Below are 57,671 nucleotides of genomic sequence, written 5' to 3'. Positions count from 1 at the left end.
GGGGCCGACTGTGAGATAGAAGCCTATCGCGGCAGTGGCAATTGGACCGACAACGCCTTGGCTCCGCAGCTCAACGCAGGCGAGCGAACACACAACATTCTCTCACCTGGCAGCGCACCGTCCGTGATATGCGTGGGTGCCTCATCCTACCGAACGGCCATCACCAACTACAAAGGCGAACGACGCGTGTACGATCAGGGCACACATGGACAACGAGGCGAATACAGTTCGGTAGGTCCTACCTACGACGGACGCATGAAACCTGATGTATTGGCACCCGGCACCAACATCATCTCATCATACAGCAGCTATTACCTGGAAACCAATCCCAGCGCCTTTGACGTGCAGTCTGACGTTGCCCATTTCAACTTCAAGGGTCGGCTGTACGCTTGGAACAGCAATTCAGGCACCTCCATGTCGACCCCTGTCGTTGCGGGTGCCATCGCCCTGTGGCTACAAGCCAAGCCTACGCTGACGAGAGAAGAGATTATGAACGTACTGGCGCACACCTGTTCGCATACCGACCCGTCACTCACCTACCCCAACAACAAGTATGGCTACGGACAGATAGATGTCTACAAAGGTCTATTATATATATTAGGTGTAAGTGGCATCAAGACCATCACGCAGCATCAACCCAGGGGAATCCGTTTTTCCGTACAGCATGATGGCTTGGTACAAATGCGGTTACACGATGTGGCTTCTCATCATTTCTCGGTATCGGTATACGCCGTATCAGGCGGGTTGGTAAAACGAATTTCCTTTCCAGCAGGTCAAACCTCCTATTCGTTGGACTTATCTACCTTGCCAAAAGGCGTGTATGTGGTGCAGGTAAACAGCCACGCAGCATCCATGACCGGCTCAACACTCATCCGACGATGACGAAGATAGAACGCGACCAAGAAACCATCCGGTTGATGATAGACCTCTATTGTCGGCATCGCCTACGTTTAAATGAGGTACCCGAAGCGTACAGGCAGTTGGGCGATTATGCCTGTGAACGACTGCAACGATGTAAGTTTGGCGAGCAAAAGCCCGCATGTAAAGACTGTCCCGTGCATTGTTACAGACCCGAGATGCGCCAAAAGGTTCGTGAGGTGATGCGCTGGGCAGGCCCTCGCATGGTATTCTATGCACCGATAGCCACTTGTCGACATTTGATACAAATTCTTCGCTTTTCGTTTCAAAAACATCCCCAATAATAGGTATTTTGTAAAAACCATTATTTTTAGGTATTGTCGGGTCATCAAATTGTTCATACCTTTGCATCGAACAAAAGTAAAAACGTAAAATTAAATAGAACAATCATGAAACCAACAGTAGTTATATATGGCTCATCGACAGGAACCTGTCAGGCCATCGCAGAGAAGATAGCCAAGAAATTGGGTGTTGAAGCCGTTGACGTAACCGACCTCACAGCTGATATTGTAAACAACAACGACAATCTTATTCTCGGAACATCCACTTGGGGTTCTGGCGACATGCAGGACGATTGGTACGAAGGAGTTGAGGTACTTAAAGGCGCAGGCCTGTCAGGAAAGACGGTAGCCCTGTTTGGATGCGGCGACTGCGAATCTTACGGTGACACATTTTGCAGCGGTATGTCTGAGCTATATCAAGCCGTTGAAGGTGCCAACATCATAGGTGCCGTATCAACCGATGGATACACCTTTGATGACAGTGATGCCGTGGTGGATGGAAAGTTCGTTGGATTGGCACTTGACGACCTCAACGAAGAGGACAAGACCGATGAACGCATCGACGCATGGATTAACGACATCAAGGGAAGTCTGTAAACGTGATGAAGAAACCATAACCCCGTTGGCCCGAAAAGCATGAAAACCGCAGAAACCATACCAGGAGAGTTGAAGGTGCTCATGAACCATATCTATGAGTACAAGAAGGGAGTGCGACAAATGGTGCTCTATACCTTCAACAAAAAATACGAGGAATTTGCGGTGAACCGTTTGGAGAACCAAAACATCGACTATTTCATTCAGCCGGCGGGTAACCATACGCTGAATCTGTTTTTTGGCAGAGCAGCTTGCATCGACGCCGTTCGCCACATGATTGACAAACCGCTCAACAAGCTGACACCCGAAGAGGATTTCATCCTGGGTGCCATGTTAGGCTACGACATTCGCCTGCAATGCGAACGGTATTGTCAACGCAAATGTAAAAAATGTAATGGGACGTGCGCCGGGTGCGACACCGCTATCAAGCATGAAACCTCATAAAATATAAAATAAACTTTTTTTAGATCTTGTTCGCTAAATAAAGTATTCATAATGTTTTTGTATAATATGTCAAAGCTGCCTGTGAAGGTGGCTTTTTCAATTTCATGCGGCATCGCAAACCGGCTCAACAGCCAGAGCCGTCAATGCGACAGCTGGTGGGTTCAGGCCTTCCCGACTTCAGTCCGGCTTCTTCAGGGTTCAGCGTCACCGTTCCATCTTCCAAAACGAAACACGGAATGCCCGCATATCCTTTTTTCTTAGCCTCGTCAAAGACTGGATTGTTGTCGCGTAGGCGCAAAAACTCTTTCAACAGCGATACATGCTCACCGATGTCAATCACCTGATACCTGCTGTCACCTTCCACCTGTTTGTCAACTGCCACGCAATCGGGACACGACTTCATACCATAAATCTTAATCATACCGTCACTTTTTTATTTCATCAAATCATTTTCAAAACCACCTTCAGCACTTGCTGAAAGAGGTTTGCTTACCATGCAAATATAAGTTTTTTATCTTACAAAAACAAACAAATAACATAAAGAATAAAGCCTAAAATCCAAAGTCATGGAGATTGGACGGCAAAGTCATAGAGTTTGGAGGTCAAAGTCATTGAGATTGGAGGGTAAAGGCATTGAGATTGGAAAGCAACACTTTTGCAAACGTAATTGTATATGGAAATTGAACCTACCTCAACATATTTTTTGCACATTTCTTGTGTCAATCAATTCTTTTTCTTACCTTTGCAACCGCTAAGAAACGGGCAAGTCTTTTACGGCCAGCTCCCTTTGAATCCCCCAGGGTGGGAACGCAGCAAGGGTATTAGGTTGTAGCGGCGCGATAAGAGTAGCTTGCCCACCCGCCTCTTTAGCTCAGTTGGCCAGAGCACGTGATTTGTAATCTCGGGGTCGTTGGTTCGAATCCGACAAGAGGCTCACTTATTTCAGAAATCAACGAGGGTGTATCAGAATGATGATACACCCTCTTTTGTTTTGGGGCAGATGATGCTGACGCCAGCAAAAAATGTGACCACGAATGCTTGGTTTACTTGATAAAGGTAAGCGCGCAATGGCAATCTTTCATTCCTTTTTATTATATTTGCACAGGCGACCTATATCAATCAAACATGAAGAAAATCTATTTTGCAGGTTCCATCCGAGGCGGGCGTGAGGATGCCAACCTCTACAAACAAATCATCGAGTACATCCAAAGAAGTCACAAAGTTCTCACCGAACACATCGGCAACCGCTCACTGTCTACCACCAGTAAGGGTCGTGAAGCGGATGAAAAAATCTACCTTCAGGACACAGAGTGGTTGAGGGGCTGCGACTTGGTCATTGCCGAATGTACCTCACCCTCCTTGGGCGTGGGATATGAATTGGCATACGCAGAACGTCATCACAAGCCCTGTTTCATCCTTTACGACAAGAGTCGTACACACCTATCGGCCATGCTCACGGGCAACAAGTATTATCACATTTTTGCTTACGAACGCCCCGAAGAGGTGTTTGACATACTGGATAAGATATTAGGAAACACGTCAACAGATGCCTTGTCAAACAATCATCGTCAAACAACATGAACCCTGCGAACGACAATGCTCGCACTTTTGCTGACTATTACGGCATAGATATTGGAAATTTTTAACGTCTATACCGTGGAACCGCCTATAAAATCTCTCGTGTACGTACAATATATATGAGATAAAATGCGTACTTTTGCAGATAGTATGATTAACGTACCCTCACTGATTCAGCTTAAGGCGTTCGCCCGCATTGACGGACTTTGGCTGGCACTGTTATGGACAGCCAGTTTCATGAGTATGATGTACATGCCCAAGAGTGCATTGGGAGGCCTGCTGATGCTGGCCACGCCCCCTTTCATGCTATGGCGATTCATCAAGTTTCGCAACTATGCACTCGATGGTGTCATATCCTTTGCGCGAGGATTGACATACGGTTGCTACTGCATCTTCTACGCATCCCTGCTCTTTGCCTTGGTTCAAACAGCGTATTTCCAGTTCTTGGATGGCGGACATTTCGTTCAGATTATGCATCAAGCCCTACAGACCATGGAGGGCGTATATCAGCAAAACGGCGTTGACATCAAGCAAGCCATGGAGACAGTCGACCTCATGAGCACGCTGAAACCCATCGAACTGGCCTTTGTCTTCATGACGCAAAACCTCTTGCTTGGCGCCCTTCTGAGTGTCATCGTGGCCGCCATTGGCATGAAACGAGTGAAAAATCATACAAGAATATAAAGCATCAACGGCATCCGGCATGACAAATATCGGAAAGTCTTGATGCTAACGCCCACATGCTCTCACACGATAAAAAACAATTTATACATAACATCAAATCCAGCATCCGCTCCCACTTGCCCAAAGAGTCCTATCACAATGAGTGAACAGATGGACAACAGGATGGAAAGATGCTTGGTTATTTTTGCAGAATACTATGGACATATCCGTTGTCATCCCTCTTTTCAACGAGGAAGAATCACTACCCGAACTGTACGCTTGGATTGAGCGTGTCATGCAACAAAACGCCTATTCGTACGAAGTTATCTTCGTAAACGATGGTTCTACCGACGACTCTTGGAACGTCATCCAACGCCTTGCCAGTCAGTCAGAGCATGTGCGAGGCATCTGCTTTCGCCGTAATTACGGAAAGAGTCCGGCACTTTACTGCGGATTCAAGGAGGCCCAAGGCAACGTGGTCATCACCATGGATGCCGACTTGCAAGACTCTCCAGACGAAATTCCTGAACTGTACCGCATGATTACCGTGGATGGCTACGACTTGGTATCGGGTTATAAGCAAAAACGTTACGACCCATTGAGCAAGACACTTCCTACCAAACTCTTCAACGCCACGGCCCGCAAGATTAGCGGCATCAAGAACTTGCACGACTTCAACTGTGGACTGAAGGCCTACAGGCGGGAAGTTGTGAAGAACATTGAGGTGTATGGCGAGATGCATCGCTACATTCCCTACCTGGCAAAGAGTGCTGGTTTCGATAAAATTGGTGAGAAGGTGGTACATCACCAGGCGCGAAAATACGGTACATCCAAGTTTGGTTTCAACCGATTCTTCAACGGTTACCTCGACCTCATCACCCTTTGGTTCTTGTCAAACTTCGGCAAAAAGCCGATGCATGTTTTCGGTTTCCTCGGTTCGCTGATGTTTTTGGTGGGATTGATTGCCGTGATTATCCTCGGAGCAGAGAAGGTTTACGCCCTGTCGAACGGCATTCCGATGCGTTTGATCACCGACTCGCCCTACTTTTTCATCGCCCTTACCACCATGCTCATCGGTACCCAACTGTTCTTAGCGGGCTTCTTAGGCGACCTCATCAGCCGCTCTAACCCCGGCAGGAACGATTACCAGATAGAAAAGACCATACGATGCGAAAAATAATTGACATTATTTTGATGGTGCTGGCCATCACCTCGTGCTCTACAATCGATTGTCCGCTGAACAACACGGTGACCACTTCGTACAAGCTCAAAGGTGATGTGGCCAAACTGCAAGACACGCTTACCATCACCACTCCACGCACTACGAACGGTGATACGGTGCTGCTGAACAAGGCAATCGGCATCGACAGCTTCCTACTGCCTATGAGTTATACGCAACCCGAGGACATTCTTTACTTCAAGATGACCACTCAGCAGAACAAAAGTTTCATCGATACGCTGCGCATTACCAAGGAAGATCATCCACATTTCGAGTCGGTTGACTGTCCACCGGCTTTCTTCCATCAAATTAAGCGTGTGGATTACACCAAACATACCATCGACTCTGTGGTCATACACAATGAAAACGTGAACTACGATGCTACAAAAGCACATTTCTATATCTATTTCAAGAGCTATCTGCATTAGCCTCTTGCTCGTGACACAAGTGGCCGTTATGGCACAAAGGCACAAGGCCATCGTCATCCAACCCAAGGATACGCTGTCCTTTTTCAGACACGTTGCCGTTTCTGGAGACCTGGTGGGACTCGCACAAATGCAGTTTTCCGACTACGGACAGTATGAAGTAGCCGCAAGAGTAAGCCTGCGCAACAAATACTTCCCCATTGTCGAATTGGGTTATGGTCAAGCCGACAGCGAGGATCCGAGCACGCACTTGCATTACACTTCGAAAGCTCCATACGGAAGAATAGGCGTTGACTTCAACATGATGAAGAACAAAAACGACGACTATCGCCTGTATGTTGGCGTGCGATATGGTTACAGCAAGTTCAAATACTCGGTAACACATCCGGGCCTTCAAGACCCCGTTTGGAAGACACAGATTCCCTTTGACCTGACAGACATCGACAACCAGTTTCATTGGATGGAAGGGGTTGTAGGTGTAGATGCCAAAATCTGGGGACCTTTCCGTTTGGGATGGAGCGTTCGTTACAAGCGACGTCTTGCCAATACCAAGAACGAAGCGGGTCATCCTTGGTACGTTCCGGGCTTTGGAAAGTACAGTGGAACGCCCCTGGGTGGAACATTCAACGTAATTATTGAATGGTAGACAAGGGATGACCTGCATGCCTCTTCCATCATCTTCCAAGGCAATGAAGAGCGAATAAGCGGCACTGGCCGAAAGAATGACAAGTTAGTTTGAACTTAATGACAGTATAAGTATGAATGATAGGCAAAGCAATTCACACGAAATAAACAAAGAGCAGCGGGATCGCAGCAACGCTCCACTTGACGAACAGCGTAAGATTGTCCCTTCCAACCCATTGCGTTGGAAGAAGTTGCTCAAGCTGTTTTTCCTCCTTTTCCTCATCGTTGGGTCGGTCATCATCATCCGTCAACAGCAGAGTATGCCGTACCAACACAACTCAGGACAAGTCTTCGGTACCACATACAATATTACTTATCAGTCGAACAAAGACCTGCACAAAGAGATATTGGCGCAACTACACAAGGTAGACATGACCTTCTCGACCTTTGAAGAACAGTCAATCATCTCAAAAATCAACCGCAACATCCCCGTTCAGCTCAACCAAATGTTCGTCGAAGTGTTCGACTTAGCCAAGCAAGTGTCGAAAGATACCAACGGAGCCTTCGACATTACCGTGGCTCCTTTGGTGAATGCATGGGGATTTGGCTTCAAGTCTGGCATACAACCCACCAAGCAAGTCATAGACAGTTTGCTGGCTCTCACAGGTTATGACAAAGTATCTGTCATGGGAAGTACCGTAAAGAAGCAAGATTCACGCATCATGCTCGACTGCTCGGGCATTGCCAAAGGCTACGGATGCGATGCTGTTGCCCAACTATTGCGGTCGAAAGACGTGAAGAATTTCATGGTGGAGATTGGGGGTGAGGTCATCACCAGCGGCAACAGCGACAAGCGATTGCCGTGGAAGATTGGCGTCACCAAGCCGACAGACGACTCCACTCAGACGAACAACGAACTGCAAACGGTGCTCAATGTCACCGACAAGGCCATGGCGACCAGCGGCAATTACCGCCGATTCTACTACAAGAACGGCAAGAAATACGCACATACTATCGACCCAAAGACAGGTTATCCCGTACAGCACAACATCCTCTCGGCCACCGTCCTGGCCAACACATGTGCCAAAGCTGACGCATACGCCACGGCATTCATGGTGTTAGGACTGGATAAGACAAAAGAAGTACTGCAACGAGATCCTGACCTGATGGTCTATCTGATATACACCAACGCCGACGGACGCTATGATGTTTGGTTCTCACCCTCGCTGAAAAACAAGATCAGCAAATGACCTCCTACGACAAACTCCTCACCCTTCCCCTCTTCCAAGGGCTCAGTCAGCAAGATTTATGGGCCATGGCGGAAAGCATTCCTTTTGCTTTCCTGCAACATCAGGCAGGGGATGTGATGGTGAGAGAGGACAGTCCATGCCACCAGTTGACCTTCTTGCTGGATGGAACGATGAGCGTTACGACACACGCCGATGACCATGGCTACACGCTGACGGAACCTCTGAGGGCGCCACAGGTCATCGAACCAGAACATCTCTTTGGCCTCAACCAACATTTCATGCGTACCTACACGGCCAAAACGCCTTGCAACACGATGTCCATCAGCAAGGCCCACGTCGTACAACTCACCAACCAACTCATCGTGTTCCGCCTCAATTTGCTGAACATCATCTCCACCCAAAGCCAACGCATGCAGCGACAGCCATGGCATCCTCAACCTACTGACCTCCGTCAACGCATCATCCACTTCTTCAAAGACCGCTCACTGCGACCCGCAGGAGAAAAGGTTTTCAAAATCAAGATGGTGAGATTGGCCGCCGAACTCAACGCCAGTCGCCTGGATATATCCATTGCTTTGAACGCTATGCAGGCCGATGGTCTGGTAAAACTCACCAGAGGACACATCACAGTGCCGGCACTGGAGCGACTAACCTAACGGACAACCGAACAAAAATATAATTCAATCATATATGAACCTGAAAAGATCAACTCTCCTATGCTGGGCTTTGTTGCTGTTATGCACACAAGCCTTACCACAGACAGCACACCACAAGAAAGAACGCAACGTTGACATCTACGGTCGTGTGGTCGACTCGTTCACCCATCTCTGCGTGCTTGATGCCAAGATTACCATCATGAATTCCGACAGCGTGATGGTGGACACCTGCCGAACCGTCACATGGAATAAAGAAGCCATACACCCCGATGCCTACTTCTACCTACGAAAGAAGTTGAGCGAAGACACCTACATCTTCAAGATAGAGCACCCCGATTACCAAACTACCTACATCAACCACGAACTACTTTTCAAAGGTAGACAGAGCAGCATTGCCTTGGATGACATGCCCATCCAGCGCAAACGCATGGAAGACAAAGAGCATACGCTGGACGAAGTGGTGGTGAAAAGCACCAAAATCAAGATGGTGATGAAAGGCGACACCTTGGTCTTCAACGCCGAAGCCTTTAACCTTCCACAGGGAAGTATGCTCGACGCACTGATTAGGCAGCTGCCGGGAGCCACACTCAACAGCCACGGAGAGATTTTCATCAATGGCCGAAAATTAGATTATCTGACGCTCAACGGAAAAGATTTCTTCAAGAAAGACAACAAAACACTGATAGAAAACCTGCCCAGCTACACCGTGAAAGACTTGCAGGTGTTTGAGAAAAGCACCGAAAAGAGCAAGGCTTTGGGCGTGGACGTTGAGAAGAAAGACTACGTTATGGACATCCAACTGAAGAAAGAGTATGAGAAAAACTTCATCGCCAACGCCGACATAGCCGGAGGTACCAACAGCCGATACGCCACGAAGCTCTTCGGTCTGTATTTCAACCCACGGCTACAGATGTCTGTCTTCGCCAACCTCAATAACGTGAACGAAGACCGCAAGCCCGGAGAGAAAGGCGACTGGGACCCAACTAAGATGCCCAATGGACAGATAACGCAGAAGACCGTGGGGCTGAACCTTTCTACCAGCAACGACAAAAACACCATCACGGACAACGTGTCAACCAGTGTTTCCTGGCAAAACAGCCACAATGTGAGCCAAACAGCCACCGAATCGTTCCTCAACACGGGCAACAACAGCTATTCAAGAAGCGTGTCAGACAGTAGATCGAAAGACTTCGAGACCCAGCTCCAACACCAATTTCAGATGAGTAAACCCTTCTGGCTACGTGTTGAGAACGCCCTCACTTACCGCAAAAGTGACAACTGGAGCAACCTACGTGCAGGCTCTTTCAAACAAGACCCAGCACCCTGGGGCGACACTCAAGCCGTTCTTGATACCTTGTTCACCACGCCATGGAGCCGTCGGGTGCAAGACGCAGCCCTCAACAGACAGCAAAATCAAAGTCTTGGAGAAGGTTATTCGTTCCAAACATCCAATCGCCTATATGGTTCCTACCCATTGAAATCGGGAGACAACATCTTCTTCCAAGGTTCTTTCAACTATAACAACACCAAACGAACGGCATTCGAACAATATCGATTAGAATATCTCCAGAGTGCGACAGCCAAAGATCAACGCGACAGATACGATGACACGCCCTCGCACAGCTACGAGTATTACGCATCCGTAAACTATAGATACCAACTTCCAAGTGGCTGGACTTTCCTTCCAGAATTCTCTTTCAATCAACAAATGAAATACACCAACAACTCAAAATACAGACTGGACCGACTGCAAGAGTGGCAACAGCAAGCACACGAATTGGGAACCCTGCCCTCGTCACGCGATGCTCTTCGGCGAGCATTGGACACCAACAACAGTTACCAAGGATATTTGAAGACACAGATACAGGAATTGTCTTTGAACATCACCTACCGTAAAGAAAGTGGCAAGAACTCATTCTATATGGGTCTCTACATCCCCGTTCAACACGAAAAACAACGTCTGGACTACAGGAGTACGGCTCTCAACACCAACATCAGTCAACAGACATGGAAGACATCATATAACCTGAACATGGGCGCCACCTACAATCAATACAGCATCTGGGCTTATGGCCACATGAGAATCCACATGCCTGACCTGTATTCGAAAATCGACAGGCGCGACGACTCTAACCCCTTGGCGATCTCGTTGGGCAACCCAAACCTCAAAAACACCACGACCTACTTTACCATAATTCACTTTGCTGACCAACACAACAGGCGATACAAGTGGCCAACTTTGGATTTTACGCTCAATGTGGAACAAAACGCCGTGGCCAACGGCTTCACCTTCAACCCTACAACGGGCGTTTACACCTACAAACCGCAGAATGTGAAAGGCAACTGGGATGGCACGGCAGGCATCTATTACAACTGCCCGTTGGACAGTGCTAAATACTTCACACTGGAAAATAAATTGAAATACAGCTACAATCGCAACGTAGACCTCACGGCTGTGGAGGGACATACCGAGAGCGTACTGAGCAAGGTGAACAACCACTGGACGCGAAACGAACTCTCGCTGAACTACCAAAAAGAAGGTGCCACCTGCAGTTTGGTAGGCTCTTTGGGCTGGCGCAACGTCAACAGCAAGCGGGAAAACTTCCACACCATCAACGCTTACGATTTCAACTACGGCATCGTGGGATCTTATCATTTCGGCTTCGGACTGGAAACGGGCATGGATCTGAAGATGTTCAGCCGCAGAGGATACGACGACCCGTCGTTCAACACCGATGATTGGGTGTGCAACGCCTACCTCAGTCAGTCGTTCTGCAAGGGAAAGTTAAGCGCAAAACTCGAAGCCTACGACCTTTTCCAGCAACTGAAGAACGTGTCGTACGAGGTCAATGGACAAGGCAAGACCGAGACACGCTTCAACACCATTCCCCATTACGTCATGCTGCACCTGATGTACAAACTGAACATCAGCGGAAAGAAAAAATAAGCTTCGACAAGCAATGGCGCATCCGTAAAAAGTCTAAGGATGGCTGGTAAGAAACCTATAGAATAACGACAAAAACGGAAGCCGGCCCGGCACACACGCCAATCTCATTGACTTTGACCTCCAATCTCATTGAGTTTGGGCATCAATCTCAATGAGTTTGGGCATCAATCTCAATGAGATTGGAAAAACGCCCCATAGCGGTGCCTCAACCCATGGATGCGTGTCTAATATTCGTTAAATGTCCCTATAATAATAAGGTGTATCTGATATTTTTCGTACTTTTGCATCACGCATCAAGAAGATTGTACGAGTATGGATGAAAACAGCATAGAGAAAGCAAAAAACGACAACGTTTTTTTTAATGAATACGACACGCCCCACCACACCGTGCCGTTCAACCGCATTCGCTTCGAACACTATGAGGAGGCGTTCATGGAAGGCATACGCCGCGACGATGAAATCATCGAAAAGACCATCAACGACCCCGAGGAACCTACGTTCGAGAACACCATCGCACGCGTTGACACCTCGAAAGGCGAGCATTATTATGACTTGCTGGACCGCGTGTCAACCGTTTTCTCGTGCATGCTGTCGGCCGAAACCAATGACAAGTTGGACGAGCTGGCGCAGAAGCTCAGTCCCATCCTCACCAAGCATGCGAACGACGTGATGCTGAACAAGCGGTTGTTCGAGCGCGTGAAACATGTTTACGAGCATCATCGCGAGCTGACACCCGAAGAGCAGATGCTGCTGGAGAAGTCGTACGATGGTTTCGTGCGCAGCGGTGCGTTGCTCGACGATGAAGGCAAGGACCACCTGCGCAAGCTAACCGAAGAGGCTGGCGTGCTGTCGTTGCAGTTCTCACAAAATCTGCTCAAAGAGAACAAGGCATACACGCTGCACATTACCGACGAGAAACAACTGGACGGACTGCCCGAAACCGCACGCGAGGCTGCCGTCCTGACGGCCAAAGAGCGGAATTTGGATGGCTGGGTGTTCACGCTCGACATGCCCAGCTACTCGCCGTTCATGACCTACGCTACCCAAAGAGACCTGCGCCGCCAAATGTACATGGCACGCAACACGGTGTGCACGCACCAAAATGATGAGAACAACCTGGCCATCTGCCAACGCCTCATCAACCTGCGCCGCGAGATAGCCCAACTCTTGGGTTACGACACGTATGCCGACTATGTGCTGAAACACCGCATGGCATCCAAGGTGGAGAATGTATACCAGCTGCTCAACGACCTGATAGCGGCCTACAAGCCCACAGCACTGGAAGAGAAAGAGGCGCTCAGCGAGATTGCCAAGCGCCAGGAGGGAGCCGACTTTGTGATGGAGCCGTGGGACACGGCCTATTACAGTCATCAACTACAGATGGAGAAATACAACCTCGACGCAGAGATGTTGCGCCCTTACTTCAAACTGGAGAACGTCATCAAGGGCGTCTTCGGACTGGCTACCCGCCTGTACGGCATCACCTTCAAGGAGAACAAAGATATCCCGGTGTATCACCCCGACGTGAAAGCCTACGAGGTTTCGGACAGCGACGGCTCGTATTTGGCCGTGCTGTATGCCGACTTCTTCCCGCGCAAGGGTAAGCAGGGCGGTGCCTGGATGACCGAGTTTCAAGGGCAGTGGATAGACCGCAAGGGAAACAACGTGCGTCCCCATGCGTCGTTAGTGATGAACTTCACCAAGCCTACGGATGACAAGCCGGCCCTGCTGACACTGGGTGAGGTGGAGACTTTCCTGCACGAGTTCGGCCATTCGCTGCACGGCATGTTCGCCAACACACGGTTCGAGAGCCTTTCGGGCACCAATGTGTGGTGGGATTTCGTGGAGCTGCCCTCGCAGTTCATGGAGAATTTCGCCGTTGAACGCGAGTTCTTGCAAACCTTCGCCTTTCATTATAAAACGGGTGAGGTGATTCCCGACGAGCTAATCGACCGCATCGTGCGCAGCCGCAACTTCATGGCAGGCATGGCATGTCTGCGCCAGGTGAGCTTCGGACTGCTCGATATGGCCTACTACACACAGCGCGAAGCGTTCGACGAAGACATCATCCCCTTTGAAAAGAAAGCCTGGGAGAAGGCCATCCTCGGCAAACAGCTGCCCGAGACGTGCATGACGGTGCAGTTCTCGCACATCATGGCCGGCGGCTATGCGGCGGGCTACTACAGCTACAAATGGGCCGAGGTGCTGGATGCCGACGCTTTCAGCGTGTTCAAGCGAAACGGCATCTTCGACCAAGCCACCGCCCAGCGGTTCCGCGACTGCATCCTTTCGAAGGGTGGAACGGAGCATCCCATGACGCTGTACAAGCGTTTTCGTGGACAAGAGCCCACCATCGACGCCCTGTTGGAGCGCAACGGCATCAAGCGAGAGCAGCGAGAAACCCAATTATCCTAATCAGCCAAATTGGCCTAATCAGTCCGACATCCACGATAACCCCCAAAAACAACATCGCCATGAGCAATGACAAACTGCATCAACTGGACCAACGCTACCTGCGCATGGCTCGCATCTGGGCCGAAAACTCGTACTGCCACCGCCGACAGGTGGGTGCGTTGGTGGTGAAAGGCAACATGATCATCAGCGACGGATACAACGGTACGCCGAGTGGATTTGATAATGTGTGCGAAGATGAGAATGGGGTTACCCATCCCTACGTGCTGCATGCGGAGGCTAATGCCATCACCAAACTGGCACGAAGTTCGAACAACAGCGACGGCTCTACGCTCTATGTGACGGCCTCACCGTGCATAGAATGCGCCAAACTCATCATACAAGCGGGCATCAAGCGGGTGGTGTATGCCGAGAAATACAGACTGGAAGACGGCATCAACCTGCTGAAGAGAGCTGGCATAGAAGTGATCTATCTAAACATCAATGACAATGAAACCAAATAAGTCGAATCGATTCGTGCCTCTGCTGATGGCCCTTTGTGGCATCATCGGCATCGGAGTGGGGTCGTTCTACTCCAATCATTTCTCGGGAAACCGACTGAACATCATCAATACGGGTACCAACCGAATCAACAACCTGTTGCACATTATCGACGACCAGTATGTGGACAAGGTGAACCTTGACTCGCTGGTGGAGGATGCCATGCCGAAGATTCTCACGGGTTTGGACCCTCACAGCGTCTACATCAGTGCCAAAGACGTGCAGGCAGCCAACCAAGAATTGCAGGGATCGTTCTCGGGTGTGGGCATCGAGTTCACCATCCGCGAGGACACCATCCATGTACAAAACGTCATTCAGAACGGTCCTGCCGAGCGTGCAGGCATCCTGGCAGGCGACAAAATCGTGGCGGTTGACGACAAACCCTTCGTGGGGAAAGTGGTGACCAATCAGGAAGCGATGAAACGACTCAAGGGTCCCAAGAACACGAAGGTGAAGATTGGCGTGGTGAGATATGGCGACAAAAAAACACAATCGTTTGTTGTCACCCGCGGTGACATACCCCTGAAGAGCGTGTCGGCCACCTACATGATTGACGACACCACAGGCTATATCCGCATCAAGAGCTTCGGTGAAACCACCTATGCTGAACTGTTAGTGGCGCTGGTGAAGCTGGGGGAGCAAGGATTCAAGAACCTTATCATTGATCTTCGCGACAACACGGGCGGTTATTTGCAGTCGGCCGTACAGATGGCCAACGAGTTTTTACCCAAGAACAGGCTCATCGTCTACACCGAAGGACGCAAGTCGCCCAGGCAGGAGTTCAGGTCAGACGGGCGAGGCAGCTACAAACAGATGCCATTGGTGGTACTGATTAACGAAGGATCGGCATCGGCCAGTGAAATTTTTGCTGGTGCCATGCAGGACAACGACCGCGCCACCATCATCGGACGGCGTTCGTTTGGCAAGGGACTGGTGCAGAAACAGATTGAATTTTCTGACGGAAGCATGGTCCGACTGACCATCGCACGCTATTATACCCCATCGGGACGCTGCATCCAGAAGCCCTATGTGCCGGGGGATGAACAAGACTATGCGCAAGATTTGCTAAGCCGTTATCAGCATGGGGAGTTCTTCTCGGAAGACTCTATCAAACATACCGGACCGGCATACCATACCGCCAACGGACGTAGCGTATATGGTGGAGGTGGTATTACGCCAGACCTCTTCGTGCCGGAAGATACCACAGCCTACACCTCTTATTATAAGCAAGCCAGCATGAGCGGACTGATTTTGCAGTTTGCCTTCTCGTATACGGACGACAACCGATTGAAACTGAACAACTTCAAGGAGATGATGGAAATGGAAGACTATCTCAAGAAGCAGAATCTGGTGGACAAGTTCGCCACCTATGCCGACAAGAAGGGACTGAAACGGCGCAACCTGATGATCAAGAAGTCGTACAACTTGCTCGACCGCTACATCAACAGTCGCGTGATATACAACATGCTCAACGAACAAGCTTGGCTGCAATACATCAACCAGGACGATGCATCCATTCGGGAAGCACTGAAAACATTCAGAAACAATGCAGCGTTCCCGAAGGCTCCGGAGCAACAGAAAAATGGGAAGAAAGAAAACAAGAAGGTGGCCAATGCTAACCTTTTGCAACGACAACCCGAGGTAAGACGACTGCCACAAACCTACAGGGCATAGGAATTTTGGTTCGAACATGACAATAAAAATAACCGAAAGATGAGCAAACAGAACCTCAGACAAGAAATGAGACAACGCAAAAAGGCTTACGGTAGTGAGCAATTGCACCGGATGTCGCAACCCATCATCGAGGCTTTGCTTGCTCATCCTCGTTTGATGTCGGCTCACACCATCTTACTGTATGCATCACTGGCCGATGAAGTAGACACGCATGAACTCATCAACACGCTGTTACAGCAAGGGAAAACGCTACTTCTGCCCGTCGTAGTGGATGACCACACGATGAAAATATGCCGCTATACACACGATACAAACGTAGGGCATGGAGCCTTTGGTATCATGGAACCCCAAGCAGATGCGTTCACTGATTATGAGCAAATCGACCTGATTTTGGTTCCAGGAATGGCCTTTGACCGCCATGGTCATCGGCTCGGTCGGGGAAAAGGCTATTACGATCGTTTTCTTTCACAAGCGAAAGACTGTTATAAAATAGGTGTCTGTTTCCCGTTTCAACTGGTTGACGAAGTACCAACCGATGAGCATGACGTACGAATGGACGAGATCATCACGCAAAAGTGCGCCGAGGATTGAGCGCTTAGTATATCCTCACCTCGGTGATGACCAAGGCTCCCACATGCTCGTTGAGCCGCTTCACCAGTTGCGTTCGCATCATGGAAAGGTCTTGTCGCAAAGCCGGATTGAGTATTTTGACAAAGAGTGTCTGATTTTTTATAAAGCGTTCACCCGTATATTCATCGATGGTTTTGCCCACAACTGTAGGCCATGCGTCAATCAGGCGGCGCTGCAACAAGGGCGTTTCCAATCCATTTTCGCGCAAAGTCTGCTGCAAGATGTCCGCGAGTGTCTGTACTTTTCGTCTAAACATCCGTCTCCTCCGTTTCTTTTTGGGGTGTCAAAACATCACTAACGGCAACGTTTTGCCCACTTGTTAACCGCTCGTTGATCTCTCCATGCGCCACTTCAAACAACTTATAATCAAACGAATGGCGGCGGAGGATGCTGTCCAAATGGTCTCGATTAGTGTCGGTGATGAAGATTTGTCCATAGGCATCACCCGCAACCATGTTCACAATGCGCTCTACCCTACCCGCATCCAGCTTGTCGAAGATATCGTCTAACAGGAGAAGTGGCGTGGTTGACGAGGCTGTTCGCTTGAGAAAATCAAACTGAGCCAGCTTCAATGCCAGCACATAGGTTTTGTTTTGCCCCTGACTTCCCTCGCGTTTGAGCTGATAACCACCAATCATCATCTCCAAATCGTCACGATGTACCCCGTGAAGCGAATAGCCCACGGCACGGTCTTTGTGTCGGTCACGCTGGATAACGTCAAGCAATGGGCCACGCTGTGCATGCGAGATATATTGCAATGACACCGTTTCGTGACATCCGGAGACATGGTCATAAATCGTTTGAAACACAGGAATGAACTCACGAACGAAAGCATCGCGCTTGGCATAGATGGCCTCTCCCTGCGTTGCCATTTCCTGTTCAAGGATTTCCATCAATGCACTATCAGGCTCTTGTTCGGCTTTCAGTAGGGCATTTCGTTGTGTCAAGGCCTTGTTGTAGCGACTCAACAGTTCTATATACGAATGATCCAACTGCGAAACAACCATGTCCAGGAAACGACGACGAGCGTCACTTCCGCCATCAATTAAGGCGGTATCAGCTGGAGAAACAAAGATGAGCGGAATCAATCCAATGTGTTGTGACAGGCGTTTGTATTCCTTCTGATTGCGTTTGAATCGCTTTCTCGTGCCTCGTTTCATGCCACAATAGATGCGTTCTTCATCCCCCATGTCATTGAGGTACAGGCCATCGAGCACAAAAAAGTCACGATCATGCGTGATAACTTGCGAATCAATGGGATTGAAAGCACTGCGACAAAACGACAAGTAATACACGGCATCCAGCAAATTGGTCTTACCTTCACCATTGTGTCCAATGAGACAATTCAACTTAGGCGAAAAGGTAAGGTCGGCTACCTGAATGTTCTTATAATTGAGTATGGATATCTTTTTGAGAATCATAGCAAACATGCCCTTGACAGACTGTGTTACAGCCGTCGGGTTCATGCAAAGTTAAGTGTTTTGAAGGGGAAAAACGAAAAAAGTAAGCAATATATTTCAATATATGAGATAAATGCGTTAATTTTGCAACGCATCATAGTCGGGAAGGCACTATACAGCTAGGACCGACGTCACTGCATATCAGAAAAAACAATAAAAAAACATCATCAATAAATGGCAAACAATCAAGTGAAGAGAGATCAGGAAAACAAAGATGCTCTCACCCAATCACAGGCTTTCTTTGAGAAATACAAAAAGCCCATCATTATTGCAGTCGTAGCCCTCGTTGTCATCATCGTCGGGGCATTCCTTTACAAGGCTTACGTTTCCAAACCACGAGCTGAAAAAGCCAGTACAGAGCTGGGTAAGGGTCAACAGTATTTCAATGAAGGCGATTATGAAAAAGCGCTTAACGGCGACAAGATTAAATATGGAGGTTTTGTAAAGGTCGCCAGCGACTACAGTAGCACCGATGCAGGCAACTTAGCTAACCTCTATGCTGGCCTCTGTTATGCCAACCTGGGCAAGTGGAAGGAAGCTGTGAAATACTTGAGCGAATACAATGGTGCCAATGATGCCATGGTAAGCCCGGCTGCTTTGGCCGCACTTGGCAACGCATACGCACACCTCAACCAACTGGATAAGGCGGTAGAAAACCTGAAAAAGGCTGCCAAAAAAGCTGACAGCAAAGGGGATGACGGCGTAAACAACAGTCTGTCGCCCACTTTCTTGATGCAGGCTGCCAAGATTTTGGAAAGCCAGAACAAGAAAAGCGATGCACTGACGATGTATCAAGACATCAAGAAAACGTATGTCAACTCGGCTGTTGTACAGAGTGGAGAGATTGACAAATACATCGAACGCGCTTCACGATAACACCCATGGCAACCTCATTACACCCCCTCTCCAGCTACGATGCGTCGAAAGTGCCTGATGCCAGCAACATGTGTTTCGGCATTGTGGTGTCTGAATGGAATCCCGAAATAACGGGTGCCCTGCTGGATGGATGCGTAGCTACGCTCGAGAAACATGGCACATTGCCCGAGAACATCCATGTAAAGACGGTACCCGGCAGCTTTGAACTCATCTATGGTGCCCATCAGATGGTACTCAATGGCGGGTATGATGCCGTCATCATCTTGGGAAGTGTCATTCGTGGAGAGACGCCCCACTTTGATTATATCTGCCAAGGTGTGACTCAGGGAATTGCTCACATCAATGCTAAAAGTGAGATACCGGTAGTCTTCGGCTTGCTGACAACCAACGATTTACAGCAAGCTCAAGACAGAAGCGGCGGCAAATTGGGCAACAAGGGAGATGAATGTGCCGTGGTAGCCATCAAAATGGCAAAGTTTTAACAAGCCAGAACAAGGCCCATCAAACAAAAAGAACATATCAGCAGCGAACATTGAAAGACTTCGCAGCCATAGATTTTGAAACTGCCAACAGCTGTAGAAGCAGCGTTTGCAGCGTAGGTGTGGTGATAGTAGAGAATGGGAAGATTACCGATTCGTACTATCACCTCATTCGTCCTTACCCCAATTACTACCATCCACGCAACATTGCCGTGCATGGTATTTTACCCTCAGACACGCAAGATGCGCCCACCTTCCCTGAAGTGTGGGCCCAAATAGCACCCCTCATCAAGCATCTTCCATTGGTGGCGCACAACAAAGCCTTTGATGAGAGCTGCCTGAAGGCCTGCTTCGCGACCTACGGCATGGCCTATCTCAACTATCCTTTCTATTGTACGTTGATCGCTTCACGCAGAGTTTTCTGTCATCACGAATTGGCCAATCACCAGTTACACACGGTAGCGGCCCATTTGGGTTACAACTTAGTGAACCATCACCACGCCTTAGCCGATGCTGAAGCCTGCTCGGTCATCGCATTAAACATCCTCTGACGAACGAAAAACGAAGACGAACAACGTGCGTAAAAACAAGCACTCACGCCCAACTCAGGTAGGATGAACGATGTTAAAAGCCACTACTTTCAACCCATACGGCACACATATCCATACACACTGAATACAATAAAGACAACAATAACAAAGAATTATGAAACTATTTCACCTTTTACAAGCCTACGAATTCGATGAAATCATGCCCGTCATCAATGACATGTTTCCTGGAACCAACAAGTTCCGTCCACAGCTGAAGATGGCATACGACATGCTGCTCACCATGAAACCTGTGAACAACAGCAAGGCCATCCGTTACAAGGTCATGCCCGGCGACAAGCCCGACCACTCTTATGTGGGTGCTGAAGACAGCTGTTTCAACGCTACCTGGGAAGTATGTCTGGGTAAGGACATATCGCGTGGGCAAGGTGTTGACTTAAATGACGCAGAACTGCTGGCCAATGCGTTGGTCAACCTCTGTCTGCAAGCCAAATATCCCAAAGAGTTCGAACCAGCACACCAAAAACTAATGCGGGGGTAAGGTGCAACAAGGGCATGCGCCGAACCATCTTTCAACCAGCGTGAACAAACACCCAATCCCCCTTCTGACGCTTACTGGATATTCCACCTCAACCCCACTTGCAGGTGAACGTTCAGCGGTTTGTCCTTAAAGAAGTTCTGCGTTTCGCTCTTGTTGTCGATGTAATATTTCACACCAGGCTCGAAATAAGCCCCAAGAAGCGGCGTAAAGTCATACTGCAAGCCCAAAGCAGCCTGGGTAGATAGTTGCAATTTGTCCTTGGGCATGTCGTGTTTGATGCCCTCTTTCACCGTCTTGGCATCCACATTGAAGTCTACTTGCCCACCCGCAGTGACGTATGTTTTTAGTTTTTTGTTGCCCCATACCATGAAATTCACATTCAGGGGAATTCCCACATAGTGCAAAGTTTGGCGACGGGTAAGCCTACTGTCATCAAAAACTTGAATGAAATCGGAAGACAGTTTCGTGTACACCACCCCCGATGTCAATGTCCATCGCTGATTGAGGGCATAGCCTGCCGTCAATCCAAATGACACTGGCTGGTGATGATCAGTCTCCTCGTGTGACTGAAGGGCTATGGGCGATGCCGCCTCTGCAAAGAACAATTCAGGAGCGGCCTTTGCCAAATTGTAGTTGGCCACCATCTCTGCAGGCGTTGCAAGACCGTTACGTCCCGAATAGGTACCCACCGAATTAGCCGCATAGAGATTCATCGTCACCCTCGCGCCATGGCGTGAAGCATGGATGCGCTGCCTCTCGGCAGGCAAAAATGTTTGCGATGACCTTCCAACCTCATTCTTTTGCGCGGCCGATGGTTGCGGTTGTTCTGCCACTTTCCCCGTTGATTCAGCGGATGACGCTTCCGGTTGTCCGCCTGGTTCCATATCCTTATTCATCAAATCCTGCGGTCTGTCCGAAGATACTGCGTCCTTTTCCTGCACCACAGCCATCAACAATTGCTCACTATCTGCGTCTTTCCGCACAGCCGTCAACACCTTTTTTACACGCGAGGCCACCGACTCGCCTGTTTGTTCGGCAAGCACCATCGGTTCCATTTGTTGGGTGCTGGGTTGCAAACCGGCCGGTTGCTGTTCGGTTTCCGTCCGTGCCACCTCTTTTCCCATCTGTTCTTGATGGTTGAACAGCACATATCCTGCTCCGCCCATCAAAGCTAAAACGATGGCCGCCGCTGCTGCATAACGCCGCCAGCGCATCACCACAGACGGCTTCCCAACAACCTTTTGTTGGTCAAGCGCCTGTTCAATGCCAGCCCACAAGTCATCCTTAACAGGTTCCTGGTGGTCCGCCATGCGCCGTTGTATATCTTTTATCCAATCGTCTTTCTTCATATTGTCGTCGTCTTTGAATATTCTTGAATCATTTTTGCCAACAAGTTTTTCGCCCTGAAGTACTGCGAAGCCGATGTACTCTCCTTGATACCCAGGTCTGATGCGATTTCACGATGGCTTTTCTCCTCAAACACAAACTGGTTGAACACCGTCCTGTAGCCAGCAGGGAGCTGCTGTATCATCTGCATCACCACACTCATGGGAATGTTTTTCACATCCACCTCTTCATCCTCATCAGCCACGTCGGGCATCTCATCCACGAATTGCAGCCGCTGATTTTGCTTGAGATAGTTCAGCGACTCGTTGGCCACAATGCGCATCACCCACGCCTTCAGCGATCCCTCACCGCGGTAACTGAACCCGTCGATGGCTGCGAACACTTTCACGAAGCTGTCCTGCAACACGTCTTGCACAGCGTCACGGTCGGCTATATACCGCAGCCCAACGGCCATGGCATACCCACTGTAACGCTCATACAACCGGCGCATGGCCGTACGTTTACCTTGAAGTATATCCTCCAAAAGACTTTTTTCAGTCTCCACTTGTTCTAGTTTTCTTCGTAGATTTAAATTGAATGGTCTGCGACGGTTTGTATTCCCTCAGCAACTCCCCGTCCAACCGAACCTCGACCAAATGCAAAAAGGCGACGAAGGCCGTGGTCTGCTTGTCGTAAACCGCCTTGCCATTGTCCAGTTCCATGACCAATTGCACCTTGTGTGTGTGGCCCTTGGCCTTCACCGTTATCTCGACATCGTGTGGCAGGAGCGTGAAATAGCGCGAACTGGCCGAGTAAGCGGTTTCCAAATAAGACACACTATAGCTGCCACCCTGCACATCGTCCAACGCCTCAACGCCCAGTTTGCGTGCGATGGCCTGTTGTACGTCGTGGGCCAACGGTAGTGTTGAATACACTTGTTGTACGCCCATCGCTAATTCAGCCGAGCCTATGTTCTGACCATTGATGCTCCATATCCCTTCAAACTGCCCGTAATATTCTGGCGACAGATGCGCTGAATCCAGGGTGCCATGGCTCATTTCGTCCCCGTCACCAACCGCACAACTCACGCACAGCAGACCTATCAAGAAGCAAAAAACATATTTCATCATTCTCATTTTATTTCTTCTGCATTCCCGGCATCATCCCCTTGATTTCTACCTTGAATACAGTTACCTTTTATGGTTATAACTACAAATATAGAAAATCTTGCATGGCGGGCGCAAGTTTTTTCCATTTATTTTGTTTCAGCTATGGTTCTTTCATTTAAAGGCAATGTCGTGGAACAACGAATAAAACCAATCAAACCAATGAACCAAACAAGATAATGAACGCAAACGTCCTACGGATGAAACGAATCTGCCTAGTGAATCATAACGGAATGGAAATCAATATGTTACAAAACCACACATTTTCAAATTCCAATAGCATTGACTTTGGCATCCAAAGTCATTGAGTTTGGCCCCTAAAGTCATTGGGTTTGGCATCCAAAAGCATGGAGATTGAAATTCAACCTCAATAGGCGAGGTGCAGCATGGTTCAATTCAAAAAAATAAAAAAAATGGCAGAGTCGATGCAAGATTTTACCACTTATTGTGTTTAGTTATAAAAAGTCAAATTAACAAACACGATGAAAGAAAAATTCTACCATGCGAAAAGGCATTTCTTAGCAACGGCTCTGCTGCTATTCGCCACCACGCCTTTGTGGGCACAACAAACCGAAAGCAAAGGTTATCCGTATCAAAAATATGAGGTAACATTCGCTGTGGGTATGCCTATCGAAGATGCTTCCAACTTTTTCGGCTACCCCTCTACATCGCTGCCCAATGCAACGCCTCTGAACAAGTACCACTGGGGCAAGTACTACCTCAAGGGTGAACGCACCTCACCCATTTTCTCCTTGGGTCTACACTATCACTTCAGCAAACATTGGGCTGTGGGTTTGCAAGCCTCCTATCACCATATGTGGCGACAATGTTACGAAACCACGACTGGCAACCATGCCTATAGTTTCAACCTGCACCATACGGCGTTGATGGCAAGTATGAGATATTATTATGCCATTCGGGCGAAACATTGCTTTTACAGCGGCCTATCGCTCGGTGTGGGGCAGCTGTTATACAAAAGTTATACCGACCACAACTTCACCAGTTCGTACAACATCGCAGCCGATTTTACCTTATTTGGTTTCATGATTGGCACCAAATTGTATGGCTTTGGCGAACTGGGCTCTTATCAAATGGGCTCGCTTAGGGCAGGCATGGGTTACAGATTTTAAAAACAAACACAGACAGAAAAATGAAAACAAAACTATTGATAGGCATCATGGCCATACTGGCTTTTTCGGGATGTGAAAGAGGCTTGACCGAATACAACAACAGTGACGAAAGCACCACGATGACGAAAGCCGGATATCGGGCATACGGATACACCGAAGAATACCTCGAATATTTTACCGACATCATCGCTTACACGCGCATGTTCAGGGAATATGTCCGCCAAAACACCCTCGAAGGTCGTGACTCGGTGAACGCACTTTACTTCAAAAACATCAACATCGTGAAGAACAAAGACCCCAAGAGCCTGGAAGACATCTATATGCTGAAAGCCTGGAACATGCCTGGAAGGAACAACTATACCATCAGTTACACCCGCCCCGAAGGTGACACATGGAAGATTCAGGCGGTCGTTGAACACTTGGATGTTGAGCTGATTTTCTTTCTCACCATTGACAACATCTACTCGCAGCAATGGACGATAAGTGAAAGTTCGTGCCTCCCCAAGGCACTGCTCTACATGAAGAACAGTCAAAAGACAAAGACCCGAGTGTATGATGACGAATATATCAAATACGAACCGTACGACAAAACCTTCCAAGTGACCAACAAACCGCTCACCGTAGAATGGTGGAAGACGAAGGTTGACTTATTTATTTTTGAACTGTCGGGAAGCGGAATGCTGGAAAGTTACGCCAAACCTAAGCTGCGCATGACCTACCAGTTCACCTCACCCATCACCGTGGTCACCCATGGTGTCTTTCTCGAAGACCCCAAAAATATCAAATGGGAAAATCGATGCAACCAGTTAACCACCCTTCAGACAGGTCAACTGGAACTGAATGTGGCTGACAGCATCAGCAACACCACAGACAAATATGTCGTTCGGCTCAACGACGACAAGCTACAGATTGTCACCCCAAAGGCCAACGATGAATGGATGAGGAACTGACAAGCCATCAAGTTATTAAGACGGCGATTGACCTACAACCTCACGGGAATGGCAACGACCAGCTCCGTGAGGTCGGCTTTAGTTTGATGGGCTTTGATGTTGATGCCCGCTTTCAATCCGCCCAGCACCGGAAAAGCATAATGCAAGCCAATGCGTTCGTAATATCTCGACTCGTTGAACAAAGCGTTGTAGCCCATCTGGCGGTGCAAGTACCAGCCAAACGACAGGCCCAAAGACAGCCGATGATAGAACACTTCGTGCTTGGCAGCGATTCCTAACGACCACGGACTATGCTTGGCAGCGTTACCTTGCCGCGCATCTAAGTCGGCTATGTGCGAGGCATAGGTTCCATAAAACCAATCAATGCCCACGCCCGATGCCCACCTGCGCGCATAACGGCACATCACATCGGCCTGTAACGAGTAGGCTGCATACACCTTAAAATGTTCGGTACGATAATCTGGATGCGAGGGATCGGTTCTAAATTGCGTAGTCAGCCAATCCTCCAACATGGTTTTCGCTCCTACACCTGCTGCAAAATTGAGATACCAATAGCGTTCAAAAGGTTGATAAAAACGAGGATGGGCGGTATTGACCAGTTGTTTGTAATACGGTTCGTACACCACTCCAAGGGATGTACCCACCGCATTGGAGCCTTTGTTGGGCCGATATAAAGCACCATTGCTGTGATGGACGAATTCGATGGCGCCGCGTATGCCCCATTGATTGTTGAGATGAAAGGTGGCATGCACACCGGCACCGAAATAAATAAGAGCATGGGTCCCTATCAACTCGTTGTCAATATTGTTTTGTTTGTTGTACTTTAGGTGGCTGTAGCCTACGCCAAAGCTGAACGAATAGGCCGTTTCCCACCGCAAATGGCGAAAGAAAGGGCGATAAAACTTGCCGTACAGCGACACCGTGTTGCCCAAACGAGAATTGTAATCCACCTCTTTTGCCTGTCCCCATGCAGGGTCTGGGTCGCGATGTAGGCTCACTTGATTATTCAAAGTGTAACGCAAGCCCAAGGTAAGCGACGGATATCTAAAGTCAGAAGCAAAGGCATCACTGTCGTTAGGCAATGCCACACGCCCTATTTCTGCGGCCAACGAGAGGTTTGGCGTCTTCTTAATCCACCGTTCAGCGTATTGGTCAAGGGCGACTAACCTACCAGGCATGACCTGCAAAGAATAATTGTAATGGTGCAACGAGTCGGCCTGTTCGGCGCAAACATCGGTACTCATCAAGAGCAATCCTACAATCAACGGCAACACTCTCATCCATCAAACGGCTTTATCCATCACACCTACCCCAAACACTCGTTGTACATTGGCATTGGTTTGGACTGCAATTTCTTCCTCACTCACCTGATAACTCTGAGCCAACTGCTTGAGTACCAAGGCCACGAAAGCACTTTCATTGCGCTTACCGCGGTTGGGTGTGGGCGCCATGTACGGACTGTCGGTTTCTAAGACGATGCGGTTGAGCGGCACATGGGTAGGCAACATCTCTCGCAGGTTGCTGCTCTTGAACGTCAGCACGCCACCAATTCCCAGCACAAAGCGTTGAAAACTCAACAGTTCGGCAGCCTCTTTGTCGTTGCCAGTGAAACAATGAAAAACGCCACCAGGCAAGTCTTTTTCGTATTTTCGTAACAATTTCACCATTTCGTTTTGCGCCTTTCGACAGTGAATCATCAGTGGCAGCTGACATTCCACGGCCCACTTCACTTGTTCTTCAAAAGCCTCAAGTTGTTCGTGTTCGTATTCTCGACTCCAATAATAGTCCAGTCCAACCTCACCAACGGCGATACATCGTGGCTCATCGTTCGTTCCAGCCAAGTTGTCAAGCAAGTGTTGTTTCATGTTTTTCAACACGTCCTTCCAATCATCTCTCACCTCTTCCGGATGCAATCCTATCATGGGATGCAGCGTGTCTGGGTATTTTCGGCACACATTCATCAAATCAGGCAAATGAACAAGGTCGATGGCAGGCACGAATATCTTTTCCACACCTGCCGCTTTGGCACGCGCGATAACCTCGGGAAGGTCGTCTTGAAACTCTTCTCCATCCAAATGAGCGTGTGTATCTATGAAAGTTGTCGTCATAAAAATTGTTATTGAATGTGACGGAAGTTGTTATAAAGTGTGACAGTCGTTGTTATAGAACGTAGAATTAGTAAAGACAGAACGTGTAGGAGGCCGCTGTTTTCACCTGTCCGGCGAACCTTTTGCATTTGCTCTACAACCTTTTGGCAGGCCATGGGTAAGACTATTCGCCATACAGATGCTCCTCGTGTCTGCGATAATAATACACCACGCCGAGCTTCCGACAGGCAGGAAAGCGCACTTCGGGCGGTTCGTTCTCAAAATGTTTCTCTATTTGATTCCAAATATCCAACAATACTTCATCCACCTCTGGGCGCAAGAGGGCGATTTCTTCCTGCGTCTTTTTTGTCTTGGCCGTCAGTGATTGCTGTTGTTCATGTGCCTCTTTGAATATGTCATGATGCGTAAACACCATGCTGATAGTAGGATTATAGATGGGGCATCCGCCTTTCTTGATTCGCTCTTTCTCTCCCTTTACCACCTTTTTCCCCCACTCTTTCAAGGCTTCTGCATTCTTGATGTCGGGCAAACTCGCCGCATTTGGCTCCAAACCGTAGAGCTGTAGCTGCTTACTCTTGATTTCTCCCCGCTCAACACACATGAACAAAACTTGCAAGAAATGACTGAGATACAGGGTAGCATTGCGCTGTAGCTTGCTCACCCTTCGGCTCTGTCGAGCCTGAACCTGCTTACTGATACGGTATTGGTCGCAAGCTGTGAGCAATCTGTCGTACAATTGTTGAGCCTTGTTCAGCAACTTCCAGTCCACGAATCTATTCCTAACGGTATAGATATCGTTATTGTCCAGCAGCGTCTTGAGAGCTTTCAATCGTGCGGCATCAGTCTTAGGGAGTCTTCTATAGGGCAAAACAAACGAATTTTAACAGGGTGAATAGGTTATAGGTGAGGTGGGTTGCAGGAGCTTCAGATGAGGATTGGAGTCGCCTTAGTAGGTTCTTTTCATCATTTGCTGCGCATAAGCCGTCAGTTCCCGCTTCTTTTCAGTTGGCACTTGTACCGCAGCGAGGTATTTCTTGCTCTCCTCATAATAGGTCGCCATCTTGTCTTGTGCCAGACGATCGATGCCCATGTCGTTGTAAAGAGCCGTCACCGCATCGATTTTCTCCTGTCTGTCAAAGTCCTTGAGCTGCGTCCAGCGTTCCAATTCGGCACGCTGTTGGGCGTCAGCCCGATTGAAAGCGTTGATGAGCATGTAGGTTTTCTTGTTGCTGACGATATCACCTCCGATGGCCTTTCCAAAGACTTTGGAGTCGCCATACACATCCAGAAAGTCGTCTTGCAGTTGGAATGCCAAGCCTATTTTCTCGCCGAAGCGATACAAGTTATTGGCATCTTCGGCAGAAGCATCGCCCAAGATGGCGCCAATCTTCAAGGCACACGCCAGCAAGACGCTTGTTTTGAGACGAATCATCTCGATGTATTCGTCCTCCGTGACATCGTTGCGATGTTCAAAATCCATATCATATTGCTGTCCTTCACCTATCTCCAGAGCCGTTTGTGTAAACAGGTCGATGACCTCTTTCAGCTTGTCGGGCCTGCATTGCGCCATGCGTTGGTAGGCCAGAACCAGCATTGAATCGCCACTAAGGATGGCCGTATTGGCATCCCAACGCTTGTGAACGGTTTCATGGCCACGCCGCAGGTCAGCCTGATCCATAAGGTCATCGTGCAAGAGCGTATAGTTATGGTAGGTTTCGATACCACAAGCGGGCATCAGAATGTCCTCCGGATGCTCCCGATACAGGTTGTAAGCCAACAGCATGAGCGTGGGTCTGATGCGCTTGCCGCCCAGACTGAGCACATATTCTATAGGTTCGTACAGATGACGGGGTTGCCGTTCATCGGCCAAACTGTCGAGATGATTGTTAACCAGTTTGAGGATTTCTTGAGATGTCATCATAGATTGTTGTATTTTAATCAATTGCTAAATTTTGAATACCACCGGCACGGCCACCATGGTGCGGCACGGTTGGTTGTTGTGCACACCCGGTTTCCACCGGGGCATCATACGAATGACGCGCAATGCCTCACGATCCAGCAGGGCATTGACCGACTTTTCCAACTTCACATCGGCAATGCTTCCGTCTTTATTGACAATGAACGACACCACCACTCTGCCCTGTATTCTCTGACTTTGAGCCAATGGTGGATATCGCAGTTGACGCGTGAGCCACTGAATGAACGCTGATCCACCACCGGGAAACTCGGGCATTTGCTGAACAATGCGAAAGTTTAAGGGCTGTTCAGAGGCCACGGGGACGGGTGGAAGTGCCGCCGACAGCTTGGCATTCAACGCCTCGGCCTCGCCATCACCAACCAAGAGTGGACTGGTAGTGGAAGCCGATAGTTTCTCAATTTGTTGTTTCAGCGGCTGATCCACCGCCTTGATTCGTTCGCTGAAGGTTTTTTGTGGCGGTTGAACGGCCATGGTGTTAACCATCTCCTTGTCATCCATGGCGGGGTGCAATTCGATATCTTGCACCAGCTCGTCAAGCGATTGGTCAGACAAAGCCATGCCTTGCGGTGCGCTATTGTATTGAAATGCCACATACAAGACCGACAGAATCAACACGAGCCCCAGCAAGAATGCCGTGGCACGATGCTCTTCTACTGTGGGGATGTCTGATTTTTGTTGCTTCACGATGAGAATAATCGGACGCCGTGCAATGACTGCTGAACGACCGCAATAAACACTTCTTTTTTACGTTGTTTACCAAACAGATTAGATGTACAAAGATAACGAGTTATTTGAAAATAGTAGTATCTTTGCCCATAAATTAGGAAAAATAAATGAAAAAAGCCCTTTTCGTCCTCTTGCTCACAGCAGTTGCCACAACCACCGTCGCGCAAGAAAGTAAGAATGTGTACAACTTTCTACGTCTACCAGCAAGTGCTCACGCCTCAGCATTGGGGGGTGAGAACATCTCGTTGGTGGAAGACGACGAGGCACTGATATTCCATAACCCGGCACTGCTGTCGACTGTGAGCGACAAGACCATCAACCTGAACTACATGAACTATATGGCCGGGACCAACATGTTGAGCGCTGCGTTCAACAAAGTGATTAAAGAGCGGGCCTCGGCAGCCGTTTCCGCACTATACATTGACTATGGTAAAATGAAACAAACCACGGCCGAGAACCAGCAACTTGGCGAATTTTCGGCCAAAGACATTGCCTTGTCTGGCTATTTCTCGTACCTGCTCACCGACCAATTGGCCGGAGGTATCACCGCTAAGTTCATCACCTCGTACATCGCCGGCTACAACTCGCTGGCCATGGGCGTTGACCTCGGACTTAATTATTACGATGCTGAGCGCGAACTGTCACTGTCGTTCGTGGCCAAAAACCTGGGCGGACAGCTCAAAAGCTACGACGACACCTACGAAAGCATGCCCTTAGACGTGCAGCTTGGCGTAAGCAAAAGACTGGTACACACGCCACTACGGTTTCACGCCACACTGGTTGACCTCACGCATTGGAACTATAAATTCATGAATCACCTGGTGGGCGGCATTGATATTCTGCTGTCTGACCGCATTTGGGTGGGTGCTGGTTACAACTTCCGGCGTGCCGACGAGATGACCATTGCCGGCACAGACGAGGAGAGCAACCACGGTGCAGGCTTCTCATGTGGCGCAGGCATCAACCTCAACCGCTTTAAGTTGAACCTGGCCTACGGCAAGTATCACGTTTCAAGCCAGTCGATTGTTATCAGTACAGCGTTTCAATTATAAAGAAAACTTACTGCTCAGATACGTCGGTTTTTTGTACTGAGTTTTCTGTAAATTAGCATCAAACAGGTTATTTCATGTGCCTTATTTGACACGTTTTATCCTCTTTGCATTCAAAAGCAAAGCTTTTAACATGCAAACTCAATGACTTTATCGTACAAAAGCATAGCAATAAGAGGGCAAAAGATAGCTTATTACACGCTCAAAAAGGCACAAAAGCAGTGCTTTTACCAAGAAAACAGATGAGATTCTGGTGAGCAAAGAGCCTATATTGCTGATTATCAACGCCTCCTATTTTCAGCGTATTTGGAAGCAACTTACCTTGCGTTGGCGAATATTGAAATTATAGAGCCGAAAAAACGTACAGTTTTCTGTTTTTCGCCTTGTATTTTATCAAAAATCAGGAGGGCGTTGATACCTTTATTGATAAGAAAAATAAAGGTGCAAGTTTGCCGCTTTAATGGTTACACACTTTTGACGTATCAACGGTAAAACCATCTGAATGCGCAGGCTTAAACTTGCCGCGCTGCTCGAGAAAGTCGACCAACTGCGCCGCTGTCATTCCTTCTGCCGAACAAGTATAAAAGCGTTCGACTTCTCCGAAACGACTGATAATTGCTTTTACTAATTCTTCTTTGCTTGAATAGCTGTTTCCCTGCATCATTTGCAGGACTTCATGTCCATGTATCATTTGTGAGTTTTTGAGTTTATAAGTTTATAAGTTGGTGAGTTTGTGAGATTATATGTTTATGAGTTTGGTGAGTTTATAAGTTCGTAAGCTGATAAGTTTGGTGAGTTTAGTCAGCGATTTTCTGCCCTTGATAATAGGTGTTGAAAGTATCTTCGGCATAGCCATCGCCCACAACTTGAAAGGAACTAGCACTGGCACCGTTAACTTTACGGCCCATGAAATAAACGTCAAAAGAATCTTTCGCATAACCATCGCCTAAATACCGAAACGAATTACCGCTGGCACCAGACAGCTTGCGTCCCATATAGAACACGTTGAAAGTATCTTTTCCGTAATATCCACCCAGGTCTTGAAAGCTTCGCGCCGAGGCTCCTTCTACGTTCTTGCCATTGAACAGCACGGCATGCGACATAATCATATACCCCCGTGTACGATACATAAAACCCTCATCACCATCGTACGGACGATGGTAGTCATCACGTTTTAACCTGAATGTACGAGGATCAACATACCGCAACACATCGCCAAGATAGTAAACATGATAAGCATCTTTAGCATAACCATGCCCCAAATTGACAAAAGAATATACATCGGCCATGGATAAAGGCGTGCCGCAATAAAGCACCACACCTCCTGCTACTTGGTAATCGGCAGGACGACGCTGCGCCTTTACTTGGACAGTGAGCGTAACAAACAGCGCAAGGGCCAAGAGGCGAAAGGCCGAACTAAATGAAATCGATTTGCTCATCTTCATAATTGTTTAAAATTAAATTTGTATATCGTTACATCCAACGAGAGCTTTGTCTATGAGAAGGACAACTGTCAAAAAGGGTCATCACTACCCCTGTTGAAGCACTTTGTCTACTTGATGCAACAACCATTGTTGTTGTTCATCAATCGTCAGGTTACTGTTGTCCAGTTCGATGGCATCATCAGCCTTGCGAAGAGGCGACACCTCACGATGAGAGTCGATGTAATCGCGCTCTTGCACGTTCTTCAATATGTCGTCATAACGAGCAGACATGCCCTTTTGCTGCAACTCATCATAGCGACGTTGCGCACGAACTTCGGCAGAAGCCGTTACAAATATTTTGAGTTCGGCATGCGGAAACACCACCGTTCCGATGTCACGACCATCCATCACGATGCCCTTGTCCACACCCATGCGCTGTTGTTGAGCCACCAAGGCAGTGCGGACAAAGGGGAGAGCCGCAATCTTACTAACCTTTTCGCTCACCTGCATCGTCCTGATTTCTTGTTCCACTAGCTCGTCATTCAGGTAAGTGTCGGGCTTGCCCGTCTGTGCATTGAATTGGAAAGAAATGCGGATGTCAGGCATGGCCCGTTGCAAGGATGCCGCATCCGCCTCACCATCGGCTTCAAACAACTGATGGCGCAGCGCATAGAGCGTCACGGCGCGGTACATAGCACCCGTGTCTACATAGACATATCCTAACTGGCGAGCCAAATTTTTGGCCATGGTACTTTTGCCACATGATGAATAGCCGTCAATGGCAATCACGATTTTCTTCATATCTTATTTAGGGTATAACGGCCGATGCCAATGCCTCCCACAATTTATCATTGGGCGGCAACGGAGCCTCAACAACAATATTTTCTTTTGAAACGGGGTGAACAAACATTATTCGGCGTGCCAACAGACTGATGCTGCCATCGGGATTGCTGCGAGATGCACCATATTTCAGGTCGCCTTTGATAGCACATCCCATGTTGGCAAGCTGACAACGTATTTGATGATGTCGACCCGTTAGCAAATTCACCTCTATGAGATGATAGCGATCCGAATGGGCGATGACACGATATTTGAGTACTGCTTTCTTCGCATTTGGCACCTCTTGCGGATGCGCATAACTCTTGTTCTGCCGTTCGTTGCGCACCAACCAATCGGTCAGCACACCTTCTTCTGCTGGTGGCGCATTCTTGGTGATGGCCCAATACGTTTTATGTACCTGTCCTTCCTTGAACATCTTGTTGAGTCGTGTCAACGCCTTGGATGTTTTGGCGAAGACAACAAGTCCCCAAACAGGACGGTCAAGACGATGAACCACGCCCAAGAAAACATTTCCCGGCTTGTGGTATTTCTCCTTGATGTACTGTTTAACTGTTTCCGAAAGCGGTTCATCTCCGGTTTTATCACCTTGAACAATTTCACCGCTCCGCTTGGAAACAATAATGATGTGATTGTCTTCGTAAAGAGGGAGCATGGAAGGATTAGTTGTTTAGTTGACGAGTTGACGAGTTAACGAGTTGACAAGCTGTTAGACCTATTATTGATTTGCACAATAACGAAACTATTTATTCGTGAGCTTGTCATTTAGTTAACGAGTTAACTTGCTGTTAGAACTTTTGCCGACTCATCAAGTAATGAAACTATTTACTCGTGAACTTGTGATTTAGTGTTAACGAGTTGACAAATTAACAAGTTGTTAGACCTCACGTAGACTCATCAAGCAACGAAACTATTTACTCGTGAACTTGTCAACTTGTGAACTCGTCAACTCCTAAAAACTCTACATATTCATCCCCCCATCAACCTGGATTACCTGGCCGCTGATGTAGCTTGAGAGGTCGGAAGCTAAGAACAATGCGCAGCTGGCAATATCCTCAACCGTTCCACCACGACGCAAAGGAATCTTATCAATCCACTCCTTGCGAATCTTCTCGGGCAATGTCTGGGTCATGGCCGTATCGATAAATCCCGGTGCAATGGCGTTAGCACGGATGCCTTTGGGACCCATTTCCTGTCCAACCGACTTAGCCAACGCAATCATACCCGCCTTTGATGCGGCGTAATTAGCCTGACCGGCATTGCCATGAACACCCACCACGGAAGCCATGTTGATGATAGAACCTTGGCGTTGACGCATCATGACAGGCACACAAGCATGGATGAAATTGAACGCACTCTTCAAGTTAACATTGATTACAGCGTCCCATTGAGCCTCGGTCATGCGCAACATCAAGCCATCTTTGGTGATACCGGCGTTGTTGACCAAGATGTCAATTGAACCGAAATCTTCTTTTATTTGACTAACCAATGCGGCTGTATTTTCAAAATCGGCAGCATTACCTGCATAACCTTTCACTTGTACGCCCAGTGCGGCAAGCTCACGCTCGGTTTCTTTACCGCCATGTTCTTCGTCAATCACCAAATCTGTGAATGCGATGTTGGCACCTTCCTGAGCGAATCGCATGGCGATGGCCTTTCCTATTCCGCGTGCAGCACCTGTGATGAGGGCTGTTTTTCCTGTTAATATTCCCATAATTGAATGTGTTAATATTGATGTTAATATTTGATTGTGAATTTCTTGCTACTCCTTTTTGGGGCTCAACTTGCCCAAAGCACCGTAAACCACCTTGGCAACCAGTGGCTTGCTACTCTCTTCTGTCAGCCCATGTCCCAAGCGTCCGTAGATGAATGGCACCTCAAGTCCTTTGATGCAATAATGTGTGATGTCAGCCACCAGTTGAACGTTCTCGATGTCGAATTCTCCATCCTCCTTCCCTTCCGAATATACACGACGGAAGAGTTCAATCTCATCTTCATCAAAATTCTTCCTCATCTTCTCTACCATCCAGATGTTACGGAAGAACTCTGCGCGCAAGTTACCATTGCGCACCACCGTTTCGCGTATCATGCTGAGATGGGTATAAATGAGTTCGATGATTTTATCTTGTGGCGCAATCTTCTTGTTGGCCACCTCATCCAACTTGTCACTGAGGCGTTCGAGTTCAGACTCGATGACTGCATAGAACACAGCCTCTTTGGAACTAAAATAGGTGTACAGCGTGCGCCTCCCCTTACCAGAGGCCAACGCAATGTCATTCATGGTGGTATTGGCCACGCCATTCTTGGCAAACAATTGCCTCGCCACGTCCACCAATAGCCGTCTTGTTTTTGATATTGACATCTATTTTCCTCCTTTATTCAGGTTATTGCACATCCCTTGTATATTGTGCAAATGTAGTTTTTTTATTTTATGCGTGCAAGCATACAAGACAGAAAAAAGGTTTTTTAAGACACTCTTTACAGGATGGGCAACCATTATTTAGTGATTTAGTTTGAGTAAACCATCCAACTGGCACACAAGCGCATCCACCCCGAAAACCAATGTCTATGATATTGACACCCAAACTCATTGACTTTGACGTCCAATTGCATTGACTTTGGCGTTCAAAGTCAATGCAATTGAAAACACGAAAACATACCGCATTTTCAAAGGCCTTTGAGGTATGTTTTGCGGGAAATGAAAGACAGAGGCAAGATGGTATATACTACCGTTGAATAGATACGCAGGATGACATCTGTATTATCCAACTGATTTCTAATCATTTAGAAGGATTATCTACCATATTTCAATAAAATTAAGAAAGAAATATTTGTTTATCTCGCAAAAAAGCCGTACCTTTGCAATCGCAAACAAGAAAACAACATCGCGGAGTGGAGCAGTTGGTAGCTCGCCAGGCTCATAACCTGGAGGTCACATGTTCGAGTCATGTCTCCGCAACTATAACGCTTGGAAGTCCTGTAAATAAGGAGTTTCAAGCGTTTTTCGTTTGGGTATGACAGGACGCATGCCGCACGTCATCATGAACTGCAATTGTGCTGAAACACGATTCGTCTATATCATAATTCGAGGAAAAGGAGTAAATTCTTATCCATCCACACCTATTATATCTTAAGTTTTTTCGTATCTTTGCAGTCATTACAAAGATCATGTAGACGACAAGACGCATGGAAACATGGTTCTTGCATCACTAACATTAAATATTATGACAGTAAAAGAGGATCATAGCACGGAAGAGAAGAAGAGTTTGAGTTTTGTGGAGCAACTCGTTGAAGACGACCTTGCCAAGGGAAAGAATGGCGGTCGCATTCAAACACGCTTCCCTCCAGAACCCAATGGCTATCTGCATATAGGTCACGCCAAGGCCATTTGCATGGACTTTGGCATTGCCGAGAAATACAATGGAGTGTGCAATCTTCGGTTCGACGACACCAATCCCAGCAAAGAAAACAACGAATATGTGGAGAACATCCTGCATGACATCAGTTGGTTGGGATTCAAATGGGGAAATGTTTATTATGCTTCCGACTATTTTGAGAAGCTTTGGGACTTTGCAGTGTGGATGATTAAGCAAGGACTCGCCTACATTGACGAGCAGACCTCTGAAGAGATTGCTCAGCAAAAAGGCACGCCCACCACACCTGGTACGGCCTCGCCTTACCGCGACCGACCCATCGAAGAGTCGTTGGAGCTGTTCAACAAGATGAACACTCCAGAGGCTGTGGAAGGCAGCATGGTGCTTCGTGCCAAATTAGACATGGCCAACCCGAACATGCACTTCCGCGATCCAATCATCTATCGCATCATACACATTCCGCATCACAGGACAGGAACCAAATGGAACGCATACCCCATGTACGACTTCGCCCATGGACAAAGCGATTATTTCGAAGGTGTTACCCACTCTATTTGTACGCTCGAGTTTGTTCCTCACCGTCCATTGTACGACCATCTTGTTGACTTTCTCAAGACGATGGATGGTTCGGATGATAACATGCAGGACAACCGTCCGCGACAAATTGAGTTCAACCGATTGAATCTCACCTACACCGTGATGAGCAAGCGTAAGCTGCACTCACTGGTGGAAGAGCGATTGGTGTCCGGATGGGACGACCCTCGTATGCCTACCTTGTGCGGTATGCGTCGCCGTGGCTATTCGCCTGAAAGCATTAGGAAATTCATCAATTCCATTGGCTACACCAAGTTTGACGCCTTGAACGACGTTGCCTTGCTCGAAGCTGCCGTGCGTGATGACCTCAACAAGAAGGCATGTCGAGTGAGTGCAGTGCTTGATCCGGTGAAACTGGTCATCACCAACTATCCCGAAGGGAAATCAGAAGAGATGGAAGCCATCAACAACCCGGAGAACGAGGCCGATGGTACACACCACATCACATTCAGTAAGAATCTCTGGATAGAGCGTGGTGACTTCATGGAGGACGCTCCGAAGAAGTTCTTCCGCATGACCCCAGGCAAGGAAGTTCGATTGAAGAACGCTTACATCGTGAAGTGTACGGGATGCACGAAGGACGAGGAAGGAAACATTATAGAGATACAAGCAGAGTATGACCCACTGAGCAAGAGCGGCTTGGAGGGAGCCAACAGAAAGGTAAAAGGCACCCTACACTGGGTATCTGCCGACCACTGTAGGCAGGCAGAGGTGCGAGAATACGACCGATTGTTCTTCGTTGAGAACCCTGGTGCAGATGAAAGGGATTTCCACGAACTGCTCAATCCTGACAGTTTGCGCGTGTTCCCGAACTGTTACGTTGAAGCATACGCGGCAGACAAACAGCCGGGAGAGTATCTACAGTTCCAAAGAATCGGTTATTTCATGGCCGATCCGGACAGAACAGACGACCACTTAGTATTCAATAAGACAGTAGGACTGAAAGACACCTGGGCAAAGGTTAACAAATAACCTTGCCCTTCTGGGTGTTTTTTCATTCGTTGTACGATGGCAGAAGCATATAACTTTTTTGATAATAAGGAATTCAAGGATAACCTAAAACGATATGAAGAGGCTCATATCCAGGGACTTTCCATCTATCTGGATGCGGATGATTTTGCCGATATCGCAGAGTATTACCGCGGCAAAGGTCGCATAGACGAAGCGCATGCGGTGTTAGACGAGGCGATAAATCTGTTCCCAGGGTCAACAACCCTATGGACTTTCAAAGCCAGAATAACGCTTTTGGAAGGCGGTGATGTGGAGCGTGCTTACGAATACATCAGTCATGTTGACGACAAGGACGACGTGGAATATACCTATACGCTGGCCGAAATCATGATCATGGATGGAAAAGCAAAGCAGGCAGACCAACTGTTGCACCGTCGATTTGAGCGGGTAGATGAAGAGGAACGGGAAGAATTTAAGCAAGATGTCGCCACTATATACGCCGACTATGAGGAGTTTGACCTCGCCAATGAGTGGTTCGACCGATTAGAACCCAATGAAGACAACAGTTATAAAGAACTGAAAGGACGCATTGCATTGGGCACTGGCAACCTTGAAGACTGCGAGAACATCTTCCAAGAGCTGATTGATGAAGACCCTTACTCAACGAGCTACTGGAACAATCTGGCAATGCTGCAATTCTTGAAGAGTAATTTCAACGACTCAATCACCAGCAGCGAGTTCTCCATTGCCATCAACCCCGATGACGCAGAAGCGATACTTACCAAAGCAAACGGACTATTCAGCTTGGGCAATTACGAAGAGGCACTGAATTATTTCGACCGATATAGCAAGCTGGTTCCTGATGATTTGTCGGTAGTGATGCTAAAAGGCGTTACACTTTTGCACCTCAACAAACCCGAAGAAGCACTCACACACTTCAAGAAAGCAGAGAAGATGGGGCGTCATTCGGATTCCAACTTGCCTGAAATCTATCAGGAAATTGCCTTCACTCTGTCACAGCAGGGGCGCGTGGAAGAAGCTCTCGCCTACTTGGACAAGAAGGAAAAGCTGCCCAACGACAACCACTGTGATACCTTGCTGCTCAAAGGACACATTCTCTTGGAGAACGACTATCTGGAGAAGGCACAAGAGGTTTTTCAGGAAGCGATTAGAAGTTCGGACAATTCACCCAGCACTTTTTTACAGATAGCCATATCCGTTTACGACTGTCGATACGTTCACTTGGCATACAACTTATTCTTATCATATTTCAAAGACATGGGCGACACCTGTCAAGACGGCTACGCTTACTTCGCTCGCTGTGCCAATGAACTGGGAAAAAAGAAAGAATTTGCCCACGCCGTGAAGCTGGCTTGTGAGAGAAATCCGATGGAAGCGAAAATGGTTTTGGCCGACTTGTTTCCCGAAGGAATGAGTACTGAAGAGTATTATCCCTACCTGCTTTCAACAAATACGGATGAGAGAAAGCAAAAATAACCAGCCAAAATAGACAAAACAATGAATTGGTTTTCTTCCCTGATGGGGAATCTTAACTATTGGACAGTATTCTTATTAATGTATATAGAGGGAACAGTGATCCCCGTTCCCTCCGAGTTGATTGTCTCACCCGCTGCCTATCATGCCGCAGCTGGTCATCTGGACGTCACGCTCGTCATCATCTTTGCCACCCTGGGTGCTGTCCTTGGTTCGGCAACCAACTATGTGGCAGCCTACTATCTGGGCCGCCCCATCGTCTATAGGTTTGCCAACAGCAAGCTGGGACACCTGTGTTTGCTGAACCAAGAGAAGATAGAAAAGAGCGAAAAATATTTTAATGACCATGGCGTGATAGCCACCTTGACTGGCAGATTGTTGCCCGGAATCAGGCAAGTGATATCGGTTCCCGCCGGCTTAGCCAAGATGAAGTTTTGGAAATTCATACTCTACACCACCATCGGGGCGGGCATTTGGAATTGTGTGCTGGCCGCCTTGGGCTGGTATTTGCACTCCATTGTACCGGAAGAACAACTCAACGACAAGATTTTAGAGTACAACGATCATATCAAGGTGGTGATTTTAAGTCTGTTTGGCCTGATGGTAGCCTATTTTATTATCAAGCATTTTCTCAACAAGCGCAAGCAAAACAAGACACAATCTTCCAATCCTTCTTGAAAAGAATCAACCAGCTAAAAAACTTGAGGAATCCAACTTCAGCAGCTGATTGTATGTTAACTTTCGTTAATAGCATAACAACTGCAAGCACTTCTGTTATTGTTTGTCAATCAAAATGCCTATCTTTGCACTCACTTTAAAGAGAATCGCCGATATGGCTCAGTTGGTAGAGCAACTCATTCGTAATGAGTAGGTCCCCGGTTCGAGTCCGGGTATCGGCTCTCTTGCGGAATTAGCACATCGGTAGTGCGTGGGCTTCCCAAGCCTGAGAGGCGGGTTCGATTCCCGTATTCCGCTCAATCTTTATTTATTCTCCCCCTTATTTTTCGCTTCCTCTTCAGCACTGAAGATATATTGCATCACGACAGCGTCACGATAGGCCGTTCCATTGTAAAGCCAATCGGCCAACTTGCACCCCTCGGTGAAGCCCAACTGTGCGAACAAAGCCAAGATATTGCCCTTGTCAGCGGCTACCACGACATAGATTTGATGCAGATGTAGCACGCGTTTGGCATATTTCAACACTTCCTGTACCACCGCCTTGCCATAGCCTTTGCCACGAAACTGCTCTTGAATCACGATGCCCAGTTCGGCTCTTCGATGTTGCGGAGCGAAGTTAACGATATCAACCATGCCAATCGTCTTGCCGCATTCGTTTTCAATGATCAGTCTTACTTGCTTGTCAGTGTAGATGTCTCCGGAGGAATGTGCAATGTAGTCGTGCAGCACATACCTTGAATAAGGAACATTGGTCGCACTTACATTCCACAACTTCACATCGTTTTCTATCTTATACAACAAGTCAAGATCTTCGGGCTCCATGGCCCTTAGCTGCGCATGTATCATGATTTTGGCTATGTTTTATGAGAATATTTCCGATTCGGTAATCACCATTTTCGTTTCTGGCAGATACGTTCCGAGGCACACTTTCTCGCTAGGTTGTGAGGCAAAGATATTCAATACCTCATCAAAATTGTAGGCTTGGGTATCGTAAACCATATACACCTTGTCGGCTTGTGGCAACTTCAAAGTCAGATGACCATCGGGATGATCGCGATAGGTGGATGTCACAAACTGAGCGCTAAGTCCTTTTCGCCGCGCAATCTCCTCACACTCGCGCATGGATTGGCTACTTCCGATGAAGACATACTGCACAGTCTCTTGTTTCTTTCTCCGAAAAAGTCCCACTCCCTGTTTGGCCTTTACCACCTGCATGCTTATCAAAGCCATGAATGCCTTCGCGTAGATGGCTATCTTAATGGGCAACCCCAGCAGGATGCTCATGCCGCCATAATGTTTTTTGAAGAATATCAGCATGGCTTGATAGAACACATGCACATAACGATAGGACGATTTTTGGGTGCTTTCACCTTTATAATGCAATATTCTCAACGGCAGATACCAGTTGTGATAACCCTTCTGAAGCAAGCGATAAGACAGGTCTATGTCCTCTCCATACATGAAGAAATCTTCGTCGAGCAAGCCCACATCCTCGAGTGCTTTACGCGGAACGGCGAAAAACGCACCGCTGACAATTTCTATCTCGGCTGGTTCATCCCAGGGTAGGTGCCCCATGTAGTATCTTGCAAAGCGTTTACTCGTAGGATATTTCGCACACAATCCGCACATTTTGTAAAAGGCCGTCCATGGTGTTGGCACCCCTCTGCGCGACTCTTTCGCATCAAAGCCTTGCTGATTCATCATCCGAACGCCCACGCCACCAACGTCTTCGTGCGAATCCATCCAATCAATGAGCTGGCGCATGGTATGCTCACCGACGATTGTATCGGGATTCAACAATAAAACATACTCACCCTTGCTTTGCCTAATGGCAAGATTGTTCGCCCTGGCGAAGCCCAAATTATGATTGCTGCTGATGAGATTCACCGTGGGGAACCTAACTGAAAGATAGTCTACCGACCCGTCTACGGAGGCATTGTCTACCACAAAAATCTCGGCATCTACATCCTTGAGCGACCGTGTTAATGAAATCAAACACTGCTCAAGATAGTACTTTACATTATAGTTGACGATGATGACAGACAGCTTCACTCCTTGCATGATCTTTCACGGTTAAACCTTCTCGTCACCTTTTGTTTCCGTCACGCAACGATCCAAGGAGGGATAGATGAAAAACAAACTCAGAAAAACAATGACTGCCATGTAACAAAACGCCGCATGGACGAAGAGATAATAAAATAAGACGTTAACCACCAGCAGCACGCCCAACACGTCCAAGCGCACACTGCCCCACCTTTGGAGCGCGCATAACGCCTGAGCGTCATCGCCTTTCAGTGCCTCTGCCACCTTTTTATACTTAAACAAGCGCAACGAAAGCGGAATGCAACAGATGGTGAGTAGTTCCATAACCACCAAACAAACAAACTCTTTCTGGCCCGAACCGGCCCAAGCCCCTGATACTAAGGCACCCGTTTCAAACAGCACCACCATCAATAAGGATAGGATGATGGGTAAAAAAAACTGAATCATCAACAGGCGTTGCACGCTTCTTATCTGGTTCATGGAATTCAATGTATATCAATGTAACACCCAACCAACCTCCTCCGAGCTTGGCCAGATTTGTTTTTTCCTTATCGTTCAAACGGTGTTCTGTTCACAATCGAGCGCCCCAAAGTCACCTCGTCCGTGTACTCCAGCTCATCACCTACGGATATTCCGCGCGCTATCACGGAGAGCTTCACATCTAAAGGAGCCAATTTTCGTGAGATATAAAAATTGGTTGTGTCGCCTTCCATCGTCGAACTCAAGGCCAAAATCACCTCCGAGACGCCGCCTTGCTCAACCCGTTGCACCAGCGACTGTATTTCCAACTGGTCGGGACCGATGCCATCCATGGGTGAGATGATGCCCCCCAGCACATGATAAAGTCCGCGAAACTGCTGCGTATTCTCCACCGCCATCACGTCTTGTATGTTCTCCACCACACAAATCAGCGACGTATCCCTACGTGGGTCCGAACAAATAGGACACACATCTTCATCACTGATGTTGTGACACACTTGGCAGTATTTCACCTCCTGCTTCACTTTAGCGATGGCCGAGGCAAACTGTTCAACGTCACTGTTGCTTTGTCGCAGCAGATGCAGAACCAGTCTCAAGGCCGTTTTTCGCCCTATTCCGGGAAGTTTGGAGAACTCGTTGACGGCTTTTTCGAGTAGAACAGACGGATATTGTTGTTCCATTTACAGGTACACGCCAATCCCTATCTTGAAGCCAATGGTGGAAAAGTCACTGTGCTTCTTGAACGACTGGTCATAGTACACGGCGGGTTCAACGGTCACCGTACGACTTAAAAAGTAAGCATAACCAACCTCTACGCCAGGCATCACATCGTTGTAGTTATGGTTGGCATGAATCAACTTGCAGTTAACGCCCAGGTAGATGCCATTTTGAACAATGTAGTAACGCCCACCAACACCCACAGAAATATAATCGGGAACCGACTCATATCCGCTGTGTTGATAGCTCAGGTTGCCCAAAACCATCAAGTTGTCCTCAAAGAGATAACCAGCTTGCGCCTGAATGCCTAAATTGAGCTTGTCCAAACCGTTGTAACTCAGATTCAATCCGGTCAACGAGCCGCCGATATACACCTTGTCTTGTTCAAACTGTGCGCTGGCCGTGAGGGTCATCAGCAACGCCGCAATCATTGTTAATAGCTTCTTCATTTTCATCAAAGAATTATTATGTAAGTATATTTTCCATCTCCTCAACAGGCTCCACTCACACCGTTTTTCTCCGCACACACAAGCCTTTCTGCACCAAGGTTGACGCTGATTTGCAGCCTAAATTGAACGTTACGGCTGGAGCAGTGATGTATTTTGCAAAAGTACATAATATATTTGAGAACCGAAAAAATATCCGTATCTTTGTCAGCATAATTCTTTTGAACGAACAGACAGGATGAAACGATTCTCACTATCCATCATATTGGTAACGCTCTCTCTTCTTGTATCCGCCCAATCTCCCACCCCTTTGCTGCAAAACGCGCTATGCTCCTCGCCCAAACGCGAAGTGAGAGCCGTGTGGCTGACCACCATCGGCGGACTGGATTGGCCTAAAACCTACGCCCACACTGCGTACACAAAGGAAAAACAGCAGGAAGAATTGCGAAACCTGCTCGACCAATACCAGCGTGCCGGCATCAACACCATCTTGCTGCAAACCCGCGTCAGGGGGACGATGATTTACCCATCCACCCACGAACCATGGGACGGCTGCCTGTCGGGCGTGCCGGGAAGAAGTCCGGGGTACGACGCTTTGGCATTTGCCATTGACGAATGCCACCGCCGCGGCATGGAGTTGCACGCCTGGGTAGTTACCATACCGCTGGGAAAATGGAACGGGTTGGGCTGCAAAACCATGAGGAGAAAGCTGCCGGCACTGGTCAGAAGGATTGGCGCAGATGGCTATATGAACCCCGAAAAGCCCCAAACAGCCGATTATCTCGCCACCATCTGCGAAGAAATAACGCGCAACTACGACATCGACGGCATTCATCTCGACTACATTCGCTATCCCGAAAACTGGCCCCTTCGCATCAACAGAACGGAAGGCCGCCGCAACATCACCCGCATCGTGGAAGCCATTCACGCCAAAGTGAAGCGGCTCAAGCCCTGGGTGAAGATGAGTTGTTCGCCCATTGGCAAATATGATGACCTGCCCAGATACACCAGTCGGGGATGGAACGCCTACACCAAGGTGTGCCAAGACGCCCAAGGATGGCTCAAAACGGGACTGATGGATCAGCTCTACCCCATGCTGTACTTCAAAGACAACAACTTCTTTCCCTTCGCCATCAACTGGAAAGAAGAGAGTTACGGAAGGATGATTGTTCCCGGACTGGGCATCTATTTCATGTCGCCCAGTGAGCGTAACTGGCCCATCGACGTCATCAAACAAGAGCTGAACGTTGTTAGACAATACGGTATGGGGCACGCATACTTCAGAGGAAAGTTCCTGACAGACAACACCAAGGGCATCTACGACTTCGCAGAGAACGATTTTACCCGCTATCCGGCACTCGTGCCAGCCATGACCTGGCAACACAGTACGCCGCCAATGCCGCCAACCCGCCTCCGGTTGGATAGCATCAAAGCCACGTTGAGCTGGTCGGGAGCGAAAGATCGCAGTGACGCTCCCTACCTGGTGTACAACGTTTATGCCAGTCGGCAGGCGCCCGTTGACATTCATGACGCACGCAACATCGTGGCCGCCCGCATCCCCTCAACCTCCACTCGCGTGCCAACCGCACAAGGTATGGCGTACGCCGTGACGGCCATGGATCGCTATGGCAACGAGAGTGAACCGCTACAAACACACCAAAAGCCCATCAAAACCACCCACTTTCCACCGGCAACGCTGTTGCCCTGTGACGGACTGCGCCTGCAACTGCCCGACAAGGGACAAACGCTGGACGCCCTGTTCGTGCTTATCGAATCGCTGCAAGGCACCATGGTCACCACCCGTGTATACCAAGGAAAGTATGCCGACGTGTCAAAACTGCCCGAGGGTATGTATGTGCTGCGTTCTATCAACAGGAAAGGCTATCGGCATCGCCTCGGCCATTTCATGGTGAAGCGTAATCCGAATTTATAGGTTTATTTCGCTTCCCCAAATCTACCACACAACAACCTGATGACTAAGGAGTTGCAATCTCCATGACTTTGGCCTTCAATAGCATAGAGATTGGAGGTCAAAGTCAATGCTTTTGCACACCAAAGGCAATGAGATTGAAAGGCATAGGATATAATAGACTGAAAATAGGCCACCGGCTTTTAAGATAATGTAGTTGAAACGAAAGCAGCTGATGGTTTTAGCCAACACGCTACCTTTTCCATAAAAGAGTTGTGCAAATGTGCATGGAAAAACAGAAAAGGACGGGCCAAATGCAGAAAATTTCTTAATTTTGCAAGATGAGTTGGCAAGGAACAACGAATGAAATGTTAAAGCTTTGGCAATTAAACGCTATTTCTGTAACTTTGTACACATAACTTATACGACGGATTATGCAACCCATCTTTATCGCAGGCCCCTGCGTCATCGAATCGGAAGAACTGTTGGACACCGTTGCCCAACGACTGGTTGATATCAACCGAAAGCTCGGTACGGACATCATCTTCAAGGCTTCGTTTGACAAGGCCAACCGCACGTCAATCCATTCGTTCAGAGGTCCTGGTCTGGAAAAAGGCCTGCAAATGCTCACCCACATCAAAGAAACCTACAAACTGAGGATTACCACGGACATTCATGAGAGCTGGCAGGCGGAAGCAGTGGGTGAAGTGTGCGACATTTTGCAGATACCCGCATTCTTGTGCAGGCAGACTGATTTGCTGATGGCTGCTGCTGCAACAGGCAAGATTGTGAACATCAAGAAAGCACAGTTTCTGAGTGGAAAGGACATGAGGCACCCCGTAGAGAAAGCTATGGAGAGCGGTGCCAAGGAAATATGGCTCACCGAGCGCGGTAACTGCTTTGGGTACAACAATCTGGTGGTTGACTTCAGGAACATCCCCGACATGAAAGAGATTGTTAAAACGGTGATTATGGACTGCACACACTGTGTTCAAAGACCTGGTGCGGGTGAGGGAAAAACCATCGGTGACCGACGATTCATACCGGCCATGGCACACGCTGCGAAAGCTTTTGGGGCAACGGGATATTTCTTTGAGACCCATCCAACACCGGATGAAGGACTAAGTGACGCTGCCAACATGCTGGAATTGGACAAGCTGGAACCTCTCATCGCATCACTACTACAATAGACGCACCGCATACATAATAACAGATTCATGGAAGAAAATACGAAAGAATCGCTAAAACATGCAAGAGAATACGCCTCACAGTGCATCAAGGATGAAGCGCAGGCACTGCTGGAGTTGATTCCACAGCTGGATGAAAACTTTGAAAAGGCCGTAGACATGATGTTCAACTGCAAGGGGAAAATCATCGTCACCGGTGTTGGCAAGAGTGGCAACGTAGGAGCCAAGATAGCTGCTACATTGTCTTCAACGGGTACGCCGGCGTTCTATATCAATCCGCTGGACATCTACCATGGTGATTTGGGCGTGATGACACCCGACGATGTGGTGCTGGCCTTGAGCAACAGCGGGCAGACTGATGAGTTGCTTCGCTTTCTGCCCATGGTGCTGCACATGAACGTGCCGGTGGTATCTATCAGTGGAAATCCCAAATCGTTGCTGGCCAAATACTCGACAGCGCACATCACATGCCGTGTAGAGAAAGAGGCCTGTCCGCTGAATCTGGCTCCAACGAGCAGCACAACGGCCGCACTGGCCATGGGAGACGCACTGGCCATTGCCCTGATGATGGTGAGAAACTTCAAGCCAAACGACTTCGCACAGTTTCATCCGGGTGGCGAACTGGGCAAGCGGTTGCTCACAACAGCCTCGGACGTGATGCGGTCAGACAACCTGCCCATCATCCCCAAAGAGATGCATCTGGGCGATGCCATCATTCATGTGAGCAAAGGAAAACTGGGCTTGGGTGTGTCATTGGAGAACGAGAAAGTGGTAGGACTAATCACAGATGGCGACATTAGACGCGCCATGGAGAAGTGGCAAGCCCAATTCTTCGACAAAACGGTAAGCGACATCATGACAACGAGTCCAAAAACGGTTTCACCGAACACAAAAATCACAGAGATACAAACCATCATGCACAAGTACAAAATACATACGGTACTGGTTGTTGACAGCGACAACCATTTGTTAGGGGTCGTCGACCACTATTCGTGCATGCTATAAAAGCCCCCATTGACTGAAATTTGAGAGTTCTATTATTCATTTTATGTTTCATCGCCTGCACGTCAGTTGATGCGCAGAGTTCAGACTCACTCATCGTTGAGACCTTGCGAGAGAAGGGTGTGACGTTCTCACATGACAATAGTGTGACGCTGTTGATGGACGGACAAGAGAAGTTTGATGACTTGTTTTTGGCCATCAAGCAAGCCAAGAGTAGCGTGCATCTGGAGTATTTCAACTTTAGAAACGATTCCATTGCGCGACTGTTGTTCGACATCTTGGAAGAGAAAGTGGCTGAGGGTGTGGAGGTAAGAGCTTTGTTTGATGCTTTTGGTAATTGGTCGAACAACCGTCCACTGATGAAACGACACCTAGACTCGATACGCGCCAAAGGTGTTGAAATTTACAAATTTGACCCCATCACCTTTCCTTGGATCAATCATGTACTGAGCCGCGACCATCGCAAGATTGTTGTCATTGATGGCGAGGTGGCCTACACGGGTGGCATGAACGTGGCCGACTATTACATTAAGGGCACCCGTCAGGTGGGAAAATGGCACGACATGCACTGTAGAATTGAGGGTTTAGCGGTGAACGATCTGCAACGTATCTTTTTGAAAATGTGGAATAAAACGGCGAAGCAGAACGTGCATGGCGCAAAATATTATAGAGGTCACCGCAACAGGGGGCATATCAAGGGACTCAAGTCGGACACTTGCAGCACCTCAGGCGATAAGATGGTAGGTATCGTGAACCGTGAACCACGCATCAGTAACGAGATGATCAGGGCGTTCTATGTGGGAGCTATCGATGCAGCTCGAGACAGTTTGAAAATCATCAATCCTTATTTTACACTGAATCGGGGCATCAAGAAAGCACTGAAAAAGGCCATCAAGCGAGGTGTGAAAGTAGAGATTATGCTGTCGACCAGCAGCGATATTCCCTTAACACCCGACTGTGGGTTCTACAATGCGCACAAACTGATGAAGCAAGGGGCGAACGTGTGGATGTTTACGGATGGGTTTCACCATACCAAGGTGATTATGGTAGATGGCAAATTCTGTACGGTGGGGAGTGCCAACCTCAATGCCAGGAGCCTTAATTTCGACTATGAAGAAAACGCTGTGATTGTTGATCGCTGCACTACTCGCCAGCTGGACAAGCTGTTTGATGATGACAAGAAAGATAGTTTTCTGCTCACTCCCAAGAGCTGGGATGAGTTTAGAACGCCTTGGCAGAAGCTGCGTGGATGGTTTGCTCACTTGTTAGCGCCCGTGTTATAACGATAAACAGCGGCCTAAAAAGTGCCATTGACCTAAAAAGCAACCAACGCCAAGAGGTTTCTTGACGCCACATTGGTGGGTTACACCTTTATATTTTGTTGATATCTACATACCCATGCATCACGGCATAGATGGTGAGAGCCGAGACACTCTTCACTCCCAGCTTGTCCATGATGTTCTTACGATGCGTGATAACCGTTGTCATACCAATGTTCAACTGGTCAGCTATCTCCTTATTAATATATCCTTGAACAATGAGGGACAACACTTCAATCTCTCGATCAGACAGAATTTTAGTCTTCAATGTTTTCAGTGAAGATGGGAAACGCTGTCCCCCGCCATGTGCATTTTGTTCCAACATCAACAACGAACGCACCAACTGGTCTTCCGGAACGTTGACACACAGACTATGAAATCCAGAAAGTTGCGTAGATGGGTCAATGGAAGCGGCTAAGACAATCGTCTTTTTTTGTCGGTCAAGGAAGAACTGACGATGTTCCAACACAATGCTCATCGACACGAAGTAATGGAAAAACGAGTCCACGGCACATTCGGTCAGCTCTTCAAACGAGCCGAATGTGGTTACATCCATGACTGGCATCACATTCTGCAAGATTTGCTTCAACCCCAACACAGCCAGCGTATTGGAATCAATGATGGCCAGTTGAGGACGCCCATTGATAATCTTTCCTTCCGTCATAACAGCCACAAAGTTAAATATTTTTCCTCATAATCAAAAGAATATGGATAGCAAACATTCGTATCTATCAGCAACTTGCCCCGTACATACGACAAAAATGTTGCCTTGATACATAACTGTTCATGCTGTGAACATATTCTTAATGATGCTCTGGAACGATGGCAAAATAACGGACATCCGACGAAGTAAGGTTTTCCATGTAATGATGGTGTCCCATTGCACAATAATGCACTTGACCGGCTTGCACTTGCTTTGCCTCTCCGTCATCATGACACGTCAACGTTCCTTCTAAGACATAGACCACCTCACAATTATCAACGTGGGTATGAAGTCCGGTCGAAGCGCCTGGCTTGAGTGTGCTCAACATGATTTTGCACTTATCATCCGCAAAGTTGCGCGTAACATATGTGCCTTTACCTCCTTTGAAACCTTCTATGGTCTGTTCGTCTAAATCATTGAAATCTATAACCATAATGTTCTTGTATGTTTTAGTTGTACGACAAAGATAATTAAATAATGACACACCACAAAGAGATGATGACATTTAATCTTCTTTATCATTTCAAAGCAAAAGAGGGCATGCTGCGAAGCACACCCTCTCCATAATAAATCTTATTCAGGAATCGTTACTTATTACGAATCCAACTCTTGTCCCAGATATTCAATTGTTTTTTCGTCTTGTAAACAGAAGGAATGCAAACAACATTCACCTTACTGTCCTTGGCGGCCTGCACATAATAGTAAATATTCTTACCTTTGTACTTGCCTGTTCGTTGGTGGTTCAAGGCAAATGTGTTTGTGCCATCTGTCAACTCACCTGCACTTTTCACACCCGAGTACTTCACGTCAATGGTCTTACCCACGGTAGCGTCCTTGATGTGGATGTAACGGTTGATGTATTTATCATAGTCCGTTGCAAGCTGTGCAAGCGTCACTTCCATTGGTTTGGGTGCATCACCCTTGGTTACTTTGGCCAATTCGGTTTGCAACGACGTGGCTTCAGGAAGTCCGTTGTATGCATAGCCAGCGCCCCACACACGTCCATTGATGACATCACCCACAGCAAGACTTGAATTTCCACTGTAAAGTAGCAAGCCACCCGTTGCGTCTTCGACGAAAATGTTGCTGCCATTCTTGTAGGTTACCTTCGCATCAGTGAGGATGATGTCGAAGTTCACCTGCTTATTTCTATCAGTACTGGCTGATATGGCAGATGAAATGCCAGCGATACCGCCTGTGGTGACAGGAGTAGTGCCAAGCTGAATGATGGAAACTGTCAATACAGACTCTTCCTTTCCCTTGGTACTCTTGAACGTAAGTGTGCCTTCACGGTTCTTGCCTGTAGCGTTTGTAGAAGGGTTGACGGTGAACACCAAGTCACCCTTCTTGTTGACTGTGTAGCCTGGCTCTATCGTCATCCAGTCAACATCCGACTTGAAGCTCAAGCCTTCGCCTTTCTGTGTGATGGTGATGTTGAACGGTTTGCCTTCCTTGTCGATGGTTTTGTTGGTCTCTTTGCTGAGCAAGAGCGCCTTCTTCACTGAGACAAATGTGGCATCCACAATCTCAACTGTCGACTTATAAGTCGTCCTGGCACCTTCAACAGTGACAAGATCACCAGGAGCGATATTGAACTTCTTCCAGTTGTATGCACCTGATGCGTCCTTTGTACCATAGATATAGAGCTCGTTGCCCTCGTTGTCTACCATGTACCAGTTGCCGTATGAAGTGTTAATGATTTTGCCACACATACCTGTCACGCGGTAGGTTTTGCTGTCAACGCCCTTCAATACGTCCTTCACAGTACTTTCGGGCGTAGGAGAATCGTCAATCTGAGCAACGATGATGTTCTGATATTTGTCACCGGCTTTGATGCGTACGGTAACCGAACGCGTGGCCGTTGTAGCGCCAACGGTGAAAGAAATGTCGGTAGTTCCTGCGCCACCACTCAGTTGTGACACTTTAATCCAACTGTTTTCCTTGGTTGCCATCTGACTTGTTGGCACGTTGTATTTCACGATACCCTTTTCATCATCCAGCGAATCGGCCTTAACCGGAACCATGAAGTCCATGCTCCAGTCTTCCGTAGCCGTCACGGTAATCTTCTGTGTTCCACCTTTCACATCGAAGGCCACATAAGAAGAAGACACCTTCAAGTTGCTCAAATAGGTGGGTTCGTTGTCGTCCGCACAGCCTGTAAACATGGCAATGACTGCGATGAACGATGGAATGATATATTTTAGTTTCATATCCTTTTGTTTTACTATTAATTAAATGTATGCTTGACTTTAGTTGAACGTGTACTTGATACCCACCGACATGTACCAGCACTGGCCGATAGAATAGCTCGGTGTGAACGTTTCGGTATTGCCATTGATGGATTTTGGTGTAGAGAACTTAGCCACACCGTCTGTGTCAACACCCTCGTATTTGAGGATACGAGCATCTGAACCGATGGCAGGATTCAAGTATTTGGCCACACCCCACTTTGAGTCAAAGAGGTTGAGCAGGTTCTTAATGTCGAAGCTCAACTGCAAACCATGCTTGGTCTTCCCTACGTTGAGTTTGAAATCGTGCTTGTAAGCGAAGTCAATGCGATGCACCCAAGGAGAGTAAAGCGCGTAAGCCTCGGCATATTCTCCCTGATGTTTGCTCAGATAACCATTGGCATGCACATAGTCCATGAAACGAGTTTGGTCGTCTTCCGATACGAAACGGAATTGCTTGTCGGCCACTTGCTGATCGGTAGGAATGTAGATTGCATCATAATTGTATCCGTCACCGTTCATATCATTGGTGGTCATGAACGAGTAGTTGGCTCCACCTCTCCATCCTTCATAGAACAAACTATAGTGATTACCGCTCTTGTCGTGGATGGTAGCCGATGCCACCAATCGGTCGGGCGTGTTGTATTGCGAGTTGTGCAACTTGATATGGTTCGGTCCTTCCACGGTTGGAACGTAGGTGAATGCCGACTCTGCGTTAGAACCAGGCATGCCCGTCACACTCTTAGCCACGTTGTGCGTATAGGCAGCCATCAAGCTAACCCACTCTGCCGGTTGTACATTGGCGGTTAAGTTAGCCGTCCAACCATAGCCGCGACTGGTATTTTCCAAGACAAAAGCCTTGGTATTGGTACGGAATCCAGTAGGATAGATAGGACGGTTGTCCACACCATTCAGTCGAGCGAACCCGCCTACAGAAGGAATACTCCAGTCTGAGATGGAGGTTTCGTTAAGCGTCTTGTTGTAAATAAACTCACCCGACAAGGTGAATGGGAACGACACTGGTACTTGATAATCGATAGCCAATGATGCCTTCCATACCTGTGGCAACTTAAAGTTTTCTGACACGGCGGCGATAGCAGATGGAACTGTTCCGTCCTCGGGCTTGATGGTAGAAGGATAGCCCAAAGAAATCAGCTTGTCATAGAGCGCTTTCTGCGTAGCCTTGCCATTGGCATCGGTCACCAGTCCGCCTGCAAAGGTATCCATATCGAAGCCTCGCTTGGCAGCGTTGGCAGCGTTAATTTGTGCCTGATACTGCACCATACCACCGTTGGTAGGCATGTTGGTGAAGAACACCAGTGGCAAGTTTCCGGCAAAGAGACCCGTACCGCCACGCACCTTGAGCGACTTGTCACCCAAGACATCCCAGGTAAATCCAACACGCGGTGAGAATATCCAGTTGGCTGAAGGCCACTTGCCCGTATCAATGCGACGACCATCGTAATCAAGGTCGTAGATAGCCTTGTTGGTGATCAAGTCGCTGTTGACGAATGAGAGATTGTCAATGCGCAGACCGTAAACCAACTTGAAGTTGTCCATCACCGACCATTCATCCTGTCCGTATACAGAAATTTTGTTGCTGCGTACACGAGCGGCCGGCGCACTCTCGCCATCGTAACCGTAAGTGAGGTTCACAATCTCGGGAGCGGCACCGTTGATGAAGTCGTCCAAACTGCTATAGCGATAGTAACCTGTACCATTACGCATGTAGGCATTGTCCGCCATCTTGTATTCGTAGGCCAGTCCACCGGTGATTTTATGCTTTCCAGCATAGTAAGTCAGCTCGTCCTTCACGTTCCAAACATCGTTATGAACGGCATTGTTCCATGTAAACAGCTCATAGCCCAACGACAGGTAAGCCTGTCCGCCTTTCAGGATATCAATGAAGGGGAATTCAGAAGAATTAGAACTACGCAAGTCGTCCAACTTTGAATAGGTAGCCAACAACTGGTTGGAAAGATTCTCTGTCAAGCGACTATTCAAGTCGAATGAGAACGAGTGTACCAGGTTGTCCATCGAATACATGGTATTGGCATACGCCATAGATGCCTGCGACAGACGGCCTTCCGACATGCGTGTGCCGCCATCCATAGACGATGCGTTAGGCGAGCGCCAGGTCATGTTCTTGGTGTAGTTGTAGCGCAAGGCCAAACGATGCTGGTCTGTGATGTTCCAGTCTAAGCGCGCCAACAGCTTGGTGTTGCTGATGTCAGCGGGGAAGCTGGTGTACGAACCGGTGTTATATCCATATTTCTTGTTCACAAAATCAGAAACGGTCTGCAAATCCTTGGCTGTTGTACGCGAAATATACTCTTGAGCGTTGGCCACACCGTCCTCAGAGGCTCTCCAACGGTTGGCTACCGTAGGAACCTTTTCAGTTTCACCATTCACAAAGAAGAACAACTTGTTCTTGATAATCGGGCCACCCAACGTAAAACCGTAGGTAGTCTTGCGGTCTTTCTCGCGGGCATTGGTCATTTGGAATCCTTCGACAGCATCGCCTCGCATGTTCTCATTTCTGTGATAAACATACGCACTGCCCTTGAAAGCATTGGTACCCGACTTGGTAATGGCATTCACGCCACCACCGATGAAGTTGGTTTGGCGCACGTCATAGGGAGCAATTACCACCTGCAACTCTTCAATAGCTTCAATGGAGATGGGGTTGCCACCACCGGGAAGAGCCGATGACAGGCCAAAGTTGTTGTTGAAGTTGGCACCATCCACGGTGAAGTTGGCCGTACGACCATCCGTTCCGACAAAGCTCATGCCATTGCCTCCATAAGGAGAAAGGCGCGTGATGTCGGTGATGCTGCGGCTCACCGTAGGCAGATTCATCATCTGCGAATTGTTGATGTTGGTCGAAGCACCGGTCTTCTCTTGCGCAAACTTGGATGCCGTTGCACTGACAACAACCTCGCCCAGCATGGCGGCATCTTCCGAAAGAGTGACACCAAGGTTATACACCTCACCCAACTGAAGCGTGATATCCTTGTAAGTCTTCGTCTGGTGCCCCACATAGCTCACCGTAACGGCATAAGGACCACCAGTACGCATACCCTGAATGTTAAAACGTCCGTTCACGTTGGTCACTGCCGAATAGGTAGTTCCAGAAGGCTCGTGTACCGCCTGTACGGTCGCACCAATGAGTTCTTCGCCGGTTCCCTCAAGGGTAACCTTACCACTCATTGCGGAAGTTGTAACCTGTGCCATCATTGATGTGCACAAACACATCATCATGGACATCAGAAAAACAATTTTTTTCTGCATTTTTGTGTTAATTTTTAATTAAAAAAGAGGCATGAAAACCTGTTATACTTATTTCACTGCAAAATTAACTAAATATTTTCATATAATCGTTACATATTGGTTACAATTTGGTTATGCATCTACCCGCAGAGGAAATTTTTACCAGTAGAGGCGAAATTTATCACGCCCGTAGAGCCATCCGCGTGTCGGAATGTGCTCAATCACACCCCTACGTATTTCGGAACGTGATGACGAGTGGATGAGCCCAGCGAATAATCACACCCTACAAATGTAAAATGTTTTGCTCGAAAAACGCCTCAAAAACAGGGTTTCAGAACCTGCAAACTAGGAAAAATCACTAGGCTTGCAGGATGCAAAACAGGAGATAAGCAGGATGGAAACAACCCATTTTTGAGCAAAAGCTATGAGTTGGTCGCCCTATTTGCACCCTTTTGGCAAGCAATCTGCATGCCATTGACTTGCAAAGGCATGTAGATTGGCGTGTTAAAGCAATGCTTTTCATCAAAAATCCATATTAAACGAATCTTTAAACACGCATAAAAATAATAAACTGATGAATACCAAGTGGTTACAAAAACAATCCGTGCTTGCCGTATTTGCAACGCCCATCACAGTTGTTTGCAAACAAGCCAAGGAGCGAAAGCCATGTTGTCAAGAAAATTCAGCATCACATTTCGCCTCTCCTATCCACGTGGTCAATCCTTACTACCATGGCATGAGCAAGCTCGCCCACGACGGGAAATAACATTAAAAAAGTACATTTAATGAAGTTTAAATGTTCAGCCGCCACAATCATTAGGATATTTCGATAAAAATAAGTACCTTTGCAAGGTTTATTGTACATATCAATTCAATATTCAGATTATCAATCAGTTAGAAGTTTAGGGTATTTAGGATGAGACAATTAAAAATTCAGAAAAGCATTACCAATCGTTCAAGTGAAGCGTTAGACAAATATCTTGTAGAGATAGGCCGCGCACCCCTGATATCAATTGACGAGGAAATAGAACTCGCACAAAAGATTAAGAAGGGCGGACCAGAAGGCGAAAGAGCCAAAGACAAGCTTGTCACTGCCAATTTGCGATTCGTTGTTTCTGTAGCTAAACAATACCAGCATCAAGGACTATCACTGACAGACCTGATTGACGAAGGCAACATTGGGCTGATTAAGGCAGCCCAGAAGTTTGACGAAACGCGTGGATTCAAATTCATTTCGTATGCCGTTTGGTGGATTCGCCAAAGCATCTTGCAAGCTATTGCAGAACAGAGCCGCATCGTCAGGCTGCCCCTCAACCAGGTGGGATCGCTCAACAAGATTAATCACGAAATCAACAGGTTTGAGCAAGAGAACCATCGCCGCCCCTCTATCTCTGAATTGTCGGATGCAACGAACATCGATGAAGACAAAATCAGTCAGAGCATGATGGCCGACGGACACCATGTGAGCATAGATGCCCCTTTCCAGGACGGCGAAGACAACACCATGCTCGACGTGATGCCTAGTGGCGAAGACAGCAGAACCGACAGGCATGTAGACCACGAGTCGATGGCACAAGAGCTCGATGCGGTGCTCAACAAGGTGCTGAAAGAGCGTGAGATCATCATTATCAAAGAATGCTTCGGCATTGGTCGTCACGAGAAGGGACTGGAAGAAATTGGCGATCAGCTGGGACTGACGCGCGAACGCGTGAGACAAATTCGCGAAAAAAGTATTGCGAAGCTACGCGACAGCGGTAATGCAAAAATCCTGATGAAATATTTAGGATAAGATTTAAGGCTGGTTCTATAAATTACCACTGGAC

Annotated in this window: 58 protein-coding genes and 4 tRNA genes (1 of these 62 running past the window's edge); 36 read left to right on the top strand and 26 right to left on the bottom strand. The window is 47.9% G+C overall.

Annotation, left to right across the window (positions count from 1 at the left end; genetic code table 11):
• From HMPREF0650_RS02530 to HMPREF0650_RS02515, 4 genes are all read left to right on the top strand, one after another.
• On the top strand, positions 1–882 hold the 3' portion of the coding sequence (locus tag HMPREF0650_RS02530) for a S8 family serine peptidase (protein ID WP_004348145.1). Its footprint begins 1,341 nt before the window's first position; only the last 882 of its 2,223 coding nucleotides appear in the window; the start codon falls outside the window, past its left edge; the stop codon is at positions 880–882.
• Complete coding sequence (locus HMPREF0650_RS12595) at positions 879–1,202, top strand: nitrous oxide-stimulated promoter family protein (RefSeq protein ID WP_004348143.1); 324 nt, start codon at positions 879–881, stop codon at positions 1,200–1,202. The genes HMPREF0650_RS02530 and HMPREF0650_RS12595 overlap by 4 nt, the downstream gene beginning before the upstream one ends.
• Before the next feature lie 105 nt (positions 1,203–1,307).
• Positions 1,308–1,796 (top strand): flavodoxin FldA, encoded by a 489-nt coding sequence (fldA, locus tag HMPREF0650_RS02520; RefSeq protein ID WP_004348141.1) that lies wholly within the window; start codon positions 1,308–1,310, stop codon positions 1,794–1,796.
• A gap of 39 nt (positions 1,797–1,835) precedes the next feature.
• A complete protein-coding gene (locus HMPREF0650_RS02515) occupies positions 1,836–2,237 on the top strand; it encodes a DUF2023 family protein (protein WP_004348140.1) in 402 nt (133 codons plus the stop codon).
• Positions 2,238–2,361: 124 nt separating this feature from the next.
• Here HMPREF0650_RS02515 and HMPREF0650_RS02510 read toward each other — a convergent pair whose 3' ends face one another.
• Positions 2,362–2,658, bottom strand: a complete 297-nt coding sequence (locus tag HMPREF0650_RS02510; RefSeq protein WP_004348139.1) for a hypothetical protein — start codon at positions 2,656–2,658, stop codon at positions 2,362–2,364.
• Positions 2,659–3,097: 439 nt separating this feature from the next.
• Here HMPREF0650_RS02510 and HMPREF0650_RS02505 point away from each other — a divergent pair.
• The 13 genes from HMPREF0650_RS02505 to HMPREF0650_RS02445 all read left to right on the top strand — a co-directional run bounded on the left by HMPREF0650_RS02505 (position 3,098) and on the right by HMPREF0650_RS02445 (position 16,816).
• Positions 3,098–3,171 (top strand) — tRNA-Thr (locus HMPREF0650_RS02505).
• Positions 3,172–3,362: 191 nt separating this feature from the next.
• The gene (locus HMPREF0650_RS02500) at positions 3,363–3,818 is read left to right on the top strand and encodes a nucleoside 2-deoxyribosyltransferase (RefSeq protein ID WP_050774828.1); all 456 of its coding nucleotides are present in this window, start codon (positions 3,363–3,365) and stop codon (positions 3,816–3,818) included.
• Between the two features lie 126 nt (positions 3,819–3,944).
• Entirely contained in the window at positions 3,945–4,499 is a 555-nt protein-coding gene (locus HMPREF0650_RS02495) for a DUF4199 domain-containing protein (protein ID WP_245543445.1), read from the top strand.
• A gap of 196 nt (positions 4,500–4,695) precedes the next feature.
• Entirely contained in the window at positions 4,696–5,658 is a 963-nt protein-coding gene (locus HMPREF0650_RS02490) for a glycosyltransferase family 2 protein (RefSeq protein WP_040562179.1), read from the top strand.
• Positions 5,646–6,125: a DUF6452 family protein gene (locus HMPREF0650_RS02485; RefSeq protein WP_004348135.1), complete on the top strand. Its 480-nt coding sequence runs from the start codon at positions 5,646–5,648 to the stop codon at positions 6,123–6,125. The genes HMPREF0650_RS02490 and HMPREF0650_RS02485 overlap by 13 nt, the downstream gene beginning before the upstream one ends.
• Positions 6,126–6,153: 28 nt before the next feature.
• On the top strand, positions 6,154–6,768 hold the full coding sequence (locus HMPREF0650_RS02480) for a DUF6048 family protein (RefSeq protein ID WP_004348134.1): 615 nt from the start codon (positions 6,154–6,156) through the stop codon (positions 6,766–6,768).
• Between the two features lie 214 nt (positions 6,769–6,982).
• Positions 6,983–7,996, top strand: coding sequence for an FAD:protein FMN transferase (locus tag HMPREF0650_RS02475; protein WP_040562209.1), 1,014 nt, complete (start codon positions 6,983–6,985; stop codon positions 7,994–7,996).
• Positions 7,993–8,652 (top strand): Crp/Fnr family transcriptional regulator, encoded by a 660-nt coding sequence (locus HMPREF0650_RS02470; protein WP_004348132.1) that lies wholly within the window; start codon positions 7,993–7,995, stop codon positions 8,650–8,652. Before HMPREF0650_RS02475 ends, HMPREF0650_RS02470 begins: the two co-directional genes overlap by 4 nt.
• A gap of 34 nt (positions 8,653–8,686) precedes the next feature.
• Complete coding sequence (locus HMPREF0650_RS02465) at positions 8,687–11,599, top strand: hypothetical protein (protein ID WP_004348130.1); 2,913 nt, start codon at positions 8,687–8,689, stop codon at positions 11,597–11,599.
• Between the two features lie 312 nt (positions 11,600–11,911).
• Complete coding sequence (locus tag HMPREF0650_RS02460) at positions 11,912–14,014, top strand: M3 family metallopeptidase (protein WP_004348128.1); 2,103 nt, start codon at positions 11,912–11,914, stop codon at positions 14,012–14,014.
• A gap of 59 nt (positions 14,015–14,073) precedes the next feature.
• Positions 14,074–14,514: a deoxycytidylate deaminase gene (locus tag HMPREF0650_RS02455; RefSeq protein WP_004348126.1), complete on the top strand. Its 441-nt coding sequence runs from the start codon at positions 14,074–14,076 to the stop codon at positions 14,512–14,514.
• The gene (locus HMPREF0650_RS02450; protein ID WP_004348125.1) at positions 14,501–16,225 is read left to right on the top strand and encodes a S41 family peptidase; all 1,725 of its coding nucleotides are present in this window, start codon (positions 14,501–14,503) and stop codon (positions 16,223–16,225) included. Before HMPREF0650_RS02455 ends, HMPREF0650_RS02450 begins: the two co-directional genes overlap by 14 nt.
• A gap of 39 nt (positions 16,226–16,264) precedes the next feature.
• Positions 16,265–16,816: a 5-formyltetrahydrofolate cyclo-ligase gene (locus tag HMPREF0650_RS02445; protein ID WP_004348123.1), complete on the top strand. Its 552-nt coding sequence runs from the start codon at positions 16,265–16,267 to the stop codon at positions 16,814–16,816.
• Positions 16,817–16,820: 4 nt separating this feature from the next.
• Here HMPREF0650_RS02445 and HMPREF0650_RS02440 read toward each other — a convergent pair whose 3' ends face one another.
• Positions 16,821–17,111, bottom strand: a complete 291-nt coding sequence (locus HMPREF0650_RS02440; RefSeq protein ID WP_004348121.1) for a DciA family protein — start codon at positions 17,109–17,111, stop codon at positions 16,821–16,823.
• Positions 17,104–18,276: a DNA replication/repair protein RecF gene (recF, locus tag HMPREF0650_RS02435; RefSeq protein ID WP_050774830.1), complete on the bottom strand. Its 1,173-nt coding sequence runs from the start codon at positions 18,274–18,276 to the stop codon at positions 17,104–17,106. Before recF ends, HMPREF0650_RS02440 begins: the two co-directional genes overlap by 8 nt.
• Before the next feature lie 213 nt (positions 18,277–18,489).
• Between recF and HMPREF0650_RS02430 the strand changes: the two genes are divergently transcribed.
• The 4 genes from HMPREF0650_RS02430 to HMPREF0650_RS02415 all read left to right on the top strand — a co-directional run bounded on the left by HMPREF0650_RS02430 (position 18,490) and on the right by HMPREF0650_RS02415 (position 20,759).
• A complete protein-coding gene (locus HMPREF0650_RS02430; protein ID WP_004348119.1) occupies positions 18,490–19,191 on the top strand; it encodes a tetratricopeptide repeat protein in 702 nt (233 codons plus the stop codon).
• 5 nt (positions 19,192–19,196) lie between these two features.
• On the top strand, positions 19,197–19,673 hold the full coding sequence (gene ribH / locus HMPREF0650_RS02425; RefSeq protein WP_004348118.1) for a 6,7-dimethyl-8-ribityllumazine synthase: 477 nt from the start codon (positions 19,197–19,199) through the stop codon (positions 19,671–19,673).
• Positions 19,674–19,723: 50 nt separating this feature from the next.
• Entirely contained in the window at positions 19,724–20,221 is a 498-nt protein-coding gene (locus tag HMPREF0650_RS02420) for a 3'-5' exonuclease (protein WP_040562206.1), read from the top strand.
• 154 nt (positions 20,222–20,375) lie between these two features.
• Positions 20,376–20,759, top strand: coding sequence for a hypothetical protein (locus tag HMPREF0650_RS02415; protein WP_004348115.1), 384 nt, complete (start codon positions 20,376–20,378; stop codon positions 20,757–20,759).
• A gap of 71 nt (positions 20,760–20,830) precedes the next feature.
• Here the strand turns inward: HMPREF0650_RS02415 and HMPREF0650_RS02410 are convergent, their stop codons facing one another.
• Genes HMPREF0650_RS02410 through HMPREF0650_RS02400 form a run of 3 tightly spaced genes read right to left on the bottom strand, consistent with a single transcriptional unit; the run spans position 20,831 to position 23,215 of the window.
• Positions 20,831–22,108, bottom strand: a complete 1,278-nt coding sequence (locus tag HMPREF0650_RS02410) for an outer membrane beta-barrel protein (protein ID WP_004348114.1) — start codon at positions 22,106–22,108, stop codon at positions 20,831–20,833.
• On the bottom strand, positions 22,105–22,650 hold the full coding sequence (locus HMPREF0650_RS02405; protein ID WP_004348113.1) for an RNA polymerase sigma factor: 546 nt from the start codon (positions 22,648–22,650) through the stop codon (positions 22,105–22,107). The genes HMPREF0650_RS02410 and HMPREF0650_RS02405 overlap by 4 nt, the downstream gene beginning before the upstream one ends.
• Positions 22,640–23,215 (bottom strand): hypothetical protein, encoded by a 576-nt coding sequence (locus tag HMPREF0650_RS02400; RefSeq protein ID WP_004348112.1) that lies wholly within the window; start codon positions 23,213–23,215, stop codon positions 22,640–22,642. Before HMPREF0650_RS02400 ends, HMPREF0650_RS02405 begins: the two co-directional genes overlap by 11 nt.
• 518 nt (positions 23,216–23,733) lie before the next feature.
• On the opposite strand from HMPREF0650_RS02400, the gene HMPREF0650_RS02395 reads away from it, so the two are divergent.
• Both HMPREF0650_RS02395 and HMPREF0650_RS02390 read left to right on the top strand, forming a co-directional pair.
• Positions 23,734–24,381: a hypothetical protein gene (locus HMPREF0650_RS02395; protein ID WP_004348110.1), complete on the top strand. Its 648-nt coding sequence runs from the start codon at positions 23,734–23,736 to the stop codon at positions 24,379–24,381.
• 20 nt (positions 24,382–24,401) lie between these two features.
• A complete protein-coding gene (locus HMPREF0650_RS02390; protein ID WP_004348109.1) occupies positions 24,402–25,331 on the top strand; it encodes a hypothetical protein in 930 nt (309 codons plus the stop codon).
• Positions 25,332–25,363: 32 nt separating this feature from the next.
• Here the strand turns inward: HMPREF0650_RS02390 and HMPREF0650_RS02385 are convergent, their stop codons facing one another.
• The 5 genes from HMPREF0650_RS02385 to HMPREF0650_RS02365 all read right to left on the bottom strand — a co-directional run bounded on the left by HMPREF0650_RS02385 (position 25,364) and on the right by HMPREF0650_RS02365 (position 30,101).
• Positions 25,364–26,611: an acyloxyacyl hydrolase gene (locus tag HMPREF0650_RS02385; RefSeq protein ID WP_004348107.1), complete on the bottom strand. Its 1,248-nt coding sequence runs from the start codon at positions 26,609–26,611 to the stop codon at positions 25,364–25,366.
• A gap of 3 nt (positions 26,612–26,614) precedes the next feature.
• Positions 26,615–27,439, bottom strand: coding sequence for a TatD family hydrolase (locus tag HMPREF0650_RS02380; RefSeq protein ID WP_004348106.1), 825 nt, complete (start codon positions 27,437–27,439; stop codon positions 26,615–26,617).
• 163 nt (positions 27,440–27,602) lie between these two features.
• Positions 27,603–28,307: a hypothetical protein gene (locus HMPREF0650_RS02375; RefSeq protein WP_004348105.1), complete on the bottom strand. Its 705-nt coding sequence runs from the start codon at positions 28,305–28,307 to the stop codon at positions 27,603–27,605.
• A 78-nt stretch (positions 28,308–28,385) separates the two neighbouring features.
• A complete protein-coding gene (locus tag HMPREF0650_RS02370) occupies positions 28,386–29,360 on the bottom strand; it encodes a polyprenyl synthetase family protein (RefSeq protein ID WP_004348104.1) in 975 nt (324 codons plus the stop codon).
• 24 nt (positions 29,361–29,384) lie between these two features.
• Positions 29,385–30,101: an energy transducer TonB gene (locus HMPREF0650_RS02365; RefSeq protein WP_004348103.1), complete on the bottom strand. Its 717-nt coding sequence runs from the start codon at positions 30,099–30,101 to the stop codon at positions 29,385–29,387.
• 149 nt (positions 30,102–30,250) lie between these two features.
• On the opposite strand from HMPREF0650_RS02365, the gene porQ reads away from it, so the two are divergent.
• Complete coding sequence (gene porQ, locus HMPREF0650_RS02360; RefSeq protein ID WP_004348102.1) at positions 30,251–31,195, top strand: type IX secretion system protein PorQ; 945 nt, start codon at positions 30,251–30,253, stop codon at positions 31,193–31,195.
• A gap of 454 nt (positions 31,196–31,649) precedes the next feature.
• Here the strand turns inward: porQ and HMPREF0650_RS02355 are convergent, their stop codons facing one another.
• The 6 genes from HMPREF0650_RS02355 to HMPREF0650_RS02330 form a co-directional block, all read right to left on the bottom strand.
• Positions 31,650–31,883, bottom strand: coding sequence for a YecH family metal-binding protein (locus HMPREF0650_RS02355; RefSeq protein ID WP_004348101.1), 234 nt, complete (start codon positions 31,881–31,883; stop codon positions 31,650–31,652).
• Positions 31,884–31,989: 106 nt separating this feature from the next.
• Positions 31,990–32,631: a DKNYY domain-containing protein gene (locus HMPREF0650_RS02350; RefSeq protein ID WP_040562204.1), complete on the bottom strand. Its 642-nt coding sequence runs from the start codon at positions 32,629–32,631 to the stop codon at positions 31,990–31,992.
• A 90-nt stretch (positions 32,632–32,721) separates the two neighbouring features.
• Positions 32,722–33,417, bottom strand: coding sequence for a (d)CMP kinase (gene cmk / locus HMPREF0650_RS02345; protein WP_004348097.1), 696 nt, complete (start codon positions 33,415–33,417; stop codon positions 32,722–32,724).
• 7 nt (positions 33,418–33,424) lie between these two features.
• Positions 33,425–34,108 (bottom strand): RluA family pseudouridine synthase, encoded by a 684-nt coding sequence (locus tag HMPREF0650_RS02340; RefSeq protein WP_004348096.1) that lies wholly within the window; start codon positions 34,106–34,108, stop codon positions 33,425–33,427.
• A gap of 306 nt (positions 34,109–34,414) precedes the next feature.
• Positions 34,415–35,167, bottom strand: a complete 753-nt coding sequence (gene fabG, locus HMPREF0650_RS02335; RefSeq protein WP_004348095.1) for a 3-oxoacyl-[acyl-carrier-protein] reductase — start codon at positions 35,165–35,167, stop codon at positions 34,415–34,417.
• 48 nt (positions 35,168–35,215) lie between these two features.
• Entirely contained in the window at positions 35,216–35,815 is a 600-nt protein-coding gene (locus HMPREF0650_RS02330; protein ID WP_004348094.1) for a TetR/AcrR family transcriptional regulator, read from the bottom strand.
• Positions 35,816–36,339: 524 nt separating this feature from the next.
• Between HMPREF0650_RS02330 and HMPREF0650_RS02325 the strand changes: the two genes are divergently transcribed.
• From HMPREF0650_RS02325 to HMPREF0650_RS02300, 6 genes are all read left to right on the top strand, one after another.
• Positions 36,340–36,412: transfer RNA gene (locus HMPREF0650_RS02325), tRNA-Met, on the top strand.
• A 265-nt stretch (positions 36,413–36,677) separates the two neighbouring features.
• Entirely contained in the window at positions 36,678–38,393 is a 1,716-nt protein-coding gene (locus tag HMPREF0650_RS02320) for a glutamine--tRNA ligase/YqeY domain fusion protein (RefSeq protein ID WP_004348093.1), read from the top strand.
• A 36-nt stretch (positions 38,394–38,429) separates the two neighbouring features.
• The gene (locus HMPREF0650_RS02315; protein ID WP_004348092.1) at positions 38,430–39,869 is read left to right on the top strand and encodes a tetratricopeptide repeat protein; all 1,440 of its coding nucleotides are present in this window, start codon (positions 38,430–38,432) and stop codon (positions 39,867–39,869) included.
• 21 nt (positions 39,870–39,890) lie between these two features.
• Entirely contained in the window at positions 39,891–40,544 is a 654-nt protein-coding gene (locus HMPREF0650_RS02310; protein ID WP_004348091.1) for a DedA family protein, read from the top strand.
• A gap of 148 nt (positions 40,545–40,692) precedes the next feature.
• Positions 40,693–40,765: transfer RNA gene (locus HMPREF0650_RS02305), tRNA-Thr, on the top strand.
• 5 nt (positions 40,766–40,770) lie between these two features.
• Positions 40,771–40,841 (top strand) — tRNA-Gly (locus HMPREF0650_RS02300).
• Positions 40,842–40,847: 6 nt separating this feature from the next.
• Here HMPREF0650_RS02300 and HMPREF0650_RS02295 read toward each other — a convergent pair.
• From HMPREF0650_RS02295 to HMPREF0650_RS02275, 5 genes are all read right to left on the bottom strand, one after another.
• Positions 40,848–41,390 carry a GNAT family N-acetyltransferase gene (locus HMPREF0650_RS02295; protein WP_004348089.1) on the bottom strand — a complete coding sequence of 181 codons (543 nt, stop codon included), beginning with the start codon at positions 41,388–41,390 and terminating at the stop codon, positions 40,848–40,850.
• A 15-nt stretch (positions 41,391–41,405) separates the two neighbouring features.
• Positions 41,406–42,605 (bottom strand): glycosyltransferase family 2 protein, encoded by a 1,200-nt coding sequence (locus HMPREF0650_RS02290; RefSeq protein ID WP_004348087.1) that lies wholly within the window; start codon positions 42,603–42,605, stop codon positions 41,406–41,408.
• A gap of 12 nt (positions 42,606–42,617) precedes the next feature.
• On the bottom strand, positions 42,618–43,067 hold the full coding sequence (locus tag HMPREF0650_RS02285; RefSeq protein WP_004348085.1) for a hypothetical protein: 450 nt from the start codon (positions 43,065–43,067) through the stop codon (positions 42,618–42,620).
• 68 nt (positions 43,068–43,135) lie between these two features.
• Entirely contained in the window at positions 43,136–43,747 is a 612-nt protein-coding gene (gene recR, locus HMPREF0650_RS02280; RefSeq protein ID WP_004348083.1) for a recombination mediator RecR, read from the bottom strand.
• Positions 43,748–44,233, bottom strand: a complete 486-nt coding sequence (locus HMPREF0650_RS02275) for an outer membrane beta-barrel protein (RefSeq protein ID WP_375342084.1) — start codon at positions 44,231–44,233, stop codon at positions 43,748–43,750.
• 235 nt (positions 44,234–44,468) lie between these two features.
• On the opposite strand from HMPREF0650_RS02275, the gene HMPREF0650_RS02270 reads away from it, so the two are divergent.
• From HMPREF0650_RS02270 to HMPREF0650_RS02255, 4 genes are all read left to right on the top strand, one after another.
• Entirely contained in the window at positions 44,469–46,163 is a 1,695-nt protein-coding gene (locus HMPREF0650_RS02270; protein WP_004348081.1) for a glycoside hydrolase family 10-like protein, read from the top strand.
• Between the two features lie 410 nt (positions 46,164–46,573).
• A complete protein-coding gene (kdsA, locus tag HMPREF0650_RS02265) occupies positions 46,574–47,329 on the top strand; it encodes a 3-deoxy-8-phosphooctulonate synthase (protein ID WP_004348080.1) in 756 nt (251 codons plus the stop codon).
• A 27-nt stretch (positions 47,330–47,356) separates the two neighbouring features.
• On the top strand, positions 47,357–48,331 hold the full coding sequence (locus HMPREF0650_RS02260; RefSeq protein WP_004348079.1) for a KpsF/GutQ family sugar-phosphate isomerase: 975 nt from the start codon (positions 47,357–47,359) through the stop codon (positions 48,329–48,331).
• Between the two features lie 20 nt (positions 48,332–48,351).
• Complete coding sequence (locus HMPREF0650_RS02255; protein ID WP_004348077.1) at positions 48,352–49,611, top strand: phospholipase D-like domain-containing protein; 1,260 nt, start codon at positions 48,352–48,354, stop codon at positions 49,609–49,611.
• An 88-nt stretch (positions 49,612–49,699) separates the two neighbouring features.
• Here the strand turns inward: HMPREF0650_RS02255 and HMPREF0650_RS02250 are convergent, their stop codons facing one another.
• The 4 genes from HMPREF0650_RS02250 to HMPREF0650_RS02235 form a co-directional block, all read right to left on the bottom strand.
• The gene (locus tag HMPREF0650_RS02250; RefSeq protein WP_004348076.1) at positions 49,700–50,311 is read right to left on the bottom strand and encodes a LuxR C-terminal-related transcriptional regulator; all 612 of its coding nucleotides are present in this window, start codon (positions 50,309–50,311) and stop codon (positions 49,700–49,702) included.
• A gap of 139 nt (positions 50,312–50,450) precedes the next feature.
• Positions 50,451–50,783, bottom strand: coding sequence for a cupin domain-containing protein (locus HMPREF0650_RS02245; RefSeq protein ID WP_004348075.1), 333 nt, complete (start codon positions 50,781–50,783; stop codon positions 50,451–50,453).
• Between the two features lie 154 nt (positions 50,784–50,937).
• Positions 50,938–52,560 (bottom strand): BACON domain-containing protein, encoded by a 1,623-nt coding sequence (locus tag HMPREF0650_RS02240; protein WP_004348073.1) that lies wholly within the window; start codon positions 52,558–52,560, stop codon positions 50,938–50,940.
• Positions 52,561–52,599: 39 nt separating this feature from the next.
• The gene (locus HMPREF0650_RS02235) at positions 52,600–55,869 is read right to left on the bottom strand and encodes a TonB-dependent receptor (protein WP_004348072.1); all 3,270 of its coding nucleotides are present in this window, start codon (positions 55,867–55,869) and stop codon (positions 52,600–52,602) included.
• A gap of 553 nt (positions 55,870–56,422) precedes the next feature.
• On the opposite strand from HMPREF0650_RS02235, the gene HMPREF0650_RS02230 reads away from it, so the two are divergent.
• Positions 56,423–56,614 (top strand): hypothetical protein, encoded by a 192-nt coding sequence (locus tag HMPREF0650_RS02230; protein WP_040562174.1) that lies wholly within the window; start codon positions 56,423–56,425, stop codon positions 56,612–56,614.
• Between the two features lie 150 nt (positions 56,615–56,764).
• Entirely contained in the window at positions 56,765–57,637 is an 873-nt protein-coding gene (locus HMPREF0650_RS02225) for a sigma-70 family RNA polymerase sigma factor (protein WP_004348071.1), read from the top strand.
• Positions 57,638–57,671: the final 34 nt, after the last annotated feature.

Origin of the sequence: Hoylesella buccalis ATCC 35310, assembly GCF_000177075.1 — a bacterium.
Taxonomy (GTDB): Bacteria; Bacteroidota; Bacteroidia; order Bacteroidales; family Bacteroidaceae; genus Prevotella; species Prevotella buccalis.
Note: the sequence above shows the minus strand (reverse complement) of the source record. Positions and strands in the feature narration are given on the sequence as shown.

Coding starts and splice junctions, on each gene's coding strand:
- HMPREF0650_RS12595 (WP_004348143.1), top strand. CDS start 879: ATGACGAAGATAGAACGCGACCAAGAAACCATCCGGTTGATGATAGAC.
- fldA (WP_004348141.1), top strand. CDS start 1,308: ATGAAACCAACAGTAGTTATATATGGCTCATCGACAGGAACCTGTCAG.
- HMPREF0650_RS02515 (WP_004348140.1), top strand. CDS start 1,836: ATGAAAACCGCAGAAACCATACCAGGAGAGTTGAAGGTGCTCATGAAC.
- HMPREF0650_RS02510 (WP_004348139.1), bottom strand. CDS start 2,658: ATGATTAAGATTTATGGTATGAAGTCGTGTCCCGATTGCGTGGCAGTT.
- HMPREF0650_RS02500 (WP_050774828.1), top strand. CDS start 3,363: ATGAAGAAAATCTATTTTGCAGGTTCCATCCGAGGCGGGCGTGAGGAT.
- HMPREF0650_RS02495 (WP_245543445.1), top strand. CDS start 3,945: ATGCGTACTTTTGCAGATAGTATGATTAACGTACCCTCACTGATTCAG.
- HMPREF0650_RS02490 (WP_040562179.1), top strand. CDS start 4,696: ATGGACATATCCGTTGTCATCCCTCTTTTCAACGAGGAAGAATCACTA.
- HMPREF0650_RS02485 (WP_004348135.1), top strand. CDS start 5,646: ATGCGAAAAATAATTGACATTATTTTGATGGTGCTGGCCATCACCTCG.
- HMPREF0650_RS02480 (WP_004348134.1), top strand. CDS start 6,154: ATGGCACAAAGGCACAAGGCCATCGTCATCCAACCCAAGGATACGCTG.
- HMPREF0650_RS02470 (WP_004348132.1), top strand. CDS start 7,993: ATGACCTCCTACGACAAACTCCTCACCCTTCCCCTCTTCCAAGGGCTC.
- HMPREF0650_RS02465 (WP_004348130.1), top strand. CDS start 8,687: ATGAACCTGAAAAGATCAACTCTCCTATGCTGGGCTTTGTTGCTGTTA.
- HMPREF0650_RS02460 (WP_004348128.1), top strand. CDS start 11,912: ATGGATGAAAACAGCATAGAGAAAGCAAAAAACGACAACGTTTTTTTT.
- HMPREF0650_RS02455 (WP_004348126.1), top strand. CDS start 14,074: ATGAGCAATGACAAACTGCATCAACTGGACCAACGCTACCTGCGCATG.
- HMPREF0650_RS02450 (WP_004348125.1), top strand. CDS start 14,501: ATGAAACCAAATAAGTCGAATCGATTCGTGCCTCTGCTGATGGCCCTT.
- HMPREF0650_RS02445 (WP_004348123.1), top strand. CDS start 16,265: ATGAGCAAACAGAACCTCAGACAAGAAATGAGACAACGCAAAAAGGCT.
- HMPREF0650_RS02440 (WP_004348121.1), bottom strand. CDS start 17,111: ATGTTTAGACGAAAAGTACAGACACTCGCGGACATCTTGCAGCAGACT.
- recF (WP_050774830.1), bottom strand. CDS start 18,276: ATGATTCTCAAAAAGATATCCATACTCAATTATAAGAACATTCAGGTA.
- HMPREF0650_RS02430 (WP_004348119.1), top strand. CDS start 18,490: ATGGCAAACAATCAAGTGAAGAGAGATCAGGAAAACAAAGATGCTCTC.
- ribH (WP_004348118.1), top strand. CDS start 19,197: ATGGCAACCTCATTACACCCCCTCTCCAGCTACGATGCGTCGAAAGTG.
- HMPREF0650_RS02415 (WP_004348115.1), top strand. CDS start 20,376: ATGAAACTATTTCACCTTTTACAAGCCTACGAATTCGATGAAATCATG.
- HMPREF0650_RS02410 (WP_004348114.1), bottom strand. CDS start 22,108: ATGAAGAAAGACGATTGGATAAAAGATATACAACGGCGCATGGCGGAC.
- HMPREF0650_RS02400 (WP_004348112.1), bottom strand. CDS start 23,215: ATGATGAAATATGTTTTTTGCTTCTTGATAGGTCTGCTGTGCGTGAGT.
- HMPREF0650_RS02395 (WP_004348110.1), top strand. CDS start 23,734: ATGAAAGAAAAATTCTACCATGCGAAAAGGCATTTCTTAGCAACGGCT.
- HMPREF0650_RS02390 (WP_004348109.1), top strand. CDS start 24,402: ATGAAAACAAAACTATTGATAGGCATCATGGCCATACTGGCTTTTTCG.
- HMPREF0650_RS02385 (WP_004348107.1), bottom strand. CDS start 26,611: ATGAGAGTGTTGCCGTTGATTGTAGGATTGCTCTTGATGAGTACCGAT.
- HMPREF0650_RS02380 (WP_004348106.1), bottom strand. CDS start 27,439: ATGACGACAACTTTCATAGATACACACGCTCATTTGGATGGAGAAGAG.
- HMPREF0650_RS02370 (WP_004348104.1), bottom strand. CDS start 29,360: ATGATGACATCTCAAGAAATCCTCAAACTGGTTAACAATCATCTCGAC.
- porQ (WP_004348102.1), top strand. CDS start 30,251: ATGAAAAAAGCCCTTTTCGTCCTCTTGCTCACAGCAGTTGCCACAACC.
- HMPREF0650_RS02355 (WP_004348101.1), bottom strand. CDS start 31,883: ATGATACATGGACATGAAGTCCTGCAAATGATGCAGGGAAACAGCTAT.
- HMPREF0650_RS02350 (WP_040562204.1), bottom strand. CDS start 32,631: ATGAGCAAATCGATTTCATTTAGTTCGGCCTTTCGCCTCTTGGCCCTT.
- cmk (WP_004348097.1), bottom strand. CDS start 33,417: ATGAAGAAAATCGTGATTGCCATTGACGGCTATTCATCATGTGGCAAA.
- HMPREF0650_RS02340 (WP_004348096.1), bottom strand. CDS start 34,108: ATGCTCCCTCTTTACGAAGACAATCACATCATTATTGTTTCCAAGCGG.
- fabG (WP_004348095.1), bottom strand. CDS start 35,167: ATGGGAATATTAACAGGAAAAACAGCCCTCATCACAGGTGCTGCACGC.
- HMPREF0650_RS02330 (WP_004348094.1), bottom strand. CDS start 35,815: ATGTCAATATCAAAAACAAGACGGCTATTGGTGGACGTGGCGAGGCAA.
- HMPREF0650_RS02320 (WP_004348093.1), top strand. CDS start 36,678: ATGACAGTAAAAGAGGATCATAGCACGGAAGAGAAGAAGAGTTTGAGT.
- HMPREF0650_RS02315 (WP_004348092.1), top strand. CDS start 38,430: ATGGCAGAAGCATATAACTTTTTTGATAATAAGGAATTCAAGGATAAC.
- HMPREF0650_RS02310 (WP_004348091.1), top strand. CDS start 39,891: ATGAATTGGTTTTCTTCCCTGATGGGGAATCTTAACTATTGGACAGTA.
- HMPREF0650_RS02295 (WP_004348089.1), bottom strand. CDS start 41,390: ATGATACATGCGCAGCTAAGGGCCATGGAGCCCGAAGATCTTGACTTG.
- HMPREF0650_RS02290 (WP_004348087.1), bottom strand. CDS start 42,605: ATGCAAGGAGTGAAGCTGTCTGTCATCATCGTCAACTATAATGTAAAG.
- HMPREF0650_RS02285 (WP_004348085.1), bottom strand. CDS start 43,067: ATGAACCAGATAAGAAGCGTGCAACGCCTGTTGATGATTCAGTTTTTT.
- recR (WP_004348083.1), bottom strand. CDS start 43,747: ATGGAACAACAATATCCGTCTGTTCTACTCGAAAAAGCCGTCAACGAG.
- HMPREF0650_RS02275 (WP_375342084.1), bottom strand. CDS start 44,233: ATGAAGAAGCTATTAACAATGATTGCGGCGTTGCTGATGACCCTCACG.
- HMPREF0650_RS02270 (WP_004348081.1), top strand. CDS start 44,469: ATGAAACGATTCTCACTATCCATCATATTGGTAACGCTCTCTCTTCTT.
- kdsA (WP_004348080.1), top strand. CDS start 46,574: ATGCAACCCATCTTTATCGCAGGCCCCTGCGTCATCGAATCGGAAGAA.
- HMPREF0650_RS02260 (WP_004348079.1), top strand. CDS start 47,357: ATGGAAGAAAATACGAAAGAATCGCTAAAACATGCAAGAGAATACGCC.
- HMPREF0650_RS02250 (WP_004348076.1), bottom strand. CDS start 50,311: ATGACGGAAGGAAAGATTATCAATGGGCGTCCTCAACTGGCCATCATT.
- HMPREF0650_RS02245 (WP_004348075.1), bottom strand. CDS start 50,783: ATGGTTATAGATTTCAATGATTTAGACGAACAGACCATAGAAGGTTTC.
- HMPREF0650_RS02240 (WP_004348073.1), bottom strand. CDS start 52,560: ATGAAACTAAAATATATCATTCCATCGTTCATCGCAGTCATTGCCATG.
- HMPREF0650_RS02235 (WP_004348072.1), bottom strand. CDS start 55,869: ATGCAGAAAAAAATTGTTTTTCTGATGTCCATGATGATGTGTTTGTGC.
- HMPREF0650_RS02230 (WP_040562174.1), top strand. CDS start 56,423: ATGAATACCAAGTGGTTACAAAAACAATCCGTGCTTGCCGTATTTGCA.
- HMPREF0650_RS02225 (WP_004348071.1), top strand. CDS start 56,765: ATGAGACAATTAAAAATTCAGAAAAGCATTACCAATCGTTCAAGTGAA.